The 57,671-nt window shown below is 69.9% G+C and carries 45 protein-coding genes; 23 read left to right on the forward strand and 22 right to left on the reverse strand.

The genetic code is table 11. The features are described 5' to 3' along the window. From BUB57_RS17330 to BUB57_RS14465, 5 genes are all read right to left on the reverse strand, one after another. A partial coding sequence (locus tag BUB57_RS17330) for an IS66 family transposase (protein ID WP_143159745.1) occupies window positions 1-254 on the reverse strand: 254 nt, incomplete at its 3' end. Window positions 255-788: 534 nt separating this feature from the next. Beyond that, complete coding sequence (locus tag BUB57_RS14450) at window positions 789-1,856, reverse strand: FlgK family flagellar hook-associated protein (protein ID WP_073068285.1); 1,068 nt, start codon at window positions 1,854-1,856, stop codon at window positions 789-791. 34 nt (window positions 1,857-1,890) lie between these two features. After that, complete coding sequence (locus BUB57_RS14455; RefSeq protein ID WP_073068287.1) at window positions 1,891-3,219, reverse strand: flagellar hook protein FlgE; 1,329 nt, start codon at window positions 3,217-3,219, stop codon at window positions 1,891-1,893. An 84-nt stretch (window positions 3,220-3,303) separates the two neighbouring features. Beyond that, window positions 3,304-4,071, reverse strand: coding sequence for a flagellar motor protein MotB (locus BUB57_RS14460; RefSeq protein WP_073068289.1), 768 nt, complete (start codon window positions 4,069-4,071; stop codon window positions 3,304-3,306). Between the two features lie 66 nt (window positions 4,072-4,137). Continuing rightward, a complete protein-coding gene (locus tag BUB57_RS14465) occupies window positions 4,138-5,727 on the reverse strand; it encodes a GMC family oxidoreductase (RefSeq protein WP_073068291.1) in 1,590 nt (529 codons plus the stop codon). A 133-nt stretch (window positions 5,728-5,860) separates the two neighbouring features. On the opposite strand from BUB57_RS14465, the gene BUB57_RS14470 reads away from it, so the two are divergent. The 11 genes from BUB57_RS14470 to BUB57_RS14520 all read left to right on the forward strand — a co-directional run bounded on the left by BUB57_RS14470 (window position 5,861) and on the right by BUB57_RS14520 (window position 19,111). Then, window positions 5,861-6,586 carry a paraquat-inducible protein A gene (locus BUB57_RS14470; protein WP_073068293.1) on the forward strand — a complete coding sequence of 242 codons (726 nt, stop codon included), beginning with the start codon at window positions 5,861-5,863 and terminating at the stop codon, window positions 6,584-6,586. After that, a complete protein-coding gene (locus BUB57_RS14475; RefSeq protein WP_073068295.1) occupies window positions 6,583-7,251 on the forward strand; it encodes a paraquat-inducible protein A in 669 nt (222 codons plus the stop codon). The genes BUB57_RS14470 and BUB57_RS14475 overlap by 4 nt, the downstream gene beginning before the upstream one ends. Next, window positions 7,248-9,338 carry a PqiB family protein gene (locus BUB57_RS14480; protein ID WP_084732182.1) on the forward strand — a complete coding sequence of 697 codons (2,091 nt, stop codon included), beginning with the start codon at window positions 7,248-7,250 and terminating at the stop codon, window positions 9,336-9,338. Before BUB57_RS14475 ends, BUB57_RS14480 begins: the two co-directional genes overlap by 4 nt. 3 nt (window positions 9,339-9,341) lie before the next feature. Continuing rightward, window positions 9,342-10,055: a PqiC family protein gene (locus tag BUB57_RS14485; RefSeq protein WP_073068296.1), complete on the forward strand. Its 714-nt coding sequence runs from the start codon at window positions 9,342-9,344 to the stop codon at window positions 10,053-10,055. A 112-nt stretch (window positions 10,056-10,167) separates the two neighbouring features. Further along, on the forward strand, window positions 10,168-11,052 hold the full coding sequence (gene purU / locus BUB57_RS14490) for a formyltetrahydrofolate deformylase (protein ID WP_073068298.1): 885 nt from the start codon (window positions 10,168-10,170) through the stop codon (window positions 11,050-11,052). Between the two features lie 18 nt (window positions 11,053-11,070). Then, window positions 11,071-12,588, forward strand: coding sequence for a bifunctional aminoglycoside phosphotransferase/ATP-binding protein (locus tag BUB57_RS17275; protein WP_073068300.1), 1,518 nt, complete (start codon window positions 11,071-11,073; stop codon window positions 12,586-12,588). 53 nt (window positions 12,589-12,641) lie between these two features. Next, entirely contained in the window at window positions 12,642-13,613 is a 972-nt protein-coding gene (locus BUB57_RS14500; protein WP_073068302.1) for an MBL fold metallo-hydrolase, read from the forward strand. Window positions 13,614-13,750: 137 nt separating this feature from the next. After that, window positions 13,751-15,331: an ABC transporter substrate-binding protein gene (locus tag BUB57_RS14505; RefSeq protein WP_073068304.1), complete on the forward strand. Its 1,581-nt coding sequence runs from the start codon at window positions 13,751-13,753 to the stop codon at window positions 15,329-15,331. A 216-nt stretch (window positions 15,332-15,547) separates the two neighbouring features. Next, entirely contained in the window at window positions 15,548-16,525 is a 978-nt protein-coding gene (locus BUB57_RS14510) for an ABC transporter permease (protein ID WP_073068305.1), read from the forward strand. 1 nt (window position 16,526) lies between these two features. Continuing rightward, window positions 16,527-17,477: an ABC transporter permease gene (locus tag BUB57_RS14515; protein WP_073068307.1), complete on the forward strand. Its 951-nt coding sequence runs from the start codon at window positions 16,527-16,529 to the stop codon at window positions 17,475-17,477. After that, window positions 17,474-19,111 carry an ABC transporter ATP-binding protein gene (locus BUB57_RS14520; protein ID WP_073068309.1) on the forward strand — a complete coding sequence of 546 codons (1,638 nt, stop codon included), beginning with the start codon at window positions 17,474-17,476 and terminating at the stop codon, window positions 19,109-19,111. The genes BUB57_RS14515 and BUB57_RS14520 overlap by 4 nt, the downstream gene beginning before the upstream one ends. Before the next feature lie 17 nt (window positions 19,112-19,128). Here BUB57_RS14520 and BUB57_RS14525 read toward each other — a convergent pair whose 3' ends face one another. From BUB57_RS14525 to BUB57_RS14560, 8 genes are all read right to left on the reverse strand, one after another. Next, window positions 19,129-20,640 carry a malonate--CoA ligase gene (locus BUB57_RS14525; RefSeq protein ID WP_073068311.1) on the reverse strand — a complete coding sequence of 504 codons (1,512 nt, stop codon included), beginning with the start codon at window positions 20,638-20,640 and terminating at the stop codon, window positions 19,129-19,131. Then, window positions 20,637-21,953: a malonyl-CoA decarboxylase domain-containing protein gene (locus tag BUB57_RS14530; RefSeq protein ID WP_073068414.1), complete on the reverse strand. Its 1,317-nt coding sequence runs from the start codon at window positions 21,951-21,953 to the stop codon at window positions 20,637-20,639. Before BUB57_RS14530 ends, BUB57_RS14525 begins: the two co-directional genes overlap by 4 nt. A gap of 159 nt (window positions 21,954-22,112) precedes the next feature. Next, complete coding sequence (locus BUB57_RS14535) at window positions 22,113-23,678, reverse strand: FAD-binding oxidoreductase (protein WP_073068313.1); 1,566 nt, start codon at window positions 23,676-23,678, stop codon at window positions 22,113-22,115. Beyond that, the gene (locus BUB57_RS14540) at window positions 23,675-24,004 is read right to left on the reverse strand and encodes a c-type cytochrome (protein WP_084732183.1); all 330 of its coding nucleotides are present in this window, start codon (window positions 24,002-24,004) and stop codon (window positions 23,675-23,677) included. The genes BUB57_RS14535 and BUB57_RS14540 overlap by 4 nt, the downstream gene beginning before the upstream one ends. A gap of 7 nt (window positions 24,005-24,011) precedes the next feature. After that, window positions 24,012-24,359, reverse strand: coding sequence for a hypothetical protein (locus BUB57_RS14545; protein ID WP_073068317.1), 348 nt, complete (start codon window positions 24,357-24,359; stop codon window positions 24,012-24,014). A 60-nt stretch (window positions 24,360-24,419) separates the two neighbouring features. Then, the gene (locus tag BUB57_RS14550) at window positions 24,420-25,865 is read right to left on the reverse strand and encodes an aldehyde dehydrogenase (RefSeq protein ID WP_073068418.1); all 1,446 of its coding nucleotides are present in this window, start codon (window positions 25,863-25,865) and stop codon (window positions 24,420-24,422) included. A 13-nt stretch (window positions 25,866-25,878) separates the two neighbouring features. After that, window positions 25,879-26,667, reverse strand: coding sequence for a coniferyl-alcohol dehydrogenase (locus tag BUB57_RS14555; protein ID WP_200796463.1), 789 nt, complete (start codon window positions 26,665-26,667; stop codon window positions 25,879-25,881). Then, complete coding sequence (locus BUB57_RS14560) at window positions 26,664-28,148, reverse strand: aldehyde dehydrogenase family protein (protein ID WP_084732184.1); 1,485 nt, start codon at window positions 28,146-28,148, stop codon at window positions 26,664-26,666. Before BUB57_RS14560 ends, BUB57_RS14555 begins: the two co-directional genes overlap by 4 nt. 114 nt (window positions 28,149-28,262) lie before the next feature. Here BUB57_RS14560 and BUB57_RS14565 point away from each other — a divergent pair, with 114 nt between their 5' ends. Beyond that, complete coding sequence (locus BUB57_RS14565; protein WP_073068321.1) at window positions 28,263-29,168, forward strand: helix-turn-helix transcriptional regulator; 906 nt, start codon at window positions 28,263-28,265, stop codon at window positions 29,166-29,168. A 2-nt stretch (window positions 29,169-29,170) separates the two neighbouring features. Here the strand turns inward: BUB57_RS14565 and pcaQ are convergent, their stop codons facing one another. Beyond that, window positions 29,171-30,091: a pca operon transcription factor PcaQ gene (pcaQ, locus tag BUB57_RS14570; protein WP_073068323.1), complete on the reverse strand. Its 921-nt coding sequence runs from the start codon at window positions 30,089-30,091 to the stop codon at window positions 29,171-29,173. Between the two features lie 91 nt (window positions 30,092-30,182). On the opposite strand from pcaQ, the gene pobA reads away from it, so the two are divergent. The 10 genes from pobA to BUB57_RS14620 are packed head-to-tail and all read left to right on the forward strand — an operon-like array spanning window position 30,183 to window position 38,993. Then, window positions 30,183-31,352 (forward strand): 4-hydroxybenzoate 3-monooxygenase, encoded by a 1,170-nt coding sequence (gene pobA / locus BUB57_RS14575; RefSeq protein ID WP_073068325.1) that lies wholly within the window; start codon window positions 30,183-30,185, stop codon window positions 31,350-31,352. Next, window positions 31,352-32,140: a 3-oxoadipate enol-lactonase gene (pcaD, locus tag BUB57_RS14580; RefSeq protein ID WP_073068327.1), complete on the forward strand. Its 789-nt coding sequence runs from the start codon at window positions 31,352-31,354 to the stop codon at window positions 32,138-32,140. Before pobA ends, pcaD begins: the two co-directional genes overlap by 1 nt. Then, window positions 32,133-32,522, forward strand: a complete 390-nt coding sequence (gene pcaC / locus BUB57_RS14585) for a 4-carboxymuconolactone decarboxylase (RefSeq protein ID WP_073068329.1) — start codon at window positions 32,133-32,135, stop codon at window positions 32,520-32,522. The genes pcaD and pcaC overlap by 8 nt, the downstream gene beginning before the upstream one ends. After that, on the forward strand, window positions 32,519-33,241 hold the full coding sequence (gene pcaH, locus BUB57_RS14590; RefSeq protein ID WP_073068331.1) for a protocatechuate 3,4-dioxygenase subunit beta: 723 nt from the start codon (window positions 32,519-32,521) through the stop codon (window positions 33,239-33,241). The genes pcaC and pcaH overlap by 4 nt, the downstream gene beginning before the upstream one ends. Further along, the gene (locus tag BUB57_RS14595) at window positions 33,241-33,951 is read left to right on the forward strand and encodes a protocatechuate 3,4-dioxygenase subunit alpha (protein ID WP_073068333.1); all 711 of its coding nucleotides are present in this window, start codon (window positions 33,241-33,243) and stop codon (window positions 33,949-33,951) included. Before pcaH ends, BUB57_RS14595 begins: the two co-directional genes overlap by 1 nt. Beyond that, window positions 33,944-34,792, forward strand: coding sequence for a 3-oxoadipate:acetyl-CoA acetyltransferase (locus BUB57_RS14600; RefSeq protein ID WP_073068335.1), 849 nt, complete (start codon window positions 33,944-33,946; stop codon window positions 34,790-34,792). Before BUB57_RS14595 ends, BUB57_RS14600 begins: the two co-directional genes overlap by 8 nt. Next, window positions 34,789-36,090, forward strand: a complete 1,302-nt coding sequence (locus BUB57_RS14605; RefSeq protein ID WP_073068339.1) for a lyase family protein — start codon at window positions 34,789-34,791, stop codon at window positions 36,088-36,090. The genes BUB57_RS14600 and BUB57_RS14605 overlap by 4 nt, the downstream gene beginning before the upstream one ends. A gap of 22 nt (window positions 36,091-36,112) precedes the next feature. Further along, complete coding sequence (locus tag BUB57_RS14610; RefSeq protein WP_073068341.1) at window positions 36,113-37,138, forward strand: TRAP transporter substrate-binding protein; 1,026 nt, start codon at window positions 36,113-36,115, stop codon at window positions 37,136-37,138. A 17-nt stretch (window positions 37,139-37,155) separates the two neighbouring features. After that, entirely contained in the window at window positions 37,156-37,677 is a 522-nt protein-coding gene (locus BUB57_RS14615; protein ID WP_073068343.1) for a TRAP transporter small permease, read from the forward strand. Further along, window positions 37,674-38,993: a TRAP transporter large permease gene (locus BUB57_RS14620; protein WP_073068345.1), complete on the forward strand. Its 1,320-nt coding sequence runs from the start codon at window positions 37,674-37,676 to the stop codon at window positions 38,991-38,993. Before BUB57_RS14615 ends, BUB57_RS14620 begins: the two co-directional genes overlap by 4 nt. Window positions 38,994-39,041: 48 nt before the next feature. Here BUB57_RS14620 and BUB57_RS14625 read toward each other — a convergent pair whose 3' ends face one another. Genes BUB57_RS14625 through BUB57_RS14640 form a run of 4 tightly spaced genes read right to left on the reverse strand, consistent with a single transcriptional unit; the run spans window position 39,042 to window position 43,673 of the window. Beyond that, window positions 39,042-40,265, reverse strand: a complete 1,224-nt coding sequence (locus BUB57_RS14625) for a glycosyltransferase (RefSeq protein ID WP_073068347.1) — start codon at window positions 40,263-40,265, stop codon at window positions 39,042-39,044. Next, window positions 40,262-41,092: a glycosyltransferase gene (locus tag BUB57_RS14630; protein WP_327082973.1), complete on the reverse strand. Its 831-nt coding sequence runs from the start codon at window positions 41,090-41,092 to the stop codon at window positions 40,262-40,264. The genes BUB57_RS14625 and BUB57_RS14630 overlap by 4 nt, the downstream gene beginning before the upstream one ends. Further along, window positions 41,089-42,702: a hypothetical protein gene (locus BUB57_RS14635; protein ID WP_073068349.1), complete on the reverse strand. Its 1,614-nt coding sequence runs from the start codon at window positions 42,700-42,702 to the stop codon at window positions 41,089-41,091. Before BUB57_RS14635 ends, BUB57_RS14630 begins: the two co-directional genes overlap by 4 nt. Further along, on the reverse strand, window positions 42,699-43,673 hold the full coding sequence (locus BUB57_RS14640; RefSeq protein ID WP_234952099.1) for a hypothetical protein: 975 nt from the start codon (window positions 43,671-43,673) through the stop codon (window positions 42,699-42,701). Before BUB57_RS14640 ends, BUB57_RS14635 begins: the two co-directional genes overlap by 4 nt. Before the next feature lie 75 nt (window positions 43,674-43,748). Between BUB57_RS14640 and BUB57_RS14645 the strand changes: the two genes are divergently transcribed. Next, window positions 43,749-45,020 (forward strand): glycosyltransferase, encoded by a 1,272-nt coding sequence (locus BUB57_RS14645; protein WP_073068351.1) that lies wholly within the window; start codon window positions 43,749-43,751, stop codon window positions 45,018-45,020. On the opposite strand, the gene BUB57_RS14650 is transcribed toward BUB57_RS14645, so the two are convergent. Genes BUB57_RS14650 through BUB57_RS14665 form a run of 4 tightly spaced genes read right to left on the reverse strand, consistent with a single transcriptional unit; the run spans window position 44,959 to window position 57,585 of the window. Continuing rightward, window positions 44,959-45,669 (reverse strand): 4'-phosphopantetheinyl transferase family protein, encoded by a 711-nt coding sequence (locus BUB57_RS14650; protein WP_143159746.1) that lies wholly within the window; start codon window positions 45,667-45,669, stop codon window positions 44,959-44,961. The genes BUB57_RS14645 and BUB57_RS14650 overlap by 62 nt on opposite strands. Continuing rightward, a complete protein-coding gene (locus BUB57_RS14655; RefSeq protein ID WP_073068353.1) occupies window positions 45,659-50,212 on the reverse strand; it encodes a MupA/Atu3671 family FMN-dependent luciferase-like monooxygenase in 4,554 nt (1,517 codons plus the stop codon). Before BUB57_RS14655 ends, BUB57_RS14650 begins: the two co-directional genes overlap by 11 nt. A gap of 9 nt (window positions 50,213-50,221) precedes the next feature. Then, window positions 50,222-51,172, reverse strand: a complete 951-nt coding sequence (locus BUB57_RS14660) for a glycosyltransferase family 2 protein (RefSeq protein WP_073068355.1) — start codon at window positions 51,170-51,172, stop codon at window positions 50,222-50,224. Continuing rightward, window positions 51,169-57,585 carry a type I polyketide synthase gene (locus BUB57_RS14665; protein WP_234952100.1) on the reverse strand — a complete coding sequence of 2,139 codons (6,417 nt, stop codon included), beginning with the start codon at window positions 57,583-57,585 and terminating at the stop codon, window positions 51,169-51,171. Before BUB57_RS14665 ends, BUB57_RS14660 begins: the two co-directional genes overlap by 4 nt. Window positions 57,586-57,671: the final 86 nt, after the last annotated feature.

Genomic DNA, 57,671 nt, shown 5'->3' on the forward strand with positions numbered 1-57,671 from the left:
TATGCGCAGTTCGTTGCGCTGAAAATCGCCAGCGCGGCGGCACTTGCGGGCGCTTCCCTCAGCGAACTGCGCATAATCACGCGGTGTGCATAATTCCGCCCCAAGGCAACGGTACGCATGCCGCGTTCGGCCGCGTTGTTATCCAACTCAAGGATGCCGTGGTCGAGATAAGGGCGCAGGCGCGCCATGCGGGTCAGCGCGTAACGGATGGCCGCCGCGAGTGGGGATTTGCCCGAGATCGTGGTGAGTTGCATGCCAGCCAGACCTCCGGATCGTCGAAGAGCGGAGCGGCATGGGCGCGTCGCAGTTCCGCGCGACGGTCAGGCGGCAACCCGCATGTTGGCCGGAACAGGGATCACGACATCAGACCCCGGATCAGCCGTGCCAATACTTAGGATCATAGCTGCCGCTGATGCGCATCCGGTGCCCACCCGCCAATTCGATCTCAATGCAGTTGTCGGCGACAGGCGTCCTCGCTGGCGCCTTCGCCTCCGCGACGATCTCCACCGGTAGAAGCCCCCAGCACGCCGAAGCGGGAACCGGATGTGGGCATCAATTCTTCTCTGGTTCGCAATCAGGGCTCCTTGGCTATGCCGAAACCACTCGCTTTTCCTCGCAAGCCGCGCAAGGGGACCGACCTTTCGGAGCATAGTGCAGGTAAAAATGATCGTATTCGCTTGGCCACTCGAGCACGGTCAGGGCCACCCCACCCTTTTTTTTCTGCGCGACCCGTTGTATGTTCCTCTCCAGCAACCTCCTGCGCCACCTCAGTAATTCCACCCCAGCAATCAGTTCACGATGAACTCCGCATGCAGAGCCCCAGCCGCATGGACGGCCTTGAGGATGTCGATCAGTTCGCGCGGGCGCACGCCCAAGGCGTTCAGGCCTTCGACCACGTCGGACAGGGACGATTCTCCGCTGACCTCGGCAAAGCCGATTCCGGGTTCCTGCGTGATCTCGACATCGCTGCGCGGCGCGTCCACATCGCGGATCTGGAAATTGGCGGCCAGCCGGCCGCCAGCGTAGCGGCCCATCTGTGCGGCTGGGATTTCCTCGCCATTAAGGGACAGCAGCCCCAGTGCCGAGGCGCCGACCGCCATCCCTGCCGTGACCGGCCCGGCGGCGGTGAAGCCGAAGCGGGCGGGCTCGGTGCCATCCAGCAGCACGCCGCCGTTCGCGGTGAACAGCGCCACGCTCCCGTTTTCGCGGGGCAGTTCCTTCAACGGCACGATTTCGGCCAGTTGGTCGATCAGCCGCTGGCGTTCGTCCTGCAGGGCATTCGCGTCGCCGCCGGCAGTCATCTGCATGGCGATCTGCCGGTTCAGTTCGGCCACCTGCTCGAGCCCTGAATTGAGCGTCGCCACATCCTGCGCGATGGCCTGGTCGGCGGTGGTGCGGGCCTGCTGGATACTGTTGCCGATCGACTGATAGGCGCCGGCCAGTGCGCTGGCGGCGGACAGGGCGCGCGCCAGCCCGGATTCATTCTCGGGGCGCGCCGAGGCCGAAACCAGCGCCGCCTCGAAGTCGGCAAGCAGCGTGGTCAGGGCGCCGGGCTGGCCGGGCACGCCCAGCGCATCGGCCATGGATTTGTGAAAATCGGCCAGGGTGCCAGCGCGGGCCGCGTCGGCCGAGGCCAGCCGCCCCTGCGCCAGCACCGAGTTGCGCACCACCCTTGCCACGCCGTCGACCTGCACCCCGCCGCCGCCGGCGAGATAGGAGCGCGCCGACTGCTGCAGCTCGCGCCGCACATAGCCGGGGGTCAGGGCGTTGGCGAGGTTCGAGGCGACGACCTCGGTCCCGCGCGAGGCGGCGACGATCCCCGAGACCGCGTTCGAGATGGCATTGGAAAGGCTCATGTCCGGCGTGTCCGCGGCCGCGCCGCGGCCCTCCTCAGCGCTTGATGTTGGTGGTTTCCTGAAGCATCTCGTCCACGGTCTGGATGACCTTGGCGTTCGACGAATAAGCGCGCTGGGTCTGGATCAGGTCCGTCAGCTCATGCGCGACATCGGTGGTCGAGTTCTCGCGGGCATAGCCGACCACGGCGCCCGTCGGCCCGTCGCCCGCGTCCCACAGGTAGAACGACCCCGATTCCGCCGAGACCTGATAGGTCTGGCTGTCCCGGGCGATCAGCCCGTTCAGATTGGGCACGTCCACCAGCGGGATCTGGGCGATGGTGCGGGTGAAGCCGGTATCATAGGTCACCCGCAGCATCCCGTGTTCGTCGATCTCGACCGTCGAGAAATTGCCGACGGGCGAGCCGTTCCGGGCGATGTTGGTCGGGGCGAAGCCGGACTCGAGCTGGGTCAGCCCGTTGGGGTCGCCCAGCCGGCCGATGGTGACGGCGATGGGGCCGCCCTGCACGGCCAGCGCCAGTTCCCCGGTGGCGGCGTCGTAGGCACCGCCCGACAGCACCGTCACCGATCGCAGCGTGCCGCCGAAGGCCTGGCCGTCGTCGAACACCAGCTCGTAGCTGCCGACCAGGTTCGAGGCCGGGTCCATGGCGGAATCGCGGATCTCCATCCGCCAGCTGTTGCTGGGCAGCGCCCCGGTCGAAGCCACGGGCGTGAAGGTGACCTGCAGGCTTTCCGGCGCCCCGAGATTGCCGAAATACTCGACCGCCGTCACCTCGGGCAGGCCGGCCGCGCCGGGCCGCGTGGCGCCGGCGGGCAGGTTGATGCCCAGCTGGATCCGCGTCGTCGGGTCGCCCGAGGTCTGGTGATGGCTGAGCACCACCGGCTGCAGCCCGGCCACGCTATCGCGGGCGTTCAGCGGGATGGTCCCGTCCGCCAACGCCGGCCAGCCCAGCAGCACCAAGCCCGATTCGGTCTTGAGCACCCCGTTGTCGTCCGGGCGGAAGGACCCGGTCGGGGTCATCATCATCGGCTGGCTGCCCAGCCCCCCGCCCAGCCCGCCGTCCAGATAGACCGAAGGGATCATCGGCAGCATCCCCCGCCCCGAGACCGCGATGTCCAGCGAATGGGACGAGGGCACCAGCCCGCCCTTTTGGTCCACCAGCCTTGTGGTCACGGTCCTGACCCCGCCCGAGGCATAAACCCCGGTTCCCCGCGCCTGGTTGATCACCATGCTTTCGAAATCGGTGTTCAGCCGCTTGTAGCCATGGGTCCCCGAGTTCGCGATATTGTCCGAAATGCTGGCCAGCCGCGCAGCGTTGGCGGCAAGGCCGGACACGCCGGCATGAAGGGACGAGGAAATCGTCATTCGGGTCACCCTGGTTGAATCACATTGACTGCAAGATGCGCGACAGAGCTTAATTTCCCGCTAACGGCGCTGCCCTGTCCTGCATTATCTAAGTAAAATCACCTCGATCCGGTTATTCCCCGGGTCCATCGCATTGGAATTGCGCGGCTTCTTGTCGCCGAAGGCGGTCACGCGCTGGATGCGGCGGTCGTCCAGCCGCCCATCGACCAGCAGGCGGCGGACGGCGTGGGCGCGCTGGTCCGACAGCGGCCAGGTCGGATTTTCCACCAGCATTTCCGGGAAACCCCGGACATGCCCGGCAATCGCCAGCTGGTTTTTCGTGCGCCCCAGCACGGTGGCGAGAATCGCGGTCAATTCGCGTAGCGCTGGCGTGGGCTCGGCCGATTCGCCATGAAACAGCGCCTCGTCCACGATGTCGCCCAACTCGATCACCAGACCCTCGTCGGTAATGCGGGTGACGACGTGGCGCAGCAGGTTCACCCGCTGCATCGATTCGGCGCCGGTGCCGGTCAGGGCGTTCTGGATCGCCTGCTCGATCTCGCGCATCTGCCGGTCGGCCGAGGGGGTGTAGACCGCGGCCTGATCCGCGGGGGGATCGTCCGATTCGCCGCCGTCCATGCCCATCGCGGCCGAGGCGGGCGCATGGACGATGGTCGGGTCGAAATACTCCGCCAACCCCTGGCGCTGCTTTTCCGTGGTCGCGTTCAGCAGCCACATCAGCAGGAAAAACGCCATCATCGCGGTCACGAAATCCGCGTAGGCGACCTTCCACGCGCCGCCGTGGTGCGATTCCTCGGCCACCGCAGCGCAGCGCCGGATGATGATCGGCAGAGCATTTCGTTTCGACGCCATCTGCGCACCCCCGGATTACCCAAGGGCCAGCCATAGCAGACGCGGTGTTGCCGGCAGGTTAACCGTTCAAATGCCGCGCATTTCCTCGCGCATCATCACCGCGGCCTTTTCCGCGATCATGATGGTGGGGGCGTTGGTGTTGCCGGATGTGATCACAGGCATGACCGAGGCATCGACCACGCGCAGCCCCTGCACCCCGCGCACCCGCAGCCGCGGGTCCACGACGGCGCCGTCGTCGGCCCCCATCCGCGCCGTGCCCACCGGGTGGAAGATGGTCGAGCCCACCAGCCCGGCGGCGTCGGCCAGTTCCTCGTCGCTCTGGAACGAGGGGCCGGGCTTCATTTCCTCGGGGCGATAGCGGGACATCGGCTCGGCCGCCATGATCCGGCGGGTCAGGCGGATCGCGCGCGCCGCGGCCAGGCGGTCGCCGGGGGTGGAGAGGTAGTTCGGCGCGATCTCGGGCGCGCGCATCGGGTCGGCCGAGGTGATGCGCACATGGCCGCGGCTTTCCGGGCGCAGGTGGCAGACGCTGGCGGTAATCGCGGGGAAATCATGCAGCGGCTGGCCGAACGCCTCGAGGCTCAGCGGCTGCACGTGCCATTCCAGGTCCGGCGTCGCGACATCGGGGCTTGACCGCGCGAACGCCCCCAGCTGGCTGGGCGCCATGCTCATCGGGCCGGTGCGGCGCAGCAGATATTCGGCGCCGATCATCCCCCGCCCCCACCAGCGCCGGGCCATCTGGTTGAGCGTCCGCGCGCCCGAGACCTTCCAGGCGCAGCGCAGTTGCAGGTGGTCCTGCAGGTTCTCGCCCACCGGGGCGTCGCGGCGCACCGCGATGCCCATGTCCTGCAACAACGCCCCCGGGCCGATGCCCGAGAGCTGCAGGATCTGCGGGGTGTTGATGGCGCCGGCCGACAGCACCACCTGGCCCGCGTGCACCACCTCGACCGCGCCGTCGGCGAACAGCTCGAGCCCGACCGCGCGGTCGCCCTCGAACAGGACGCGGCGGACGTGGCGGCCGGTCAGCACGGTCAGGTTCGGCCGCTTCATCGCCGGGCGCAGAAAGGCGCGGGCGGCCGAGACCCGCCAGCCGCTCCGCTGGCTGACCTTGAAATAGCCCACGCCCTCGTTGTCGCCGGTGTTGAAATCGTCGCTGGCGGGGATGCCCACCGCCTGCGCCGCCCGCGCCCAGTCGTCGAGGATGTCCCAGCGCAGCCGCTGCCGCTCGATCCGCCAGGGGCCGCCGGCGCCGTGATGTTCCGAGGGACCTGCGAAATAATCCTCGGACTTCAGGAACAGCGGCTGCACGTCGTCCCAGCCCCAGCCGGTGCAGCCCAGCTGCCGCCAGTGGTCGTAATCGGCGGCCTGCCCGCGCAGATACAGCATCCCGTTAATGGAGCTGCACCCGCCCAGCACCTTGCCGCGCGGATACAGCAGCTGCCGGCCGTGCAGCCCGGGGTCGGGCGCGGTCTTGTACATCCAGTCGGTGCGCGGGTTGCCGATGCAATAAAGATAGCCGATCGGCACGTGAATCCACGGATAGCGGTCGCTTTCCCCGGCCTCGATCAGCAGGACGCGCAGGCGCGGATCCTCGGACAGCCGCGCGGCCAGGACGCAACCGGCGCTGCCCGCCCCCGCAATGACCACATCGTGCATTCGGCCTGTTCCCCTTGCCTCGTCCCATCGCCGCAACGCTAGCAAAGGCCGCGCCGGACGCAACGGCAGGATCGCCGCAGCCGGCCCGGAGCGCTTGCTTGCGCGGTGCCCGGATCGGGCTAGAGTGTTTCCCATGATCGAGGCGGGACAGTTCGACCTGGAAACCGGCGCGGGGCTGATGGCCTGTCCGCGCTGCGACGCGCTGCATGTCGAGGACGAGCTGGCCGAGGGCGAGACCGCGCGCTGCATCCGCTGCGGCAAGGTGCTGGGGCGGCCGCGGGCGGGCGCCTTCACCCAGATCGTGGCGCTGTCGGTCACCTCGCTGGTGCTGATGGTGGCGGCGATCTTTTTCCCGTTCCTGGAAATCTCGCGCATGGGGTTCGGCAACGCCACCTCGCTGTTCGGGGTGGCGCTGGCGTTTTCCCATGGCTGGCTGATGCCGCTGACGGTGGCGATGCTGGGGTTCATCGTCGGGCTGCCGGCGCTGCGGGCCTTGCTGCTGGTCTATGTGCTGTGGCCGATGCGCGGCGACGGCCCGCCCGCGCGCCACGCGGGTGAGGCGTTCCGCCTGTCGGAACTGCTACGGCCGTGGTCGATGGCCGAGATCTTCGTGATCGGCACCTCGGTCGCGCTGGTCAAGGTGGCGGGGCTGGCGACCGTCAGCCTTGGCCCGGCATTCTGGGCGTTCTGCGGGCTGATCGTGGTCGGCGCCGCCAGCAACGTGTTCACCTGCTCGACGACGATCTGGGACACGCTCGAGGACCGCGGCGCCTTCACCGACGGGCGCGAAGTCGTCGCTGACCCGCAGGCCGTCGCGCAAACCCGCCACCGCCCCGCCCCGGACGGGCGCGCCGGATGAGCGCCCCCAAGCCGGACGAGCCCCCGGTCCTGACCGCCCACCGCGCCGGGCTGGTCGGCTGCCGCGGCTGCGGGCGGGTCTGGCCCGCGGGGACCGAGTTCTGCGGCCGCTGCGGGGCGCATGTCTACCAGCCCGACCGGCACAGCCTGCAGGCGGTCTGGGCATGGTGGCTGGCGGGGCTGATCTTCTACATCCCGGCCAACCTGCTGCCGATGCTGAAGACGCAGACCCTGGGCGGGCTGGCCGGCAACAGCGAAGCCACCATCTTCGGCGGGGTGATCGAGCTGTTGCACTACGGCAACTATGGGGTGGCGGCGATCATCTTCGTCGCCTCGATCATCGTGCCGATCGGCAAGTTCCTGGTCATCGCCTGGCTGGCCACCGTCGCCGGGCGCCCCGCCAGCGTCGAGGCCGCGCACACGCGGCTGCGCGCGCTCGAGGCGGTCGAATACATCGGCCGCTGGTCGATGATCGACGTGTTCGTGGTGGCGATCCTGTCGGCGCTGGTGCAGCTGGGCTTCGTCGCCACCATCCACCCCGGCCCGGCGGCGGCCAGTTTCGCGCTGTCGGTTGCCTTCACGATGCTTTCGGCACAAAGTTTCGATCCGCGGCTGATCTGGCGCGGACTGCCGCTTCGGACCCGCAGGGACAGGACCGCCGAATGACCGACATCCCCCCGGGGACCACGCCCCCGCAGCAGACCCCACCCAAGGGCCCGCCGCCGCTGCGCCCGGCGCATCCGGTCCGGCGCACCGCGGCGCGGGCGGCGCGGGCCAGCGTCTCGGTCATCTGGGCGGTGCCAATCATCGCGCTGCTGGTCACGCTGGCGCTGGCCTGGAACGCCTATGCCGGGCGCGGCACGCTGGTGTCCGTCGCCTTCAAGGACGCCACCGGCATCACCCCCGGCGAAACCCTGCTGAAGTTCCGCGAGATCACCGTCGGCCAGGTCGAGGCCGTGCGCTTCACCCACGATCTGGAACAGGTGATCGTGGACATGCGGGTCGACAAGGACATCGCCCAGTTCATCGACGACGACGCCGAGTTCTGGATCGTGCGCCCGCAGGTTTCCACGCAGGGGATCTCGCGGCTGGACACGGTGCTGACCGGCGCCTTCATCGAGGGCTGGTGGGACAGCGAGATCGGCACCACCGCGCTTGAGGTTCACAGCGGGCTGGAACGCGCGCCGCTGACGCGCAGCAACGAACGCGGCACCTGGGTGCGGCTGGCCGCCACCGACGCCACCGGGATGAGCGAGGGCGCCCCGATCCTCTATCACGGGCTGGCGGTGGGGCGGATGCAGAACCTGCGCCTGTCCGAGGCCGACGAGACCGTGATCGCCGATGTGTTCATCGAGGCCCCGCACGACCGCCGGCTGACCACCACCACCGTGTTCTGGGACGTGTCGGGGTTCAACATCTCGCTGGGGACGCAGGGGCTGGCGCTGAATGTCGGCTCGCTGGCCTCGGTGCTGCAAGGGGGGGCCGAGTTCGCCACCCTGTCCTCGGGCGGGCGGCCGGTCACGGCGGGCCATGTCTTCCACCTGCAGCCCGACCGCGAGACCGCGCAGAACAGCCTGTTCGCCACCTCGCCCGAGGACGAGCTGCGCCTGACCATGCTGGTCCCCGAGGCGGTGCGCGGCCTGCCGGTCGGCGCCGACGTGCAGTTCCAGGGGCTCAGCGTGGGTCGCATCACCAACCTTTCGGTGCGCGTCTCGCCCGACGACGGCGACGTGTTCCAGGACATCACCCTGGCGGTGTCGCCCCAGCGCATGGGCCTGCCCCAGGACGCCGGCCCCGCCGAGGCGCTGGAATTCCTGTCCCAGCTGGTCGCCGAACAGGGGCTGCGGGCGCGGGTCGCGGGGGCGGGGCTGCTGGGCACCTCGCTGATGGTCGAGCTGGTCGAGCTGCCCGAGGCGCCGCCCGCGCAGATGCAGCCCGATGCCGAGCCCTTCCCCGTCATTCCCACCGCGCCGCCGGACCTGTCGGACATCTCGACCACCGCGCAGGGGCTGATGACGCGGATCGGCAAGCTCAAGCTGGAAGAGCTGCTGAAATCGGCGACCGAGATGATGGACAGCGTGACAGCCATCGCCTCGTCGCAGGACACCCGTGCCATCCCGGAATCGGTGCGCAAGGCCAGCGACGAGATCGGCGCCGCGGCCGCCGACATCAGCGCGATCTCCGCCGAGCTGCGCGACAGCGGGCTGGCGGGGCGGATCGGGCAGGCGCTCGACGATACCTCGGCCGCCGCCAAGGCGGTGACCGAGGCCGCCGCCGACGTGCCCTCGATGGTCGAGCAGATCGAGGCCGCCGCCGTCGCGGTCGAGGAGTTCGATTTCTCGGGCATCAGCGACTCTGCCAAGGCGGTGGTGGACGACCTGCGCGCCATGCTGGGCAGCGAGGATGCCGAGCAGCTGCCGCGCAACCTGTCGGACACGCTGCAGGCGGCCTCGGCGCTGCTGAACGATCTGCGCGAGGGCGGCGCATCCGGCAACCTGAATGCGGCGCTGCAATCGGCGCGGCGCGCGGCCGACCAGGTGGCGCAGGCCGCCAACACCCTGCCGGCGCTGTCGCTGCGCTTCCAGCAGCTGGCGATGCGGGGGGAAACCGTGATCGCCAGCTACGGCGAACGTGGCGCCTTCAACACGGAAACCATCAACACCATGCGCAGCCTGCGCCGCGCCGCCGAGGCGTTCGGCAGCCTTGCCACCACCATCGAGCGCAACCCCCGCGCCTTTATCCTGGGACGTTAGACCATGCGGGCTTTCCTGTTCTTCCCTGCCGTGGCGCTGGTTCTGGCGGGCTGTTCCAACCCCGAGGCGACGGGCCGCTATCTGATCGACCCGCCGACGCCGCCGATGCGGGTGGCCAACAACCTGGGCACCGCCGAGCTGCGCGACGTGTCGCTGCCGGAATACGCGGCCTCGGGCGAGGTGGCGTGGCAGACTGCGGACGGGGCGGTGCGCTCGAACACGAAAACCCTGTGGGCGGACAAGCCGGAACGCGGCTTTACGCTGGCGCTGGCCCGGGCGATCTCGGACATGAGCGGCGCGACGGTGATCGCCGAGCCCTGGCCCCTGGCCGAGCCGCCGCGGCGTCGGATCGAGGTGCGGGTGGAACAGGCGCTGGCCGGGATGGACGGGATCTATCGGCTGGGTGGGCGCTATTACGTCGCGCAGGACAGCGCCGGCGGCGCCAACCACGCCCGCAGCTTCGCCATCGCGGTGCCGATCCCGCAGGCCGCCCCCGCCAGCGGCAGGCGCAAGCCCCCGGCCCCGCCCGCCGCCATCGCCGCCGCGCAGAATGCCGCCATCGCGCAGCTGGCCGCGCAAATCGCGACGCTGGGCGGCCCCGGCGCGGTGATCCGCACCAGCGCCCCCGCCCCCGAGCCGCTGTTCACCATGGAGCCGCTGCCGCCGCTGGAACCGCTCGAGCCGCTGCCCGAGCCCGCGCCCCTGCCCTCGGGCTAACCCCCGCGCTGGCTGCGTCGCCGCGCACCGCTGACAACCACCCCGCGATCTGGCATGAAGCCGCCGCCCGGCGGCCGCGCCCGCCCGATCCGCAACCGCCACAGGAACCTCCATGTCCCGCTTTGCCCTTCGCGTCTCCTGCCCCTCGACCCGCGGCATCGTCGCCGCCATCTCGGGCTTTCTGGCCGATCAGGGCTGCAACATCACCGACAGCGCCCAGTTCGACGACACCCACACCGGCCGCTTCTTCATGCGCATCAGCTTCCGAAGCGAAAAGGGCCGCACGCTGGACGAGTTGCGGCAGGGATTCGCCCCCGTTGCCGCGCCTTTCGCGATGGAGACCGAGTTCTTCGACGAGACCCGCAAGCGCCGGGTGATCCTCATGGTCAGCCGCTTCGGCCATTGCCTGAACGACCTGCTGTATCGCTGGCGCATCGGCGCGCTGCCCATCGACATCGTGGCGGTGATCTCGAACCACATGGACTACCAGAAGCTGGTGGTGAACCACGACATCCCCTATTACTGCATCCGCGTCACCCCCGAGACCAAGGCCGAGGCCGAGGCCCAGCAGATGCGCATCGTCGAGGAAACCGGGGCCGAGCTGATCGTGCTGGCGCGCTACATGCAGGTGCTGTCGGACCGCATGTGCCAGGAAATGTCCGGGCGGATCATCAACATCCACCACTCGTTCCTGCCCAGCTTCAAGGGCGCCAACCCCTACAAGCAGGCATTCGAGCGCGGGGTGAAGCTGATCGGCGCGACCTCGCATTACGTCACCGCCGATCTGGACGAAGGCCCGATCATCGAACAGGACATCGTGCGGGTGACCCACGCGCAATCGCCCGAGGATTACGTCAGCCTTGGCCGCGACGTGGAAGCGGCGGTGCTGGCGCGGGCGGTCCATGCGCATGTGAACGGGCGGGTATTCCTGAACGGCAACAAGACCGTGGTGTTCCCCGCCTCGCCCGGCAGCTACGCGTCCGAGCGGATGGGCTGAGACCGAAAGGGGGCGCCCATGGACGATCAGGCAGATGTGATCGCATTCCTGTCCGACCCCGCCACCCATGGCGGCGCGCCCGTCGAGGTGATCGAGACCCATATCTCGCGCATCTTCCTGGCCGGCGACCGCGCCTGGAAGATGAAGCGGGCGGTGCGCCTGCCCTATGCGGATTTTTCCACCCCCGCGCTGCGGCTGGCGGCGTGTGAGGCCGAGCTGACGCTGAACCGCCGCACCGCCCCCGCGCTGTACCTGCGGGTGCGGCGGCTGACCCGGGATGCGGACGGCATCGCGTTTGACGGCACCGGCGAACTGGTCGACGCGGTGGCGGAAATGGCCCGCTTCGATCAGGACTGCCTGTTCGACCGCATGGCGGCGGCGGGGCAGCTGACGCGGGCGCTGATCGAGGCGCTGGCCCGCAACATCGCCGATTTCCACGCCGCGGCGCAGGTGCTGCACATCGGCGGCACCGACAACATGGCCTGGGTGCTGGGCATCAACGAGGCCGGTTTCGCCGGCAGCCGCGTGTTTTCCGCAGCCGAGCAGGAGCGCCTGAACGCCGCCTTCCGCGCCGCGCTGGACCGCCACGCCCCCGCACTGGACCGGCGCGCCGATGCCGGGATGGTGCGGCGCTGCCACGGCGACCTGCATCTGCGCAACATCTGCCTGATCGACGGCCGCCCGCTGCTGTTCGACTGCATCGAGTTCAACGAGCAGCTGGCCGGCATCGACGTCGCCTATGACCTTGCCTTCCTGCTGATGGACCTGTGGCACCGCGGGCTGGAGGGGCTGGCGAACCTGGCCGCCAACCGCTGGTGCGACGCGACCGGGGACGAGGACGGCTTTGCGCTGCTGCCGTTCTTCATGGCGGTGCGGGCGGCGGTGCGGGCGCATGTCATCGCCACCCAGGCCGAAACCGCGGGCACGGGCCGCGGCCGGCTGGCGGCCGACGCGCGCCAGTATTTCGACCTCGCGCAGGCGCTGCTGGCACCCTCGCCGGCGCGGCTGGTGGCGCTGGGCGGGCTCAGCGGCTCGGGCAAGACCACGGTGGCCGAGGCGCTGGCCCCGCATCTGTCGCCCCCGCCCGGGGCGCGGCTGCTGGAAAGCGACCGGCTGCGCAAGGCGATGCACGGGGTCGCCGCCGAAACACGGCTGCCCGCCGCCGCCTATGCGCCCGAGGTTTCGGCGCAGGTCTATGCGCAGATGGCCGGGCGCAGCACCGCCATGCTGGCGCAGGGCGCGCCGGTGGTCGCCAATGCGGTGCACGACCGCGACCCCGACCGCGCCGCGTTCGAGCAGGCCGCCCGCGCGGCGGGCGCGGCGTTCCTGGGGGTCTGGCTGGACGCCGACCCGGCGCTGCTGCGCCAGCGGGTGGCGGCGCGGCGGGGCGGGGCCTCGGACGCCACGCTTTCGGTGCTGGAATCGCAGTTGCAGCGCACGGCCCAGGTCACCGGCTGGCATCGCATCGACGCGGGCCAGCCCACGGCGCGGATCGTGCAGCAGATCCTGGCCCTGCCCCCTGACAAGGGGCGTTGACCTCTCTCCATTCTCGCACATATCGTGATGTTTGAATGTAAGGGAGGTCGTCCATGTCCAGTTCCGTCCGGCGCAGCCTTGCGCCGCTTGCCGCTGCTGCGGCCATCTGCGCCACCGGGACCGCGGCCGCATCCGAGGACATCCCCGACAAATACCCCGAATCGCCGCTTTACGACAAACCCGTGCAGGTGACCGACCGGGTCTGGTCCGCCATCGGCGCCACCGCGCCGCCGACCTATGAAAACCAGGGGCACAACAACAACCTGTCCTTCATCGTCACGGACGAGGGCGTGGTGGTGATCAACGGCGGCGCCTCGACCGTGCTGGCGCAGGCGCTGCATGACGAGATCAAGGCCGTCACCGACCAGCCGGTCAGGCTGGTCATCAACGAAAACGGCCAGGGCCATTCCATGCTGGGCAACGGCTATTGGCGCGAACAGGGGGTCCGCATCGTCGCGCATGAGGACGCGGCGGCCGAGTTCGCCGACAGCGCCCCGCAGGCGCTGGAATCGCTGAAGGGTTACGCGCGCGAAGGCGCCGAGGGCACCAGCATCGTCGCCCCGGACGAGACCTTCACCGACCGCTACGACGCCAGCATGGGCGGCGTCACGATCGAGGTGCTGTATCTGGGTCCGGCCCACAGCCCCGGCGACACCCAGGTCTGGCTGCCCGACGACAGGACCCTGATCGCCGGCGACATCGCGTTCCACGAACGGATGCTGCCGCTGTTCAACGACACCTGCACCAGCTGCTGGATCGAGACCTGGGACAATGCGCTGGTGCCCTTGGGCGCCGAGGTGGTGATCCCCGGCCACGGCCACCCCACCGACATGGCCACCGTGCAGCTTTACACCCGCGACTACCTGCTGGACCTGCGCGAAAAGATCGGCGCCCATATCGAAGAGGGCGGCGACCTGGCCGGCGCCTATTACGTCGACCAGAGCCGCTGGCAGGATCTGGACACCTTCGACGAGCTGGCGACCAAGAACGCGGGGCTGGTCTTTGCCGAGATGGAGTTCGAATAGGCCCGCCCCTGCCCGTCCCCGCACGTGCTGACGCCCCGTCACTTCCGGCGGCCCGGGCGGGGGATGCAAAACGACAGTTGCAGAACCATCCCGCTCGGGTCACCTTGGCAGACAAAATGCAGCGGAGGTGCAAGCTCATGCAATATCGTCACAAACTTCTGACAGCGGCGCTGCTGTCGGCCAGCATCCTGGCGGGGCCGGTCTCGGCCGAGACCCTGCGCTGGGCCAAGGCGGCGGATGCGACCACACTGGACCCGCATTCGCAAAACCTTGGAACCAACCACAATTTCCTGCACCACATCTATGAAACGCTGGTCGAGCGCGAGGTCGACGGCACGCTGGTCCCGCGGCTGGCGACCGAGTGGGCGATCAAGGAAGGCGAGCCCAACGTCTGGGTGTTCAAGCTGCGCGAGGGCGTGACCTTCCACGACGGCGCGCCGTTCACCGCCGACGACGTGGTGTTTTCCATCGACCGGGCGCGCTCGGAAACCTCGAACATGCGGCAGCTGCACGCGGGGGTGGATCACGTGGTCGCGGTGGACGACCACACGGTCGAGGTCCACATGGTCGGCCCGAACCCGCTTTATCCCGACAACCTGACCAACACCTTCATCATGGACCGCGAATGGTCCGAGGCGAACAACGTGGTCGAGGTGCAGGACTACGCCGCCGGCGAGGACAACCATGCCGTGCGCAACACCAACGGCACCGGCCCCTATACGCTGACCGAACGCGAGGTCGACGTGCGCTCGGTCCTGACCTGGTTCGAGAACCACTGGGCCGACAAGCCGCAGGTGACCGAGATCGTCTATGTCCCCATCGCCGAAAACGCGACCCGCATCGCCGCGCTGCTGTCGGGCGAGGTCGATTTCGTGCAGGACGTGCCGGTGCAGGACATCGAGCGGCTGGAATCCAGCGAAGGCATCACCGTCACCAAGGGCCCGGAAAACCGCATCATCTATCTGGGCTACCGCTTCGGCGAAGAGCCGCTGAAGACCTCGAACGTCACCGATTCGAACCCGATCGACAATCCGCTGGTGCGCGAGGCGATGCATCTGGCCATCGACCGCGACACGATCCAGCGGGTGGTGATGCGCGGCAACTCGATCCCGACCGGGGTGGCGACGCCGCCCTTCGTCAACGGCTGGACCGAGGAACTGGACGCCTATCCCGCCCCCGACCCGGAACGCGCCAAGGCGCTGCTGGCCGAGGCGGGCTATCCCGACGGCTTCACCATCACGCTGGACACCCCCAACAACCGCTATGTGAACGACGAGGCGATCTCGCAATCCGTGGTGGGGATGCTGGCGCGGATCGGGATCAAGGTGACGCTGGCCTCGCGCCCGATCGCGCAGCACTCGCCGCAGATCACCAACAACCTGACGGATTTCTACCTGATGGGCTGGGGGGTGCCGACCTTCGATTCCGCCTATATCTTCAACGATCTGGTCCACACGAAAGAGGGCAATTTCGGCGCCTATAACGGCGGGCTCTATTCCAACCCCGAGTTGGACCCCAAGATCGAGTCGCTGGAAACCGAGATCGACATCGACAAGCGCAACGCCACCATCGCCGAAATCTGGGACGTGGTGCAGAAGGACCGGGTGCTGCTGCCGCTGCACAACCAGATGCTGGCCTATGCGACGCGCAAGGGGGTCAACATCGCGGTGCACCCGGAAAACCAGCCGCTGATGATGACCGTTACCTTCGACCAGTGACGCCGCCCGGCCCGCCCCCTGTCGGGCGGGCCGTTTCATTGCCCGCGCCCCTGCGTCACGCTTGCGCCGGGACGCGGGATCGGCCAGATGGCCCCGTCTCTCGTCGCCAGCCGATTCAGCCAGCCTGCCGCCAGCCGCTATCCGCCCGCCAGATCCCTTCCCGCCGATCCATCGCCCGCCCGACGCTTGTCGGCATCGACCTGCAGGAACCCGCCCATGCTCATCTTCATCGTGCGACGCCTTCTCCAGTCCGTCATCGTGATGCTGGTGGTGGCGCTGATCGCGTTCCTGATCTTCCGCTATGTCGGCGACCCCATCGTGTCCATGGCCGGGGTCGACACGCGGCTTGAGGATCAGGAGCTGATGCGAGAGCGGCTGGGGCTGAACGACCCGTTCTATATCCAGTTCTGGAACTTCCTGACCAACGCGCTGCACGGGGATTTCGGGATCTCGTATCGCCTGCAACAACCGGCGATGCGGCTGATCCTCGACCGGCTGCCCGCCACTATCGAACTGGCGGTGGTGTCGGCCACGCTGGCGCTGGTGCTGGGGGTGCTGATGGGCATCTTCACCGCGTTGCGGGCGCGGTCGTTCCTGTCGGGCGTCATCATGACGCTGTCGCTGGTCGGGGTGTCGCTGCCGACCTTCCTGATCGGGATCGGGCTGATCTACATCTTTGCGGTGGAACTGCAGTGGCTGCCCTCGAACGGGCGCGGCACCACGGTGCAGCTGGGCTGGTGGCGCACCGGGTTTTTGACCGAAAGCGGGCTGCGCTCGCTGATCCTGCCGGCGATCACCCTGTCGCTGTTCCAGATGACGCTGATCATGCGGTTGGTCCGGGCCGAGATGCTCGAGGTGCTGCGCAGCGACTATATCCGCTTTGCCCGCGCCCGCGGCCTGCCCGACCGGGTGATCAACTTCCGCCACGCGCTGAAAAACACGCTGGTCCCGGTCATCACCATCACCGGCCTGCAACTTGGCTCGGTGATCGCCTTCGCCATCGTGACGGAAACCGTGTTCCAGTGGCCGGGGGTGGGCTCGCTGTTCATCAACTCGGTGCAGGCGGTCGATGTGCCGGTGATGGCGACCTATCTGATGATGGTCGGGCTGGTCTTCGTCACCATCAACCTGGTGGTGGACATCCTTTATTACCTGGTCGATCCGCGGCTGCGGGTGCAGGGCAAGGGGCGCTGAGATGACCGATCCGACCACTTCCCCCACTTCCGCCCCGCGCGGCTTCTGGCAGCGGCTGTTCGACAGCGACATCTGGTTTTCATGGTCGCGCTCGCCGGTGACCATCGTCGCTTCGCTGGTGGCGCTGGCGCTGATCCTGGCGGCGGTGCTGGCGCCGTGGATTGCGCCGCACACCCCCTTCGACCCCGCCACGGTCGAGCTAATGGACGGCTTCACCCCGCCCGGCCAGCAGGCGCTGTCGGGCACCACCTATCTGCTGGGCAGCGACGACCAGGGCCGCGACATGCTGTCGACGATCATGTACGGCTCGCGCGTGTCGCTGTTCGTGGGGTTTGCGGCGACGCTGTTCGCGATGACGCTGGGCATCGCGCTGGGGCTGACCGCCGGCTATCGCGGCGGCTTTGCCGACACCATCATCATGCGCATCGCCGATGTGCAGCTGTCCTTCCCGGCGATCCTGATCGCACTGCTGATCTTTGGGGTGGCGCAAGGGCTGATCCCGGCCAGCCAGCAGGAACAGACCGCGGTCTGGGTGCTGATCCTGGCCATCGGCCTGTCCAACTGGGCGCAATTCGCCCGCACCGTGCGCGGCACCACCATGGTCGAGCGGCAAAAGGACTATGTTTCCGCCGCCCGCCTGCTGGGGCGCAACCCGCTGGCCATCGTCACCCGCCACGTGCTGCCCAACGTGCTGGGGCCGGTGCTGGTGATCGCCACCATCAGCCTCGCGCTCGCCATCATCGAGGAGGCGACGCTGTCCTATCTGGGCGTCGGCGTGCCGCCCACCCAGCCCAGCCTGGGCACGCTGATCCGCATCGGCCAGCGGTTCCTGTTCTCGGGCGAGTGGTGGATCCTCGCCTTTCCCGCCGTCACGCTGATCCTGCTGGCGCTGTCGGTCAACCTGCTGGGCGACTGGCTGCGCGACGCCCTGAACCCGAGGCTGCGCAAATGACCGACACGCCCGTTCTTTCAGTCCGCGATCTCGTCGTGGATTTCCCGCTGCGCCGGGGCAATTTCCGCGCGCTGGACGGCGTCAGCTTCGACATCGCAGCGGGCGAGGTTCTGGGCGTGGTCGGCGAATCCGGCGCCGGCAAATCGATGACAGGGGCCGCGGTGATCGGGCTGCTGGAGCCCCCGGGCCGCATCACCGCGGGCGAGGTGCATCTGTCCGGCACCCGCATCGACACCCTGCCCCCAGCCCAGATGCAGGCCCTGCGCGGCAAGCGCATCGGCATGGTGATGCAGGACCCGCTGACCTCGCTGAACCCGCTGTTCACCATCGGCGACCAGCTGGTGGAAACCATCCGCCAGCACATGGACCTGTCCGAGGACCAGGCGCTGGAACGCGCGATCTCGTTGCTGGAAGAGGCCGGGATTCCCGATGCCCGCGGGCGTATCCACGCCTATCCGCACCAGTTTTCCGGCGGAATGCGGCAGCGGGTGGTGATCGCGCTGGCCATCGCCGCCGACCCGGAACTGGTGATCGCGGACGAACCAACCTCGGCGCTGGACGTGTCGGTGCAGGCGCAGGTGATCAAGGTGCTGAAGGACCTGTGCCAGCGCCGGGGCACCGCGGTGATGCTGATCACCCATGACATGGGGGTGATCGCCCAGATCGCCGACCGCATCATGGTGATGAACGCCGGCCGCGTGGTGGAAACCGGCCCGGTGGCGCAGGTGATCCGCCACCCGCGCGAGGATTACACGATCAAGCTGATCAGCTCGATCCCCACCATCGCCCGCACCGGCGAGCCCCCGCCCCCGCCGGCGCAGGACAGCGCCCCGGCCTTCGTTCAGGTGCAGGGGCTGGTCAAGGATTTCGACGCCGGCGGCGGCTGGCTGGCGCGGGTGCTGGGCCGGGCGGTGCCGCCGTTCCGGGCGGTCAACGACGTGTCCTTCCGCATCGCTCGCGGGGAAACCTATGGGCTGGTCGGCGAATCCGGGTCCGGCAAATCCACCTGCGCCCGCATGATCGCCGGGCTGATCGAACCCACCGCCGGCCGGGTGGTGGTCAACGGCATGGACGTCTGGCAGGTCAGCGCGGCTGAGCGCGCGCGGCGCCGCGCCGTGCAGATGATCTTTCAGGACCCCTATGCCAGCCTGAACCCGCGCTGGCGGGTGGGCAACATCATCGCAGAGCCGATCCGGGTGCTGGGGCTGGCCAAGGGTTCGGAAATCGAGGACCGGGTCGCGGATCTCTTGCGCAAGGTGCGGCTGGACCCGATCGTGATGCGCAAGTTCCCGCATGAGTTTTCCGGCGGCCAGCGCCAGCGCATCGCCATCGCCCGCGCGCTGTCCAGCCAGCCCGAGTTCATCGTCTGCGACGAGCCGACCTCGGCGCTGGATGTCTCCGTTCAGGCGCAGGTGCTGGACCTGATGAGCGAGCTGCAGGGCGAGTTCGGCCTGACCTATCTGCTGATCAGCCACAACCTGGCGGTGATCCGGCAGATGGCTAATGACGTGGGCGTGCTGCACCGGGGCGTGCTGGTCGAAAGCGGCCCGGTCGATGCGATCTTCGACCACCCGCAAGCGGATTACACGCGGATGCTGCTGGACGCGGTGCCGGATCTTGCCGACATCGAATAGAGGCCGCGCCCGCTGCCTCAGCCGGCAAAGCTGTCCCGGAACTGTTCGCGCAGCAGGTTCTTCTGCACCTTGCCCATGGTGTTGCGCGGCAGTTCGGCCACCACCGCATAGCGCTTGGGCTGCTTGAAGCGCGCAAGACCGGGGGCAATCGCGGCCTCAAGCGCCTGCGCGGTAACCTCGGCCCCCGCCTCGGGCACGATCACCGCCACCACCGCCTCGCCGAAATCGGGATGCGGCACCCCGATCACCGCGCTTTCCAGCACGCCCGGCTGTTCGTCCAGGACCAGCTCGATTTCCTTGGGATAGATGTTGTAGCCGCCCGAGATGATCAGGTCCTTCTGCCGCCCGACGATCGAGACATAGCCGTCGGCGTCGATCACCCCGATGTCGCCGGTGATGAAGAATCCGTCCGCGCGCAGCTCCTCGGCGGTCTTTTCGGGCATCTGCCAGTAGCCCTTGAAGACGTTGTGGCCGCGCACCTCGATCATGCCGGGGCTGCCCTGCGGCAGTTCCTCGCCGGTTTCGGGGTCGGTGATCTTCAACTCGACCCCCGGCAGCGGAAAGCCCACGGTGCCGGCGCGCCGCTCGCCGTCATAGGGGTTCGAGGTCGACATGTTGGTTTCCGTCATCCCGTAGCGTTCAAGGATGCGGTGGCCGGTGCGCCCCTGAAACTGCCGGTGGGTTTCGGCCAGCAGCGGCGCGGACCCCGAGGTGAACAGCCGCATATGCCCGGTCAGCGCCCGGTCGAAACGCGGATCATCCAGCAGCCGCGTGTAGAAGGTCGGCACCCCCATCATGCTGGTCGCCCGCGGCAGCCAGCACAGCGCCCGGTCCACGCTGAACCCGGGCAGGAAGATCATCTTGCCCCCCGACAGCAGCGACACGTTCGAGGCCACGAACAGCCCGTGGGTGTGAAAGATCGGCAGCATGTGCAGCAGCACGTCGTCGGCGGTGAAGCGCCATTCGTCCACCAGCACCTGCGCGTTATCCAGCAGGTTCGCCTGCGTCAGCATCGCGCCCTTGGACCGCCCCGTCGTCCCCGAGGTGTAAAGGATCGCCGCCAGATCGTCGCGGCTACGCTCCACCGGGTCGAAACCGTCCGGCTGCTCGGCCGCCAGCAGCGCCAGGCTGCCGTCGCCGGTGCCGTCCAGCGTCTGCATGGCGGCGCCGTGGTGGGCGGCAACCGGCCCCAGCGCCTCTGACGCCGAAGGGTCGCAGACCAGCAGCACCGCCCCCGAGTTCTCGACGAAATAGGCGACCTCGTCGGGGGTATAGGCGGTGTTCAGCGGCAGGAACACCACCCCCGCCGCCAGCGCCGCCCCATACAGCGCCAGCGCCTCGGGGGATTTCTGGATCTGCACCGCCATGCGGTCGCCCGGCTCCAGCCCCAGCACCACCAGCGCATGGGCGAAGCGATGCGCCATGGCGGCGAACTCGGCGCCGGAAATCTCGGCCCCGTCAGTCAGCAGCAGGGGCGCGGCGCGGTCGATCTGCGGCGCGATCAGCGCGTCATACAGCGGGTTGGTCATTCCTTGGTCTTTCCTGTCTGCTTGCCCCGGGACAGCAGGGCCCGGATATCCTTGGACATCACCACGGTATTCTGCGTGGCGAAAGCCTCGTGGTTCGCCTCGACCCGGTCCAGGTCGTAAAGATAGCTGACCATGGCCGAGGCCGATTGCGCCAGCCCCTGCGCCGACACATCGGCCAGCGCATGGATCAGATGCAGCTCGGCGCCGTTGCCCAGATGGAAGCGCGCCACCGGGTCGGCGGGGGCGCCGCCGGGGCGTTTTTCCTCGGCCAGCCAGATTGCGGCATGGGTGCGCAGCTTGTCCGACAGCGCGGCGATGGCGTCGCGGTCGCCGGCCTCGGCCGCGGCGACCAGCTTGCGGGCGGATTCGTCGTCCTGCGCGCGCAGATGCCCCATCAACCCCGGAATCGGCGACAGCGTCACGAAGGTCCGCAGCTGCGGCAGTTCCTGATGCAGCTCGGCCACCACCTGCTTGATCAGCGAATTGCCAAAGGAGATGCCGCGCAGCCCCTCCTGACAGTTCGAGATCGAATAGAACACCGCGGTGTCGGTGTCCTCGTCGTCCATCGCCACGCGGTTTTCCGCCAGCAGGTCCTGGACCGAGGACGGGATGCCCCGGCACAGCGCCACCTCGACGAAGATCAGCGGCTCTTCCAGCATCGAGGGGTGGAAGAAGGCAAAGCAGCGCCGGTCCTGCGGCATCACCCGCCGTTGCAGGTCGGACCAGTCGTCGATGGCGTGGACGGCCTCGTATTCCACGATCTTTTCAAGGATGTTGGCGGGCGTGTGCCAGTCGATCGGCCGCAGCACCAGAAAGCCGCGGTTGAACCACGACCGGAACAGATGCCGGAAATCCACGTCCAGCGCCGCAAGCCCGGGGTGGTCGGGCAGCAGCCGCAGCAGGTCCAGCCGCATCCGCACCAGATCCAGCGTCGCCCCCGGCGCCTGGTTCAACCGGCGCAGCAGTTCCTGCCGGCGCGGCTCGGCCGCTTCGGCCAGCGCCATGTAGGACCGCCGGTCGGGCGCGTCGCGATAGCGTTCCGCCGCGGCGATGATCGCGGCCGGGTCCACGTCCAGCGCCCCGGCCATCCAGCCGAAGAACGCGGCGCGGCCGGCCGGGTCCATCTCGCGGTATTCGTCCAGGATCTCGCCCGCAAGCCGCGTCCCCGAGACCTCGCCCTGCGCCGACAGCAGCGCCAACGCCAGCTCGGTCAGCCCGTCGCCCGAGGCGCGGCCCCTGCGGGCCGCACCGCGCCGTGGCACCCTTTCGAACAGGCCCGACATCATGCCGGTAAAGAAAGACAGCCGTCCCATCACGCCCCCTTCAGCCTCGGTCCACCGATGCCGCGGCGATCCAAGGAAAGCGCGCGACACCACGATCATGCACATGACATAGGGCATCGCGCCGCCAAGGACAGGGCGCGGGGGGATTTCGGGCGCGATCCCGGCCGGCAGGCGGGCCGGAGCGCCTTCTCAGACGGTGATCCCCGACTTGCCGGGGGCGATGATCCCGTTGGGGTCCAGCGCCCGCTTCAGCGTCTGGTTCACCTGTCGCTGCACCGGCCCGTAGCAATCGGCCACCTGCTCCATAAAGGCGTTGTTGGTGCGGTAGACCGCATAGCCGTGCTGGCGGAAGGTCTGGATCAGTTCGGTCATGCAGGCATGGGCGTTCCTAGTATCCTCGGGGTCGGTCTTGTCGAACAGCAGGTCGATGACGTGATGCATGTCGCGCATGCCGACGATATATTCGCCGCAATAGTCGAAGCCCCAGCGGTTCAGGATCTCCATGGCCATCCGGGTCTGTTTCAGCGTTTCCGAGCCTTTGGCGACCGTCACCGGCGCAAACCACATCGAGCCGCCGCCGCCGCGCCAGCGGTAAAGCCCGAACTCCTGCAGGTTCATACCGCCCCGCATCAGGGCGGCGCGGTATTCAAAGGGCTCGGTGCCGGCCATGTCCTCCTGCGTGAAGATCTCGCCCTTGCCAAGCGCGCGCACCGCATCGGTGACGATCTTCCAGTTCACCTCGATCTGCTCGGGCGTGCCGTAGAGCGCGGCATAGACGTTCCAGGCGCCGAAGCCCTCGGCCTCTTTCATGCGCTCGATGTCGGCCTGCGGCATGGCGCCGGGGCCGTCATAGTATTTCGACCGCGGAATTACCGCCGGGGCCTCCCACAGCGCATGAGCAAAGACCACGGCGTTGGGGATGATGTTGGCCATGCGCAGCGGCCGCATCATGTCGACGATCTCGGCAATGTCGTCGTCATCCCTGAACCGGATGTAGAAGGGCTTGTAGGCCGGCGGCTTCGGCATCAGCCACAGCCCCATCTTGGTGACGATGCCATAGTTCGACTGGGTGAAGATGCCGTCCAGATAGGGGCCGTAGCCCCATTTGAACACCTGCCAGCTGTTCGAGCCCTCGACGCCGCCCATGGCGGTGCGCAGCAGATCGCCGTTCGGCAGCACCACCTCCATCCCGCATTGCATCATGAAATGCTCGCCATAGGGGGTATAGCCGACGCCGCGGTCCAGCGTGTTGCCCACCGGCGAGGCGATGGCCGAGGGCGCCGGGCAGGACACCCACAGCGGAATGTCGTTTTCTTCCAGATAATCGACCAGCTGCTGATAGGTGACGCCCGGTTCCAGCAGCGCGGTGCCGAGTTCGGCGTCCACCTCCAGAATCCGGTTCATATGGCGGAAGTCGATCACCACCTGATGGCGGTGCCCCTGCGCGCTTCCCTGCGCGTAGGTGCCATAGCCGAAATTGCGCCCGGTCGAGGTCGGCCAGACCGGCACCCCGAAGTCGTTGCAGATGCGCACGATCTCTTGCACCTGCTCGGCGCTGGTCGGCTGCAGCACCGCCGACATGGCGTAATCCTCGTCCGCCACCGGCATCATGGTCTTGCGATAGGGGGTCAGCCGATCCTCGCCGATCAGCACGTTGTCGGGGCCGACGACGCTTTCGAACCGGGTCAGCGCCTGCATGAACTGTTCAGGCGACACCCCGTCCGGGGTTACGGTGATTTCGCGCTGCGTGGTCATTCTTCGGTTTCCTTGCGGATAGAGGCGAGGTGGGCGGCGATCTGATCCAGGGTGACTGCATCCACCATCGATTCGGTAAAGGCCGGCATCGGGCCCGAGCCGTGGCGGGCGAAATGGCGGATGGTGTCGGGATCATAGTCGTTGGCGGTCAGGTCGGGGCCGACCGCATCCTCGCGCCCGGTGTGGCAGCGGGCGCAGATCTTCTGAAAGGCGATCTCGCCCGAGGGGAACATCCGCTGCGCATCCAGCCGCGGCGTGTCGGCAAGGGCGGTCCCGCCCGCTGCCAGCACAAGTGCCAGCGCGGGGATCAATCTGGGGTCGAACATGGTGTCCTCAGCTGCTCTGGATGGTCAGGCGTTCGATGGCGCCGCGGCGGGTGCGGTGCAGGACCGCGCGGCCCTGGGCATTCAGCGCGGTGTCCAGCAGCACCTCGGCCGCGGCATCGAGATGAAGCTCAAGCCGCAGCGCCGCCGGGTCGGCAAGCAGGGCGCGCAACTGCAGGAACCGGTCAAGCTGGCTGCCCGCCAGCCGCAGACGCCGCGGCCCGGGGCCGAAGAACGGGGTCTCGGCGCTGTCAATGGTGATCGGCGCCGCCGCTGGCGTGGCAACGGCCGCACCGGCGGCGGACAGCGCGCCAAGCAGGGCGGCGCTGCCCTGCATGAAGCTGCGTCTGGTGAACATGGTTCCTCCCTGGACGGATGGGGCGGCGGCCCGGGCGCGCGGGCCGCGGCCTGGGGGCGATCAGAATGGATAGGGCTGGGCGGGGTCCTCGATGGTGACCCAGCGCAGCTGCGTGAACTCGGCGATGCCGGCCCGGCCGCCGAAACGGCCATGACCCGACGCCTTGACCCCGCCGAAGGGGGCCTGCGGCTCGTCGTTCACGGTGGGGCCGTTGATGTGGCAGATGCCGGTTTCCAGCCGCTCGGCAAAACCCATGGCGCGGCTGATGTCGCGGCTGAACACCGCCGAGGACAGGCCATAGTCGCTGTCGTTGGCGACGCGCAGCGCCTCGGCCTCGTCGCGCACGCGGATGATGGGCTTGACCGGGCCGAAGCTTTCCTCGGAGTGGATGCGCATCTCCGGAGTCACCCCGTCGATCACCGTCGCGGCGACCACGGCGCCGTCGCGGCTGCCGCCGGCCAGCACCCGGCCGCCCTTGGCGACGGCATCGGCGATCAGTTCCTCCATCCGGTCGGCGGCGCCGGGCAGGCACAGCGCCCCGAGCACCACCTGCCCGCGCGGATCGCCGGCCGGCAACGCCGCCGCGCGCTCGGCAAACTTGCGGGCGAAATCGTCGGCCACGCTGTCGACCACGATCATCCGCTCGGTCGACATGCAGATCTGGCCCTGGTTCATGTAGCAGCCGAAGATCGCGGCATTCACCGCCGCGTCGATATCGGCGTCCTCCAGCACCACGAAAGGCGCCTTGCCGCCCAGTTCCAGCAGTGCGGGCTTGAGGTTCTCGCCCGCCAGCCGGCCGATGATCCGCCCCACGCGGGTCGAACCGGTGAAGTTCACGTGCCGCACCTCGGGCGCGCGGATCAGCGTCTCGACGATGGCGCCTGCATCCTCGGGGGCGTTCGAGATCACGTTGACCACGCCCGGCGGGAACCCGGCATCAACAAAGCACTGCCCGATCAGCCGGTGGGTTTCGGGGCACATTTCCGAGGATTTCAACACCGCGGTATTGCCCAGCGCCACCGGCACCGCCACCGCGCGCGTGCCCAGGATCACCGGCGCGTTCCACGGCGCGATGCCCAGGCAGACCCCGTGCGGCCGCGCCACCGCCATCGACAGGCAGCCGGGCTTGTTCGAGGGGATGATCTCGCCCCCCGCCTGGGTGACGATGCTGGCAGCCTCGCGCAGGATGCCGGCGGCCAGCGTCACGTTGAAGCCGATCCAGGGACCGGTGGCACCGGTTTCGGCCATGGCGGCGGCGATGAAGTCGTCCATCCGCGCCTCCATCGCCGCGGCGGCCTTCAGCAGCAGGGCGCGGCGGTCCTGGGGCGATGTGCGCGACCAGCCGGGAAAGGCGGCATGGGCGGCGGCGACCGCCGCCAGCGCATCGGCATCCCCCGCCGCCGCCGCGGTCGAGGCGACGGCCCCGGTCACCGGGTCGCGCCGGTCATAGCTGCGCCCGCCCGCGGCCGCGCGGTGTTCGCCGTTGATCAGAAGCTGGGTGTCCATCTGCATGTCCTGTTCAGAAGCCCATGGTTTCGGCGTTGACCGAGGCTTCCAGCCCCCCATCCGCCGCGATATTGGCGCCGTTGATCCAGCGCGCACCGTCCGAGGCCAGAAACAGCACCACCGGCGCGATGTCGCCCGGGGTGCCGGCGCGGCCGACGCGGGTCACGTCGCTGTTGACCCGCGCCTCGCCCAGCACCTCGCGGAACTGGGTCAGGATCGGGGTCTCGACCGGGCCGGGGGACACGCTGTTCACCCGGATGCCGCGGTCGCGGAAGGCGGGCTGAAAGGCCGCGATCTGGGTCCACAGGATCAGCGCCTCTTTCGAGACCGGATAGCCGGCCTCGTCGGGGACGCCCAGATCGTCAGCCAGCCGGGCGGTGTCGGGGAACCCCTCGGCCGCCACCAGCGCCCGGGCGCGGTCAAGATTGCCCCGCCAGCCATAGCCCGCGATCGAGGCGACGCTGACGATGGCGCCGCCCGGCCGCATCCGCGGCGCCGCTGCCTGCGACAACGCCCGCAGCCCATAGAAATTGATCGCCAGCGTCGGCGCCGCGCCGGTGTTGCCCGACACGCCCGCAATGTTCAGCAGCGCATCGATGCCGTCGGGCAGCGCCTGCGCCAGCGCCTGCACGCCCTGGGCCGAGGACAGGTCGCCCCGGATGAAATCGCCCACCGCCTGCGCGGGCGGGTTGCGGTCGATGCCGATGACATCGGCCCCCATCTGCGCCGCCAGTTCCGCCGTGCGCCGGCCGATGCCGCTGGCCACGCCGGTGATGGCGACCGTCTTTCCGAAAAGCATCATCTGTCAGGTCCTTCGCTGGCCGGAGGTTGCAGAAACGGATAGCTACGCGGGGCATCGGCCAGGGTGACCCAGCGCAGCTCGGTGAACTCGTCCAGCACCGCAGCGCCGCCGAACCGGCCGTAGCCGCTGTCCTTGACGCCGCCGATGGGCTGGTCGGGGCGGTCGTTCAGGGTCGGGCCGTTGATGTGGCAGATGCCGGTTTCCAGCTGCCGCGCCAGCCGCAGCGCGCGCCCGCTGTCGCGGCTAAAGATCGCAGCCGACAGCCCGTATTGCGTGTCGTTGGCGATGCCGATCGCCTCGGCCTCGGTCGCGGCGCGGCAGATGCCGGCGATCGGGCCGAAACACTCCTCGGCGTAAAGCGCCATGCCGGGCGCCACCCCGTCCACCACGGTGGCGTCCATGAAACTGCCGCGTGGCGGCCCGCCCGCCCGCAGCACCGCGCCGCGTTCCTGTGCGTCGCGCAGCAACTCGGCCAGCCGCGCGGCGACATTGCCGCTGACCAGCGGCCCCAGCGCGCAACTCTCCTGCCGCGGGTCGCCCGCCCGCAGCCGCCGGGCGCGGTCCGACAGCAACGCGGTGAAATCCTCGGCCACGCTGTCCAGGACCACGATCCGGTCGGTGGCCATGCAGATCTGGCCCTGGTTGAAGAACGCGCCCCAGGCAGCGGCTTCCGCCGCGGCCTCGAGGTCGGCATCGTCGAGCACGATCAGCGGCGCCTTGCCGCCCAGTTCCAGCAGGCAGCGTTTCAGATGCCGGGCGGCGATTTCGGCGACCAGCCGCCCGACCCGGGTCGAGCCGGTGAAGTTGATCCGCCGCACCGCCGGGTGGGCGATCAGCGCCTCGACCACCTCCTGCGCGTGTTCGGGGGCGTGGGTGACGATGTTCAGCACCCCCTCGGGTAGCCCGGCATCGGCGAGGATGCGCCCGATCAGCAGATGGGTCTGCGGGCAGATTTCCGAGGCTTTCAGCACCACGCTGTTGCCGCAGGCCAGCGCCGTGGCGACCGCCCGCATCCCCAGCACGAAGGGCGCATTCCACGGCGCCATCGCCAGGCAGACCCCGACCGGCTCGCGAAAGGCGAAGCTGAGGCCCAAGGGGTCGCGCTGTACCGTACCGCTGGCCTGCGTCACCATCGCGGCGGCGTTTTCCAGATGCTGGCGCCCGATATCCAGGTTGAACCGCACCCACAGCGGCGTCGCTCCGATCTCTGCCTGCATCGCGGCGGCAAGCCGAGGCTCATAGGCGGCGACCAGCTCCGCGGCGCGGGTCAGGATCTCGCGCCGGCGGGCGGGCGGGGTGCGGGACCAGTCGGCATGGGCGCGCGCGGCGCGGCTGGCGGCCAGCACCGCCTCGCGCCGGCGGCAGGCGGGCGCGGTCGAGGCGACCAGCCCGGTCGCGGGGTCCAGGCGCTGGAACTCGGCCGCCGTCGCGGTGGCGGCGCCCGTCCCCGGCCGGGCGCGGGCCTGCATCGATCCTGTCATTGCGCCCTCCTGTCGCCGGGTGATTGCGTGCGGCCTGTGCCGATCAATGAACGCTACATGGTTGCCCGGCGTCGCGTAATGTCGTTTCATGGCAGTTAATTGTGAGTTTCTGGCATGATCGCGCCCCAAAACCCCGCCTCCGCCCGGCTGGACCAGCTGGTCCGGGCCGAGCCGCTGCCTGCGGCACTGCGCCGCACGGCGATTCGGCCCGGGCGCGGCAGCTACGCGCCCTTCACCCATCTGTTGCTGCTGGACCACGGCGAGATCGGCATCGAGACGGCCGAGTCCGCCCGCCAGATCGAGGGGCCCGCCGCCGCGATCCTGCCGCCGGGCGAATCATTGCTGTTGCAGCTTGGCCCCGGCTGCGGCGGCTGGCTGCTGGGGATGGCGCCCTCGATGTGGGCCGCGGCGGTGGGGGTGCGGGCGGAATCCGAGTTTCTCGTCCCCATCGGCACGCAGCTGCTGATCGCGCCGGGCCTGTCCGAGGCAACCGCCCCCGACCCGTTCCTGCTGGCCGAGCGGATCGGGGACGAGCTGTCGCGCAGCGCTGTCGGGGCACAGATGGCGGTGCTGGCCTGCCTGCGGCTGATCCTGCTGGACATCTGGCGCGGCAGCGACATCCAGACCGGGCTTGTCGGCCGGGGCAACGAAATCCACGTGCTGCAGGCGTTCCGGCGGTTGGTCGAACTGCATTTCCGCAGCCGGCTGGGGGTCCGCGACTATGCCGGGCTGCTGGGGGTCAGCTATGAGCGCCTGCACCGGATCTGCCGGCGCAACCTGCAACGCTCGCCGCTGCAGCTGATCCATCGGCGGATGATGCGTGAGGCGGCGGACTGGCTGGAGCGTTCGGGCCGCTCGGTCCAGCAGATCGCGCATCTGCTGGGTTTTCACGACAGCGCCGAGTTCAGCCATTTCTTCAAGCGCAACAGCGGGCTGTCGCCCTCGGCCTATCGCCAGCAGGTCCGCAACCAGAGCACCGCGTCGCGCCCCGCCACCACCTCCTTTGCGGATTGGCCGTGATCCTAGGCCGAGGGACCGACGAACCCCGGCGCCACCACCCGCATCACCGCCTGCCGGAACAGCAGCTGCGCGCTGGTCTCGGGCTGGCTGGCGCGGGTCATCAGCCCCACCGGGCCCTTGGTCAGTTCGGTATCCAGCGGCAGCCGCACCAGCCGCCCATCGGCGATCTCGCGCGCGACCACCCCGGCCGAGATGAACCACACCGCATCGCTCTGCCGCACATGCACGCGGCCGAAGGCGCCCGAGACGGTTTCGATCCGCCGCGGCGGCGGCGCGATGCCGCGGGACAGCAGCAGCCGCTCGACCAGCGGATGGATCGCGGCGGTCCGGGGCGGGTAGAGCACCGGGAACTCAGCGATGCGGCGCAGGTCGGGATCGTCAAGGATCGGGTGCCCGGGGCGCACCACCACCGCCACATCCTCAAGGTAAAGCTGGGTGAAGCTCAGCCCCTGCATCGTCTCGGGCGCGCCCAGCCGGCCGATCACCACGTCCAGGTCGCCCGCGCGCAGCAGCGTGGTCAGATGCCCGTGGCCACCATCGGCGATGCTCAGCCGCAGATGCGGCGCGACGCGCTGCAGCTCGGCCACCACATCCGGCATCAGCCGCGCCGAGACCGAGGGCAGCGCCCCCACCAGCAGCGCCAGCCCCGGGTCGGCCTGGCCGCCGATTCCGGCCAGCCCCTGCGTCAGCGCCCCCAGCGCGTTCAGGGCATGGCCGTGGAAGAACTCGCCCTGCGGGGTCAGCGACACGCCGCGGCGGCTGCGGCTCAAAAGCCTTGCGCCGACGATCTCCTCCAGCTCGGCGATGGTGCGGGAAATCGCGGGCTGGGTCAGGTACAGCACCTCGGCCGCACGCTTGAGACTGCCCTGCCGGACGATCTCGGCAAAGGCCTGGATATGGCGAAGGCGGATCCTGCGGTCCAATACTTACCAATTCCGACAATCAGCCCGGCGTATTATTCATTTTATTTGCACCGCGCGACAGGTCAAGCTGCACAGGCAGGAGGGACCAGTCATGCGTACACAAGTCGTCATCATCGGGGGCGGACCGTCCGGGCTGCTGCTGGGTCAGCTTCTGCACCGCAAGGGCATCGAGGCGGTGGTGCTGGAGCGCAAGACCCGCGACTATGTGCTGGGCCGCATCCGCGCCGGGGTGCTGGAAACCGGCCTCGTGCGCCTGATGGAAGAAGCCGGCGTCGCCGACCGCCTGCACCGCGAGGGCTATGTCCACGACGGCACCCAGATCGCCTGGGACGGCGGCATGTTCCACATCGACTTCAAGCAGCTGACCGGCACCCCGGTGGTGGTCTACGGCCAGACCGAGGTGACGCGCGATCTTTACGACGCGCGCGAGGCCGCGGGCGCGCAGACTATCTTTCAGGTCGACGACGTGGTGATCCACGACGCCGACGGCGACCGCCCGCATGTGACCTACACGCGCGCCGGGCAGAGCCACCGCATCGACTGCGATTTCATCGCCGGCTGCGACGGGTTCCACGGCATCAGCCGCCAGACCATCCCGCTGGACGTGCGGCGCGAATATGAAAAGACCTATCCCTTTGGCTGGCTGGGCATCCTGTCGGAAACGCCGCCGGTGCATGACGAGCTGATCTACGCCAGCTCCGACCGCGGCTTTGCGCTGTGCTCGATGCGCAATGCCAATCTGTCGCGCTATTACATCCAATGCGCACTGTCGGACCACACCAGCGACTGGACCGACGCGGCCTTCTGGGACGAATTGCGCCGCCGGCTGCCCGCGGATGTGGCCGAGCGTCTGGTCACCGGCCCCTCGATCGAGAAATCCATCGCCCCCCTGCGCTCCTTCGTGACCGAGCCGATGCGCTGGGGGCGGCTGTTCCTGTGCGGCGACGCCGCCCATATCGTGCCGCCGACCGGCGCCAAGGGGCTGAACACCGCCGCCAGCGACGTGCAGTATCTGTATCACGGGCTGGTGCAGCATTACCACGACCGCGACAGCGAGGGGCTGGACCGCTATTCCGAAAAGGCGCTGCTGCGGGTGTGGAAGGCCGAGCGGTTCAGCTGGTGGTTCAGCGGCCTGCTGCACCGCTATCCCGACCAGAGCCCGTTCGATCTCAAGATGCAAAAGGCCGACATCGCCTTTCTGCGCGACAACGAATCGCAGCAGCGCGCGTTTGCCGAAAACTACGTGGGGTTGCCGTACTGATGCAGACGATCCAGGCAAACGGGGCAGAGCTGCATGTCGCGGTGTCGGGGCCGGACACCGGCCCGGCGGTGGTGTTTGCAAACTCTCTGGGCACCGACCTGCGGGTCTGGGATGCGCTGATCCCGCATCTGGCGCCGGGGCTGCGGCTGGTGCGCTATGACAAGCGCGGCCACGGGCTGTCCGAGGAAACCCCCGGCCCCTACAGCATCGAGACGCTGACCGACGACGCCGCAGCGCTGATTGCGGCGCTGGGTCTGGGGCGGGTGGTGTTCGTGGGCCTGTCCATCGGCGGGCTGATCGGCCTGTCGCTGGCCGACCGCCATCCGGGGCTGCTGGCGGGGCTGGTCGTCTCGAACTCGGCCGCCAGAATCGGCGATGCGGCGATGTGGAACGCAAGGATCGCGGCGATCCGCAAGGACGGGCTGGCCAGCATCGCCGCCCCCACGATGGAGCGCTGGTTCTCGCCCGCCTTCCGCGCTTTGGGTCGCGATGCGGTCTGGGCGCGGATGCTGTCCCGGCAGCCGCAGGGGGGCTATGTCGCCTGCTGCCAGGCCATCGCCGGGGCCGACCTGACCGATACCGCCCGGGCGCTGGACCTGCCGGTGCAGGTGATCGCGGGCGGGCTGGACGGCTCGACCCCGCCGGATCTGGTGCAGGCCACCGCCGCGCTGATCCCCGGCGCGCGCTTCGACCTGATCCCAGGGACCGCGCATATCCCCTGCGTCGAGGCGCCCGCCGCCCATGCCGCCATTCTCAACCGTTTTTTCAGGGACATCGGCCATGTCTGACCGTCATGCGACCGGGATGCAGGTGCGCCGCGAAGTGCTGGGCGACGCGCATGTGGACCGCGCCGAGGCGGCGGCTTCGGATTTCGACCGCCCGTTTCAGGAATTGATCACCCTGTCGGCCTGGGGCACGGTCTGGGCCTCGGACGGGATCCCCCGGCGCGAGCGCTCGATGCTGACGCTGGCGCTGCTGGCCGCCATGGGCAACTGGGAGGAGATCCCCATGCATATCCGCGCCACCGCCCGCACCGGCGCCAGCAAGCGCGACGTGCTCGAGACGTTCCAGCATGTCGCGATCTATTGCGGCGTGCCCAGGGCCAACCACGCGCTGAAGATCGCCCGCGATACCTACGCCGAGATGGAGCAGGAGGAGGAGACCCCATGACCCCCGCCGAATATTACCAGCGTGACCGGCGACTGCACCCGCCGGCGCTGACCCCCGACTACAAGACCTCGGTCGCGCGCAGCCCGCGCCTCAGCCTGATCAGCCTGCAGGGTTCGATGTCGGAAATCACCGGCCCGACCTTCGGCCACGGCGACATCAGCCCGATCGACAACGACCTGATCAAGAACTACGCCAAGGACGGCGACCCGATCGGGGAACGCATCATCGTCCACGGCCGGGTGCTGGACGAGAACGCCCGCCCCGTGCCGAACACGCTGGTCGAGGTGTGGCAGGCCAATGCCGGCGGCCGCTATCGCCACAAGAAGGACAGCTACCTGGCCCCCATCGACCCCAATTTTGGCGGCTGCGGGCGCACCATCACCGACGACGACGGCTATTACTTCTTCCGCACCATCAAGCCCGGCGCCTATCCCTGGCGCAACTGGGTCAACAACTGGCGGCCGGCGCATATCCATGTCTCGGTCTTCGGCCATGCCTTCTGCCAGCGGCTGATCACCCAGCTGTATTTCGAGGGCGATCCCCTGATCCCGATCTGCCCCATCGTGCAGACCATCCCCGACGCCGACGCCATCGACCGGCTGACCGCCAAGCTGGACATGAACGCCGGCGTACCGCTGGACAGCATCGCCTATCGCTTCGACATCGTGCTGCGCGGGCGCCGCTCGACCATGTTCGAAAACCGGCTGGAGGGGAACTGATGAAGATCGTCGACGCGCTGGCCAACCGCCCGCACTACCTGCCGGAAACCGCCTCGCAGACCGCCGGGCCCTATGTCCATATCGGGCTGGCGCCGGGGGCTGCCGGCTTTCGGATCTTCGACCGGGAACTGGGCTGGGACATCGCCGGGCCGAATGCGGCGGGTGAGCGCATCCGGGTCGAGGGGCTGGTGATCGACGGCAGCGGCAGCCCGGTCAAGGACGTGCTGATCGAGGTCTGGCAGGCCAATGCCGCCGGCATCTACGCCCACCCCGAGGGCGGCGGCGAGGTCGAGGACGGGTTTCGCGGCTGGGGCCGGGTGATCACCGATTTCGAGACCGGCGAATGGGGTTTCGACACGGTGAAACCCGGGCCGGTGCGGGCGCGGGGCCGCATGGAATCGGGCGTGGCCCAGCGGGTGCGCGACAGCCATCCCGACTGGCAGGGCCGCGCGCAGGAAGACAACGTGCCGATGGCGCCGCACCTGAACCTGTGGATCGTCGCCCGGGGCATCAACATCGGCCTGAACACAAGGATGTATTTCGACGACGAGACCGCGGCCAATGCCGCCGATCCGGTGCTGAATCTGATCGAATGGGAACGCCGCCGCGCCACGCTGATCGCCAGGCGCACGGTCCGCGACGGCACCCCGGTCTATCGCTTCGACATCCGCTTGCAGGGCGAGGACGAGACGGTGTTCTTCGATGTCTGATCCGGCCGGCAAGCCCTGCATCATCTGCGTCGCCATCACCGGCAGCCTGCCGACCAAGGCCGACAACCCGGCGGTGCCGATCACCGTGGCCGAGCAGATCGAATCGACGCATGAGGCGTTCGAGGCCGGGGCCGCGATCGCCCATTGCCACGTCCGCGACGATCAGGGCCGCCCGACCAGCGACCCCGACCGCTTTGCCGCGCTGAAAGAGGGGCTGGAGAAACACTGCCCCGGCATGATCGTGCAACTGTCGACCGGCGGACGCTCGGGGGCGGGACAGGCGCGGGGGGCCATGCTGCCCTTGCGCCCCGACATGGCCTCGCTGTCGGTCGGGTCCAACAACTTCCCGACCCGGGTCTATGAAAACCCGCCGGATCTGGTGGACTGGCTGGCCGGGCAGATGCTGGACTACGGGGTGAAACCGGAAATCGAGGCTTTCGATCTGTCGCATATCCTGCAGGCGAAGCTCATGGCCGAGGACGGGCGGCTGGCGGGCACCCCCTATGTGCAGTTCGTGATGGGGGTGAAAAATGCCATGCCCGCCGACCGCGACGTGTTCGACTATTACATCCACACGGTGAAGCGGCTGTTCGGCGCGGATGCGCCCTGGTGCGCGGCCGGGATCGGGCCGAACCAGATCGTGCTGAACGAATGGGCGATTGTCGCGGGCGGGCACGCGCGCACCGGGCTGGAAGACAACGTGCGGCTGGACCGGACCACGCTTGCACCCTCGAACGCGGCGCTGGTGGCCCGTGCGGTCGAGCTGTGCGGGAAATACGAACGCCCGGTTGCCACATGGCAGCAGGCGCGGCAGATCCTCGGGCTGCGGATGCCGCGATGACCACGGGCACGCTGCTGGGGCAGCTTTACGGCGATGCGGAAATGGCGGCGATCCTGTCGGATCGGTCCGCCATTGCCGCCATGCTGCGGGTCGAGGTGGCGCTCGCGCGCGCGCAGGCCGATCTGGGGGTGATCCCGGCCGCGGCGGCCGAGGCGATCGCGCAGGCGGCGGCGGCCCTCGACCCCGACCCGGCAGAGCTTTCCGCGGCGGTGGCGGTGGCGGGCATCCCCGCGCAGCCGGTGATCGCGGCGCTGAAATCCGCGGCGGGCGAGGCCGGGGGCTTCGCCCATTACGGCGCCACCTCGCAGGATATCCAGGACACCGCGCTGGCGCTGCAGCTGGTGCAGGCGCTGGACCTGCTGGACGCGCGGCTGGGGCAGCTGGCAGCGCTGCTGGCGCAAAAGGCCGCAGATCACGCCGAACTGCCGATCCCGGCGCGCACCCGCCATCAGCTTGCCGCGCCGACCACGCTGGGCGCCAAGATCGCGGTCTGGCAGGGGATGGCGGTGCGCAACCGCCAGCGGCTGGCGCAGCTGCGTCCGCGGCTGCTGCTGCTGTCGCTGCACGGCGCGGCGGGGACGGAAGCGGCATTCTCCGGCCACGGCCCGGCGCTACGCGCGGCGATGGCGGCGGCGCTGGGGCTGGGCGTGCCGGGCGGCCCCTGGCACGCGGCCCGCGACGGCATCGCGGAACTGGCTGGCTGGCTGTCGCTGGTCACCGGCGCATTGGGCAAGATGGGCCTCGACCTGATCCAGCTGGGGCAAAGCGAGATCGCCGAGGTCTCGGCCGGGGACGCCGGCGGCTCGTCCACCATGCCGCAGAAACAGAACCCCGTCGCGGCCGAGGCGCTGGTGACGCTGGCGCGGCTGAACGCGGGCGATCTGGCCGGGATGCATCAGGCGCTGCTGCACGCGCAGGAACGCGACGGCAGCGCGCTGGGGCTGGAATGGACCCTGCTGCCCGCGATGCTGGAACGCACCGCCGCCGCGCTGCGCATCGGCTGCGCGCTGGCCGCGACGCTGGCGCCACGCCCCGACCGCATCGCCGCCAGCTTCGCCGCCGACCGCGGCCGGATGGCGGCCGAGGCCGCGGGCTTCCTGCTGGCCCGGACCATGCCACGCGAGCGGGCGCTGGCCATCGTCGCGCAGGCGCTGGCGCAGCTCGACGACGGCAAGGCCGCGACGCTGGCCGAGGCGCTGGCGCATCTGGCCCCCGGCCGCGACTGGGCTAGGGCGCTGCGCCCCGAAAACCTGACCGGCGCCGCGCCCGACCAGGCCCGCGCCGCAACACCGGACTGAACGAACCAAACGGGAGGAAACCATGAAAACCCTGATCCTGTCGGCCATCGCCTCGCTGTCGCTGGGCGGCGCGGCATCCGCCGCCGAGGTGACGCTGCGCGTCCACCACTTCCTGTCGGCCGAGGCGCCGATGCATACCGAGGTGCTGGTCCCCTGGGAAAAGACCGTCGAGGAACAGTCGGGCGGCCGCATCGACGTGCAGCTGTTCCCCTCGATGCAGCTGGGCGGCAAGCCGCCGCAGCTGTTCGACCAGGCGCGCGACGGCATCGTGGACATCTCGTGGACGCTGCTGGGCTACACCCCCGGCCGCTTCCCCATCGCCGAGGTGTTCGAGCTGCCGTTCATGTCCGGCACCGCCGCCCAGACCACCGCCGCGCTGCAGCAGTTCCAGGCGAAATACCTGGGCGAAGAGCTGGCGCAGGTCAAACCGCTGCTGCTGCACGCGCCGGCGGGCTACAAGTTCCACATGCGCAGCGATCCCATCACCTCGCTGGCCGATCTCAGGGGCAAGAAGATCCGCGCCCCCTCGCGCGCGATGACCGACGCGCTGAACGCGCTGGGGGCCACCGCGGTCGGGATGCCGGTCCCCGAGGTCGCGCAGGCGCTGACCACCGGCGTGATCGACGGCGCCCAGATCCCGTGGGAAGTCGTCGGCTCGCTGCGGGTCGAGGAAATCACCAAGGCGCACACGGAAATCGGCGTCGAGAACGGCGGCATGTCCACCGCCGTGATGGCGCTGGTGATGAACCGGGCGAAATACGACGCCCTGCCCGACGACCTGAAGAAGGTGATCGACGACCACAGCGGCGCGGCGCTGGCCGCACTGGCGGGCGAGGCGTTCGATCGGGTCGAGGCCGAGGAACGGCAGAAATACCTGGACGCCGGCGCGCAGATCAACGTGATCCCGGCCGACCAGCTGGGCGACTGGCGCGAGGCCGTGCAGCCAGTGGTCGACGGCTGGGTCAAGGCGATGGACGGGCGCGGGCTGGACGGGCGGGCGATGCTGGACGACGCGCAGGCCATGCTGGCCGCGGCGCAGGCCGAATAAGGGACCGCGAGGGCGAGATGACCAAAGCCGAACCCCTGACCGAACATGCCCATCCGGTGCCGGTGCCCGGCTGGCTGGTCACCCTGTGCCGCTGGTTCGCCACCCTCGGCGGCACCGCCCTGCTGGCGATGATGCTGATGACCGTGACCAGCGTCACGCTGCGCTCGGTCCTGGGCTGGCCGATCCCCGGCGATTTCGAGCTGGTCGAGGTGCTTTCCGCCATCACCGTGTTCTGCTTTCTGCCCTGGTGCCAGATCGTCGGCGGCAACGTGCTGGTGGATTTCTTCACCATGAAGGCGGGGCCGCGGGTCAACCATGCGCTCGAAGCGCTGGGGGACTTGGTGTATCTGGCGATCGGGGCGCTGCTGACCTGGCGGCTGTGGCACGGGGCGGTGGATTTCCACGCTTACGGCGAGCAGACCATGGTGCTGCGCATCCCGATCTGGTGGAGCTTCGTCATCGCCATGCCGGCCATGGCGCTGCTGATCGTGACCACCCTGTTCACCCTGCTGGGCCATGTCAGAAAGGCCGCCGCATGACCGGGATCGCCGCCGGGCTGACGGGTTTCGCGGTGCTGCTGGCGCTGATGGCCATCCGCATTCCGATTGCGGTGGCGATGCTGACCACCGGCATCGTGGGCTATGGGCTGGTCAGCGGCTGGATGCCGCTGCTCGCCTTTCTCAAGACCAACACCTATTACCAGTTTTCCACCTATTCGCTGTCGGTGATCCCGCTGTTCGTGCTGATGGGCGAGTTCGCCACCCACGCCGGGATGAGCCGGGCGCTCTACCGCGCCGCCGCGGCCTTCATGGGGCATCTGCGCGGCGGGCTGGCCATGGCCTCGATCGGGGGCTGCGCGGCCTTTGGCGCGATCTGCGGCTCGTCGCTGGCCACCGCCGCCACCATGGGGCAGGTCGCCCTGCCCGAGATGCGGCGCTACAACTATTCCGGCGCGCTCGCCACCGGCTCGCTGGCGGCGGGGGGCACGCTGGGGATCCTGATCCCGCCCTCGGTCATCCTGGTGCTTTACGCGCTGATGGCGGAACAGAGCATCGCCAAGATGTTCGTCGCCGCCATGGTGCCGGGGGTGATCGCGGCACTGGGCTACATGCTGGCAGTCGCCATCTTCGTGCGCCGCCGCCCCGAGGCCGGCCCCGCCGGCCCCCGCGCCAGCTGGTCCGAGCGGCTGGAGTCGCTGCAGGAAACCTGGTCGATCATCCTGATCTTCGGCGTGGTGATCGTCGGCATGTATCGCGGCTGGTTCACCCCCACCGAGGGCGCGGCGGTCGGCGCCTTCGGCGCCTTCGTGCTGGCGGTGGTCAAGGGCGGGATGCGGCTGCGCGGGGTGGTGCAGTGCATCCTGGGCACGGCGCGGACCTCGGGGATGATCTTCCTGATCATGCTGGGGGCCGAGATGTTCAACGCCTTCCTGTCGGCCACGCAGACGCCCATGCTCGCCTCGCAGATGATCGTCGAGGCGGGGCTGTCGCCGCTGATGGTGCTGGCGGCGATCCTGCTGCTGTATCTGGCGATGGGCTGCGTGATGGATTCCATGTCCATGCTGCTGCTGACCATCCCGATCTTCTACCCGATCATCGCCGGGCTGGATTTCGGCATGGGCCGCGAGGAGACACTGATCTGGTTCGGCATCCTTGCCGTGGTGGTGGTCGAGGTCGGGCTGATCACCCCCCCGGTCGGGATGAACGTGTTCGTCATCAACGGCCTGGCCCGGGACGTGCCGATGTGGGACAGCTTCCGCGGGGTGATGCCGTTCCTGATTTCGGACCTGCTGCGCATCGTGCTGCTGGTGGCGTTTCCCGGCATCACCCTGGGGCTGGTGCGGGCGCTGGGGTAGCGTGAGACCGGGCGGGGCGGCGCTTCCGCCCCACCCCGGCCGCGGCGATCACGCCCCGGAGGTTTCCGCAAAGGCGGCGGCAAGATCGGCGGCGATCAGGTCGATGTCATGCGCCCCGGCCACCCGCGCCCTTGCGCTGCGGCCCATCGCCAGCCGCTGGTCCCCGGGCAGGGCGCAGAAACGGGCGATGGCGACCGCCAGCGCGTCGATGTCGCCCGCCGGCACCAGCAGCCCGTCGCGCCCGTCGCGCACCAGTTCCGGCGTGCCGGCGATCCAGGTGGAAATCACCGGACGGCCGGCGGCCATCGCCTCCATCGCGACCACGGGCAGGCCCTCGGCGAAGCTGGGCAGGATCAGCGCGTCAGCCTGGGCCAGCGCCTCGCGCACGCCGCGGTCGTCCAGCCAGCCGGCCAGCCGGATCCGCCCGCCCATGCCGGTGGCGGCGATCGCGGCCTCGATCTGCGGGCGCAGCGCGCCGTCGCCGACCAGCGTCAGCCGCACATCCGCGCCCTGATCCACCGCCTGCGCCAGCGCCGCGGGCAGCAGGATCTGCCCCTTTTGCTCGGCAAAGCGGCCGATATTGACCAGATGCACCGGCCGTCCCGCCAGCGGCGGCGGGTCGGGCAGCTCTGCAAAGGCCGCGGGGGCGATGCCGCAATGGATCACCCGCAGCTTGTCCCAATCCCCCAGCCGCGCCCAGCGGAACAGCTGGCTGCGCCCGTGCTGGGAAATCGCCGCGACGAAGCGGGCGCCGGCGATCTTGTCGGCAAGGCTCAGCGCCTGCGGAGCGTCGAACTCTTCCGGGCCGTGGACGGTGAAGCTGTAGCCGGGCCCGCCCATCGCCCGGACCAGCGCCGCCACCGCCGCGGCGTTGGTGCCGAAATGCGCGTGCAGATGGGTGATCCCCAGCGCGCGGGCGCGGGCGGCGACATGCGCGGCCTCGGCCAGATAGATCAGGTGCCGCAGCCGCCCCTGCGGGTGCCGCCCGCCCATGCGCAGCGCCAGCTTGGCCGCCGACAGGAACCGCCGCGGCTCGGCCAGCAGCCGCGCGCCCATGTCGGCCAGCAGCCGCGGGGCGCCGGCCTTCAGCACGAACTCGGTGCGCTCATGTTCCGCCAGATCGGCTGCGTCCTTCAGCCCGGCACGGTCCGAGCGCATGGCGAAGCGGTGGATCTTTACCCCCTGCCGCTCCAGCGCCGCGATCTCGCGGCGGATAAAGGTGACGCTGGGCTGCGGATAGGTGTTCAGCAGATAGGCGATACGCGCGGTCATTGTCGTCCCCTTGCCCAGGTGCCGCTGTCCCGCCCCATGCGGACGGCCAGCGACACCGCCGCATAGGCCGCGAACCCCGCAGGATCGGCGGCCGCCAGCCGCAGCACCCCGCCCGCGCCCAGCCGCGGCTTGCCCTCGTTCGCCAGCAGCTCGGGCCAGCGGGCGGCGATCTCGGCCACGCCGGCGTCCTGGCGGCGTCGGACGCGGATCAGCGCGGCGAAACCCTCGGTCATCGGCCAGTCGTAGGGGGCGGCGACCTCGATCCGCTCGGACGGCTGGAACAGCATCCGCACATAGCTGTCGTCGGAAATGATCGCCGGGAACTCGCCCCAGCGGGCGCGGCCGGCGCGGTTGACCGCGAACAGCCCGAAGCCCGGCGCAGTGCTGCGGGCAAAGGGCAGCCGCGACCAGAACCGCGCATAGGCACGGCTGAGCCGGCTTTGCGCCGTCACCCGCGGCCGCCCCGAGCCATAGGCCGCGCCCTCTCGCGCCCCCAGCCCCCGCGCCAGCGCCGCCAGCAGCGGGGGTGAAACGATCACGTCGGCGTCCAGATAGGCGCGGATTTCCCCCCGCGCCACGCGGTCGGCATGGTTCAGCGCGGCGGGCTTGCCGCCCTCGGCCCGCTCGATCACCGTCAGCTGCCAACCCGCGGCGGCGGCCTCCGGGATCGCCGCGCGCGCCACCTCGGCGGTGCGGTCGCGGCAGCCGTTCGCCGCGACGATGATTTCCGCCCCGCCCGCCACCGGGTCCGAGGCGATCAGCGCCGAGAGGCAGGCGCCGAGCCAGCGTTCCTCGTTGCTGGCGGGGATGATGACCGACAGGATCACTCGTCCGCCGCCCGGCGCAGCGCCTGCCAGCGCGGGTTGTCGTCGGACAGATGCCGCAGCGCGCCCCAGCTGCCCCATTTCGACGGCGCGGACACGTCGACAAAGGCCATGAACGGGCCGTCGCCCAGTTCCGCCCAGCCGTCGATCAGCCTGCGATACAGCGCCGCCATCTCGTCCGAGTAGTTCAGCGCCAGAAAGAACCCGGTTGCCTGTTCGTCGTCGACGACCGGGCCCTGCCCGACGACATGGGTGCCGCCCTCGTACATCAGCAGCTTCAGCCCGTATTGATCGGCGACCTTGCGATGATGGGGCAGGATCTCGGTCAGCAGCCGCTCCAGGGAATCGGTGCGCGGATCGTCTAGCAGCGCCTGCGCCGCCTGCGGGAAGACCGCCGCCATGTCGCCGCCCGCGCCAGCCAGCCATTGCTGCCAGACCGGGCGGAACTCCTCGCTGCCGAAGCCATGGCCGAAATACCCGGTCACCGCATAGGCATCGAAGCTTTCCACCGGCGGCCGCAGCGTGCGTTCCACCTGCCGGGCGCGCGGCGCGTTGAGGATGTCGTCCTCCAGCCCCAGCCAGCCGGTCTGGGTGGCGATGACCCGCACCAGCCGCTGGGGGGCGGCATCGCCGAACTCCTCGGTCCAGATTGCCGCGATCTCGGCCGCGCGCACCGCGCCGTATTGCACCCAGGCATCGCGGATGCCCCAGCGTTCCTGCGCGTGGTCGTCGGCCCATTGCGCCTGCTGGAACTGCCAGTTCCAGATCTCGTTCGAGAACTCGACATGCGCGCGCAGCCCGGGATCGAGATCGCGCGCCACGATCGCCGCATATTCCCGCGCCAGCCCGTCCGAGCCGGTGTGCGGCATGGTGAACCAGGGATCGGCCTTGATACGGTTGGCCAGCTCTACCATCACCTCGACCGGGACGCCCTTCACCGTCCAGGCATAGTCGTCGATGCGGGGGCGGTCGGCGGCCTCGACCAGGGTGGCGTCGTTCGTCGCCATCCAGTCCATGAAGCGGATGGTGCGCGCGCCCTCGATCCGCGCCAGAAAATCGGGGTTGAAGATCTCGCCCGATTCCAGCAGCGCGCGGCGATCCTCGCGCACCAGCCGCAGGTTGCGGATCGGGTCGGCGGGGTCGGTCTTGCGGATGGTCAGCACCACCATCCCCTCGCCGGGGGTGAAATCGAACCGCGCAAGGGTGGGGCGCAGGTCCAGCCGCGACACGCGGCCCTCGACCGACAGCGCGCCGCGGCCGTCCCAGCGCAGCTCATAGCGGCCGGCGGTGTCGGCGGCGCCCTCGGGCAGGTCGGTCAGCACCAGCGTGGACACGCCGGTCACCTCCGCGGGCAGGGCCTTCAGCCAGCCGTTTTCGTCCAGAAACCCCTCGGCCCGCAGCCGCTGATGGTCCCAGCCGCCCCATTGGTCGGGCAGATGGCCGATCCAGGGCCGCGCGGTCTTCATCAGGTCCAGGAACGGCTGCTCTGCCGTCCAGTCGGAAATCCCCTCGAGCCCAAAGCCGATGTCGTCGCGCAGCACGGTCTGCGGGGCGGAAAGCACCGCAGCCGGGGCCAGGAACGCCAGCAGGGCAAGAACAAGGCGCAGCATCATGTCGGAATCCCGGTTTGCGGAAAGCGGCGGATGGTGGCCGCCACGATCCGGTGCAGCGCGGCCAGGGTGTCGGGCGCGACGTCGATCGGGCGGCCGTCGGCGGCGGTCAGCGGGGCCGGGGCCGGCTCGGGCAGGCGCTGGTGGATCACCGCCACATGCGCCAGCGCCACCACCAGCGCGCCAAGATCGCTGAAATGGATCGGGTCCGGCGCGCCCGCATCGTCGCGGGCAAACAGCTGCTCGCGCGAGGTGACGCCGGGGACCTGCCCCGCCTCGGCGGCGCGGGCGACGGCGGCCATCACCTGCCCGCCGGGGATCAGGTGGATCGGCCCCACCCCCGGCACCGCCAGCGCGCGGCGCAGGATCTGCTGTTCCCACAGTTCGGGCAGGTCGCGGTCGATACGTTCCAGCCAGCCCTCGGGGTCGGTCAGCTGGTGCCAGCTTTCGTAAAGATAGATGCGCAGGTCTGGGCGGGCCTGCCGCGCCAGCAGCGCCCATTGCGCCAGGTAATGCGCCGAGTGGTGCCAGCGGATCGCGTCCTTGAGCTCGACCATCTCGGTCAGCACCAGCACATCGGCCCAGCCCGATTCCAGCGCCTGCCGCACCGGACGGAAATGCGGATGCGCGTTCTCGCGCTCGAACCCGGGCACCGCGGCGTCGCCCTGCCAGTGCTGCATCAGCGAGGCGCCCCAGCCCAGCTGCACCGCGTGGTCCTGCCCGCCCAAGGGCCCCGCCAGCGCAGTGGCCAGCGCCGGCATGTCGCGCCCGACCAGGCTGTGGCCCAGGTGATAGACCTTGACCGGCGGCACCGGCGGCGCCAGCCGGGGCTGCGCGGCGCGATAATCCTCAGGCGGCAACGGCTCGGGCATCGGCGGCCCGGCGCGGCGCTGCCGGCGCCAGCCCAGCGCCGCGGCCGCGCCCGCAGCCAGCACCCCCGCGGCCCCCAGCAACCCCTGCCGGCGGCTAACCATGGTTGCCTTGGGCGGTCATGTGCGGTTTCCTGTTCAAGACGCTGTTTCCCCAGAATATGCAGGAGTAGGCCGCGAATGCCAGAACCAGCCGACGCAAGCCTGCTGATCTATGCGCCGGTGCCGCTGCACCGGGACGGCGCGCAGCTTCTGCTTGAGGATCAGGCCTGCAACGGCCTGCGGCTGTGGGCGGCGCATTTCGCGCAGGTGACGGCGATCATGCCGGTTTCCGACGCCCCTGCCCCGGCCAGCTGGGTGCCGGTCGAGCGGGTCGGCCCGGCGCTGGAGCGCATCCGGCTGCTGCCGGTGCCGCAGGCCTGGACGCTGGGCCGGTTCCTGCGCGCCCGTCCCGCCGTGCGGCGGCTGATCCGCGACGAGATCGCGCGCGCGGATTACCTGTCCTTTGCCATCGGCGGGCTGGTCGGCGACTGGGGCGCGCTGGCCTGCGCCGAGGCCTGTCGCATGGGCCGCCCCCATGCCGTCTGGACCGACCGCGTGGAATCCGAGGTCACGCGGATGGAGGCCGTCGGCGCCCCGCGGCTGCGCCGCCGGCTCAAGGCGCAGCTGATCTGGCGCCCGATGGCGGCGCTGGAACGGCGCGCGGTGCGCCGCGCGACGCTGGGGCTGTTCCACGGGCAGGCGACCTTCGACCATTACGCGCGCTTCAGCCGCGATCCGCATCTGGTCCACGACATCCACGTCCGCGCCGCCGACCTGATCCCGGCCAAGGCGCTGGCCGCCAAGGCCGCGCGCGCAGGCGCGGGCGGGCCGCTGCGGCTGGTCTATGTCGGCCGCGCCGACACGATGAAAGGCCCGCTCGACTGGATCGAGGCGCTGGAGCTGGCGGCGCAGGCCGGCGTCGATCTGCGCGCCAGCTGGATCGGCGGGGGCGAACAGATCGAGGCGCTGCGCGCCCGCATCGCCCAGGGACCGCTGGCCGGGCAGGTGACGGCGCCGGGGTTCCTTTCCGACCGGGCCGCGGTGCTGGCGGCGCTGCGGGATGCCGATGCGCTGCTGTTCTGCCACCGCACCCCGGAATCGCCGCGGGTGCTGATCGAGGCGCTGGTCTCGGGCGCGCCGCTGATCGGCTATGAGGGACCGTTCCAGCAGTCGCTGATCGCGGACAATGGGGCCGGGGCGCTGGTCCCCGACGGGCGGCCGGACCTGCTGGCGCAGGAACTGGCCCTGCTGCACCGTCATCGCGCAACGCTGGCGCGGATGATCGCGGCGACCGCCAAGGCCGCCCACGGCCACGACGACGAGACCGCGTTTGCGCATCGCAGCCGGATCATCCTGACGCATCTGCCGCCCCCGCAGGATCGGGCCGGGGATCCGCACAGGCCGCGATGACCAGCCCCTCGGCCCGCGCCAGCCGCACCGGCAGCACCGCACCCGCCGGATAGGGCGGCGCGGCGCGGGTAAAGCGCAGGGTCGCCGCATCCGCCGTCAGCGTTTCCAGCCGCAGGTCGGTGAACTCCAGCAGCTGGCGGCTGCGCGGGAACTGGCATTTATAGGCGGCCTCCTTGGCGGCGAAGCCTTCGCGCGCACGGCGCAGCGGCTGGGGCGAGGCCGCCAACAGGCGCTGTTCCGCCGGATCGGGAAAGATCAGCGGCAGCAGATCGCCGGGCAGTTCCTCGTCGGGTTCGGCGTCCAGCCCCAGCGCCAGCGCCCCGGCGCGCGCGGCCACCGCGAAGGCCAGCGCCCCGTGGTGGGTGATGCTGCCGGTGACGCCGGCGGGCCAGATCGGGGCGCGGTCCTCGCCCATCGGGATCGGACTTGCGGGCAGGCCCAGCCGTGCCATCGCCTGCCGCGCGGCGTGGCGGCCGGCGGCGAACTCGGCCTGCCGGGCCGGGACGGCGCGCGCCATGGCGGCGGCCTCGGCCCCCAGCAGCGGCCCGCCCTGCCCGACCACGCAGGCGCCGACGCCGATGCCCGGGGGAAACAGCGTCGCCACCGTGCGGGCGGCGCTTGTCCCGGTCAGGACGGCCTCAGCCGCCATCGCGCTGCGCCCGCAGCGCGCGGCGCCGCGCGATGGCATCGGCGCGGGCGGTTTCCTCGGCAGCCTCGGCCTCCTTGCGGGCGCTGTCGTCCGCGGTGCCGCCGGACAGATGGGCTGCCAGCGATTCCAGCGTCGGAAAGCGGAAGATGTCGGTAATCGACAGCCGCACGCCCCCGCCCAGCGCCGCCCGGATTTCCCGGTGCGCCTGCACCGCCAGCAGCGAATGCCCGCCCAGCGCAAAGAAATTGTCGCGCGAGCCGATCCGCGGCCGGTTCAGCACCCGCGCCCAGACCGCGGCGATGGTCGCCTCGATCCCGTCCGAGGGCGCCACGAAATCCTCGGCCACCGCATCGGCGCTTTCCACCACGTCGGGCAGCGCCTTACGGTCCACCTTGCGGTTGGGGGTCAGCGGGAACTCGGCCAGCCGCACGAAATGCGCAGGGATCATATGCGGGGGCAGGCGCTCGGCCAGATGGCGCTTGACCGCATCGGTGGACAGCTGGTGATCGCCGGTCAGATAGGCGATCAGCCGCAGGTCGCCCGGACCCATCTCGCGGCAGATCACCACCGCCTGCCGGACGCCGGCGCATTCCTCGGCGGCGGCCTCGATCTCGCCCAGCTCGATGCGATAACCGCGCAGCTTGACCTGATGGTCGGCGCGGCCGAGGAACTCGAGCTTGGCGCCGCCCTGCCCGTCGGGACGCCAGCGCACCAGATCGCCGGTGCCGTAGATGCGGCCGGGGGCGAAGGGGTTGGGGCGGAACCGGTCCTCGGTCAGGTCGGGGCGCTGCCAGTAGCCGCGGGCCACGCCCTCGCCGCCGATCCAAAGCTCGCCCTCGGCGCCCAGGGCCACGGGCTGGCCGTCCGCATCCAGCACATAGCATTGGGTGTTGGCGATGGGGGTGCCGATGCTGACCACCGGGTCCGCGACCCCGGCGGGGGCGGTGGTGGACCAGATCGTGGTCTCGGTCGGGCCATACATGTTGGTGATCCGGCGCGCGCCGGCGCGGGTCAGATCACCCACCAGCGACGCCGGCAGCGCCTCGCCCCCCAGCACCAGATGGCGCAGCCCGCCCATGGCGGCGCGGGCGTCGTCGTTCATCGCGATCATCCGCGCCATCGAGGGCGTGCATTGCATATGCGTGGCGCGGTGGCGGGTGATCTGCGCGGCGATCGACCAATCGTCCGAGGCCAGCTCGGGCGCCATGTTACTGCGGCGCAGGATCTCGGCCAGCGGCGCCAGCCCTTCCAGCACCGTCTCGCAGGGCAGGCCATAGTCGATCAGGCAGGCGATCTCGTCCACGCCGATGCGCTTGAGCTGTTCGACCCGGGCCAGCCCGTCCTCGACGGTGCCGAACAGGCCCGAATCCTCGAAATAGCGCTGGAAGGCGAAATCGAGGATCGCCTCGGTCTCCTCGGCATCCAGGCTGCGCAGGTCGATGTCCATCGGGTTGGTCACGCCCTGCGGTTTCTTGAAGGCGGGAAAGGCCCAGGCGTATTGCTTGACCAACGCCGCGGCCGAGCGCAGGTAATCCTTCATCGGGCCGCGGGCGCGTTCGCGCGCCACCTCGCGGTCGTGGCAGATATAGCTGTGCAGCATCAGCGTGACCTTGAAATCCGCCGGATCGCGGCCGGATTTGCGCAGCGCGTCGTGATAGATGGCGATCTTTTCGCCGACCTCCTCGACCGACTGGCCCAGCAGGTGGGTCAGCACGTTGGCGCCGATCTCGCCGGCCTCGCGCCAGGTGGCGGGGTTGCCGGCGGTGGTCACCCAGATCGACAGCTCGCGGCTGACCGGGCGCGGCTGCGTCACCACATCGACCATGCGCCCGTCGTTCAGCGGAAACGGCACCGCCTCGCCCCGCCACATCCGGCGCAGCTTGTCGATGGTGTCGAACATCGCCGCCTTGTTGTTGGGCGGGCCGTTTTCCGGGCGCAGCACGAAATCCTCGGGGTGCCAGCCGGACGCGATGCCCAGCGCCGTGCGCCCGTTGGTCAGGTTGTCGATGACCGCCCATTCCTCGGCCACCCGGATCGGATGGTGCAGGGGCGCCACGCAGGACCCGGCGCGGACCTCGAGGTTGGTCGTTACAGCTGCAACCGCCGCCCCGGTGACCGAGGGGTTCGGATAGGGGCCGCCAAAGGCGTGGAAATGCCGCTCCGGCGTCCAGACGGCGCAGAACCCGTGCTGGTCGGCGAACTTCGCGCCCTCCAGCAGGACGCGGTATTTCTGCCGCCCCACGCCGTCGTCGTTGCCCCAGTAGAACAGGCTGAAGTCCATCTTGCGGGCGCTGATGCGGCTGCCGGCGGACACCAGCGCACGCTCTTCCTCGCCCATCAGCACGACATGATAGCCGCGGGCCAGCGTCCAGAACAGCTCCAGCACCGAGATGTCGAACGAGAGCGAGGTCACCGCCAGCCACACCCGCCCGTCGCTGTCGGGGATGCGCTGGTCCATGCCGGCGAAGAAGTTCGCCACGTTGCGATGTTCCAGCATCACCCCCTTGGGGCGGCCGGTCGAGCCCGAGGTGTAGATCAGATAGGCCAGATCCTCCGGCGCGGCGCCGCCCTCGGGGTTGGTTTCGGGCATCGCGGCCAGCCGCGGCTCGGCGTCCAGCACCAGAAGCTCGGCGTCGCTGTCGGGCAGCGCGGGTTCCAGCGCGGTTTCGGTGATGATGACCGGGGCGCCGGAATCTTCCACATAAAGGGCGATGCGGTCGGCAGGATAGGCCGGGTCCAGCGGCAGATAGGCGCCGCCGGCCTTGAGGATCCCCAGCGCCCCCACCAGCAGCAGGGGCGAGCGGCGCAGGTTCAGCCCCACCACCGTGCCCGGCCCCACCCCCATCTGCCGCAGCAGATGCGCCAGCCGGTTGGCGCGGGCGTTCAGCTGCGCATAGGTGAGGGTCCGGTCCTCATGCGTCAGCGCGGCGCCGCCGGGAGTACGGGCGGCCTGCGCCTCGAACGCGCGGTGGATCGAGTGGTCGGGGACGGCGCAGGCGGTGCCGTTCAGGCCGGTCAGCAGCAGCTGGCGCTCGGCCTCGGGCATGGTCGGGATGGTGGCGGCATCGGCGTCGCTGGCGGCTGCGGCGACCGCAGGGGTGAAATGCGCCAGCCGCGCGGCCAGCAGCTGCGCGCCCATCCGGTCGATGCGGGACAGGTCCGCCAGCAGCCGCCCGTCGGCGGTCACGGTCAACACGGTGCCGGGGACCGGGCGGTTCGCGTCGGACCAGCCGATGGCGGGGATCAGCGTGGCCCCGATGGCAGGGTCGCGCAGCGGCAGGTCCACGGCGAACTCGGGCCAGCGGCGGGCGCGCTGGAACCCCTGTTCGGCATCAGCGGCGATACGCTCCAGCGGCCCGGTGCCCGCCAGCGGCAGCGGCGCCCAGCCCGACAGATACCCCGGCAGCCGCGGCGCATTGCCATCGGCAAAGGCCAGATACACGCGCTCGCGCCCCGCCAGCTGCGCGGCCCACAGCGCCAGCGCCGAGGGCGTCGCGGCGGCGCCCAGCGGGAACTCCTGCCAGTCGGCAGCACCCTGCCCCGGCTGCGCAAAGGGCAGCGCGGCGGGTTCCAGAGCCAGCGCGTGGCGGAACGCGCCCTCGCCCCCGGCGACGGCGGCGATGGCGGCGTCGATCCGCGCGACCTCATCGGCGGGGGCAGAGGCCAGCACCTCGCCCAGCTGCGCCGCGTCCGCGGCGGCGACCTCGGTCCCGTCCATCTCGCGCAGCCCCGACAGGCGCACGGCGCCGCTGGCGCAGGCGACGGTCAGGCCGGTGTCATCGGCGGCCAGCACCGTGCCGGGCGCGCCGGCGCCCTCGGCCAGCGCAGCGGTGCGGACGGAAAGCAGCCGCCCCCGCAGCCACAGCTTGGGCAGCGCCAGCGGGTTGGCGAAATCGCCGTGGTCGAGCGCGCGGACCAGCCGCGCCACCTCGGCCGCCGGGCGGTCGAAGCCCAGCCGCCCCGCCGCTGCGGGACGCTTGTCGCGGGGGTGATAGCTGCGCAGCGACAGGTCCTGCGGGCACCGCGCGGGCGCGCCGGTAAGCAGCGCCTCGGCCAGCTCGGGGAAGCTGTCCACCGCGGCTTCCCACGCGCGGGCGTTCAGCGTCAGAGTGGTGTCGTCCGGGGCAATCTCGAACTCGCGCGAGACCAGGATGTCGCCCTCGTCGATGCCGCCCTCGATCAGGTGCCAGGTGATGCCGTGGCGCGGCTCGGCCCCCAGGATCGCCCAGGCGGGGGCGTTCAGCCCGGCGTGGCGCGGCAGCGGCCCGTCGTGAAAGTTCACCGCGCCGCGCCGCGCGCCGTCCAGCAGCGGCTGCGGGATGATCGACAGGTTCGCCACGCTCAGCAGCCAGTCGTAATCCAGTCCCTCGGGGCTGCGCAGATCATCCTGCGCGCGCAGGGGAATGCCGCGCCCTTCGGCCCAGCGGGCGATGTCGGGGTTGCGCGTGGCCACCGCGGCGATGGTCAGGCCGCGCCCCAGCCAATGCTCGGCGCACTGGACCAGAAGCGATTCGTTACCGATGAAAAGCGCCGAAACGGACATGGAAAACCTCTAACGATGTGACTCGGGGGCTGGCCGGGGGCCGGTCAGCATATGGGCGAGCAGCTGGCGGGTGAACCCCGGGGCTGCCGCGCGGCGCCCGCGCAGCCGGGCAATCATAGACCCGGCGACCACCGCGCCGGTCGCGGCAAGATAGCGCAGCTGCCCGTGGTTCTTGCGCCAGTAATGGCGGCGGCTGTCGAACCAGTAGTCGGGCGTCCGCGCCCAGGTCTTCATCCCCGTCGAGACCGAGCCGATATGCATCACCCGGCTGGCAGGCACGAAATCGGTCTGCCACCCGGCGCGGGCGGCGCGCAGGCACAGGTCGGTTTCCTCGAAATAAAGGAAGAACTCCTCGTCGAAGATGCCGATCTCGTCCAGCAGGTCCTGCCGCATCATCAGGCTGGCGCCCGCCACCCAGTCCATGCGCGTGGGCCGGTCGGGGATCGGCCGCGGCACCACATGGCGGTGCAGCAGCCGGGTGATCGGGCCGGTGACGGCCGCGCCCTCGAACTCGGACGCGACCGAGGGAAAGCGGAAACAGGCGGTGTGGGGGTCGCCGTCGGGGCCGTGGATATAGCTGCCGGCCATGCCGGTCCGCGGATGCGCCAGCATGTGGTCCAGCAGCGCCCGCACCGCATCCGGAGCCGGAAACGCGTCCGAGTTCAGCAGATAGACGAAATCCGGCCGCCGCCCGTCCGGCAGCCCGGCCCGGATCGCGTGGTTGTTGCCGGCGCCGAAACCGCCGTTGCGGCCCGATTGCAGCAGCCGCACCCGGTCCCAGCCGCGTTCGGCGATGCCGCGGGCGATGGCACCCTCAGAGCCGTCGCCGCTGTCGTTGTCGACGATGGTGATGGCGCCGTCGATGCCCGCCATCGCCGCCACCAGCGCCTCGGCCGAGCGCAGGGTCATGTCCGGCGTACGCCAGTTCAGGATGATCGCGTGCAGCACCGTCATGGTCATTCCGCCGCCTGGCGCATGGGCGCCGCTTCCGCCTGCGCCAGGATGCGCCGCAGATGCGAGGCGAGCAACCGGACGTTGGGTTCCAGCACCATGCTGTCGTGGTCCCCCGGCACCTCGATCACCTCGAGCGCGGGGGAAAGCGGGGTCAGGCCGTTGTCTTCCATCACATATTCCTTGGCCGCACTGATCCAGCGCCCGCCCGACACCTTGAAGCGCCGGTCCAGCGGCGGGCGCAGCAGCACCACCCGCCCGTCGCGCCGCACCATGTCGAAGCGGGGCAGCGCCGCATAGAACGCCGCCTCGATCGCCGAGTTGTGCAGCTGGTGCGCATCCTCGACCGCGCGGGGATTGCGTTGCGCGCGCTTCCATTCGGCACGTTCGCGGGCCCAGCGCGACAGATAGGCGGGGCCTTCCTCGCGCAACAGCGCCAGCTTGATCAGCGCCTTGTCCACCCGCCCCGGCACCGGCCGCATCGGCAGCGGCGTGTCCAGCAGCACGGTGACGGCGACGGTTTCGCCCGCCTCTTCAAGCTGGCGGGCGATTTCCCAGGCGATCAGCCCGCCGCCCGAGAACCCGCCGACCAGATACGGCCCCTGCGGCTGCACCTGCTGCATTTCCGCGATGTAATCGCGGGCGGCGTCGGTGAAATCCTCATGCGGCGGCGCGTCCCCGAACAGCCCCCGCGCCTGCAGGCCGTAGAACGGCCGCTCATGGCCCAACAGCTGCGCAAGATGGCGCAGGTTCAGCACGTTGCCGAACATCCCCGCCACCAGGAAGAACGGCGTGCGCGGCCCGCCGTCGCCGCGATGCATCGCGACCAGATGGGTGTGGCGGCGCATGGGGGTGACCTCGGCCGGGGCGCTGTCTGCCGCCGGCTCGGCGGTATCGCCCGCCGGCCCGATCTGCGCCTCGATCAGCGCGGCGCAGGCGGCGATGGTCGGGGCCTCGAACAGGATCGAGATTGGGAAATCCACCGCATAGGTCTTGCGGATCATCGAAAACAGCCGCACCGCGATCAGCGAATGCCCGCCAAGGTCGAAGAAACTGTCCTCGACCCCCAGGTTGCCGACGCCCAGCAGGTCCTTCCAGAACCCGACCAGCGTGCGCTCGATATCGTTGCGGGGGGCGACGAATTCGCTGTCGAGCTCGGGGCGCTCGAACTCGGTGGCGCCGGGTTTCGCCGCATCCGCCCCGGCATCGGCCTGCGCGATCAGCGCCGGCAGCGGGATCGAGCTGACCACCAGCTGCCCGGCGCCGCTGGCGATGGCGCGCAGGAACGCCTCGGCCCCCTCGTCGGCGTGGATGCCCTGCGACAGATTGTGGCGCAGCTGCTCCTCGGCCGGGCCGATCTGGCGCGGCGCATCGGCGGCGTCAAAGGCGATCTCGCGCGCGTCGGGCGTGGCGGACAGGTCCAGCGCACCCTCGATCCGGCGCAGGGTAAAGCCGGCGATCTCGGCCACCACGTGGCCATCGGGGTCGCTCAGGGTGATGTCGAACCGCGCCAGCCCGTCGCCGTCGCGGTTGGGGGCAGCGTTGCGGATATGGCTGACGATCTGCGCAGGCAGCGCCCCGGTCAGGGTGATCGCGCCATAGCCCAGCGGCACCCACAGCCTTGCGTCGTCATAGCCCTCGATCAGCCGCATCGCCCAGCCGGTAGCGATGTCCAGCAGCGCCGGATGCAGCAGGTATCCGGCATCCGCACCCCGGAACTGCGGCGGCAGCGCCAGATCGGCAATGCCCTCGCCCGTGCCCAAGGCCCGGCTTTGCAGCACCCGCCAGCGCGGGCCGAAACGCAGGTGGCGTTCCTGATCGGTCACCAGCCCCTCGCCGCGCTCGGGCGCGGGGCAGCGGGCGCGGATCGCGGCAAGGTCCAGCGTGGGGGGCGCGGCGGCATCGGTCTCGACCCGCGCCTCGGCGTGCAGCAGCCAGCCGGTGCTGCCGTCCACCGCCACCGCGCTGCGGATCTCGGCGTCATAGCCGCCCTGCGTGCGGGTCAGCCGCACCCGGATGCGCGCCTGCTCGCCATCCGCCACCAGCAGCGGCCGCAGGAAGGTCAGGTCGGTGATGCGCAGCGGCCCCGGGGCCTCGACCTCGGCCAGCGCCTCGGCCAGCAGCTCCAGATAGCCGGTGCCGGGCAGCAGCGCCTGGCCTTGGGCCAGCCGGTGGCCGTCGATGATCCAGTCGCGGTGGTCCACCACCCCCGAAAACAGCCGCCGGCCGTCGGGATCGAACCCGGCCTCGGCCAGCAGGGGCCGGGTGATCGGCGTCGGCGCGGCAGGCGCGGGCGGCGCCAGCGCCGCGGCGGCCATGCCGACATCGGCCCAGATCCCCCAGTTGATCGCCAGCACCCGCGTGGCCCCGCCAGCGCGCGATTCCGCCCAGGCATTCAGGAAGCTGTTGGCGGCGACGTAATCCAGCTGCCCGGGCGGCGTCGTCACCGTGGACGAGGACGAAAACACCACGATCAGCCCGACCGAGCCGTCCGGGAACACGCTGTCCAGCACCATGGTGCCATGCAGCTTGGGGGCCAGAACCTGCTCGATGGATTCCGGGGTCTTGGCCAGGATCGGCGCGTCGTCGACCACGCCGGCGGCATGGATCACCGCGTCGATGCGGCCGAACCGGGCCTCGGCGGCAGCGCGGGCGGCCTCGACCTCTTCGACGTTGCAGATGTCGGCGGCGAGGGTCAGCACCTCGGCGCCCTCGGCCTCCAGCGCCTCGACCGCGCGCAGCCTTACTGCCAGCGGGTCGCCGGGCGGCGCCTGCCGGATCAGCGCCGGCCACTCGCCGCGTTCCGGCAGGGCACTGCGGCCCAAAAGCACCAGCCGGGCGCCATGGTCGCGCCACAGCCGCCGCGCCACGGTCAGGCCGATGCCACCAAAGGCGCCGGTGATCAGGCAGACCGCACCCCGCGGCAGCGCCGCAGCCTCAGCCGCGGGCAGCGCCCGGGGCCGCCAGTTACGCTCATACCGCACGCCGGCGCGCAGGGCGGCGGTGCGGCGGCCGGGGGGTGCCAGCAGCTCGGCCAGAACCTCGGCGGCGGTGTCGGCCGGCGGCATCCCCGGGTCGATATCCAGGCTGGAACAGCTCGCCCCGGCGAATTCGCGCGGGATCACCCCCAGCGGGCCGGCAATCGCGGCTTTTTCCGGGTGGGCGAGCCGCTCGATCTTCTGTCCCGAAATATCCCCGCCGGAGGCTCCGGCCGCGCCGCCCACACCCCCGCGCAGCGGCAGCGCCGCCGCGCCGCTGGTGATCGCGGTCAGATGCCAGGGCGCGGGCAGCCCGGCCTCGTCCATCGCCTGCGCAAGGAAGGTCAGGCTGTAGAACCCCTGTTCCAGATTGCGGTGGAACAGGCTCGACCCCGGCCGGAAACCCTCATCCGCGGCCAGCCAGAAATGCGCGATCCGGTCGGGGGCGAGACCCTGCGCCACCAGATCGCCCAGCAGCAGGTCGTAGTCGTCGCGCCCGCGCTCGGCCGAGATGCAATAGCGGTCCTGATCCAGCCGGGCGAAACTGTCGCCGGCCAAGACCTCGATCACCCGATGCCCGGCGGCGCGCAGGGGGGCGGCCACCGCGGCGCCCAAGCCCTGCCCATCCGACAGGAACAGCCAGCAGCGCTTTTCCGCGCGGTCGAGCGCATCCACCGCGATCTCGGCGCTGCGGCGCAGCCAGAACGGCTCCCACCCCCAGTCGGCCACGTCGTCCACCCGTTCGGGGAAACGGGCGGTGTCGTCGCGGGCGACGGTCGCGGCGCGGTCGATGAAATAGCGCTGGCGCTGGAACGGGTAGGTCGGCAGCACCACCCGCTGCCGCGGCACATCGCCCCAGAACTGCGGCCAGTCCACCGCCACCCCCAGCGCCCACAGCCGGGTCAGCGTGGCGATGAACCACTCATCATCGGCGACCTGGTGGTCGGGGTGGCGCAGCGTTGCCAGCGACTGGTTGGCCGGCACCCCGTTGGCCACAGCCAGCGAGGCCAGCGTCCGCCCCGGCCCGACCTCGAGATAAACCCGCCCCTTGTCGCGGCTCAGATGCGCCATGCCGTCGGCGAAATGCACGGTATTGCGCAGATGCGCGACCCAATACTCCGGGTCGGTCGCCTGCGCGGCGGTCAGTTCTGTGCCGGTGCGGTTGGAAATCACCGGCAGCCTGGGCACCGATAGCTTCATCCCGCGCAGATGCGCGCCGAAATCGGCCAGGATCGGCTCGAGCATCCGGGAATGTGCGGCGATGTCGATGCGGATGCGCTGGGGGGTGATCTCATCCGCCGCCAGCCGCGCGGCCAACGCATCCAGCGCCGCATCGGGGCCGGAAATCACGCAAAGCTCGGGCGCGTTGACCGAGGCGATGTCCAGATCATCGCTCAGATACGGCCGCACCGCATCGACCGACAGCGGCACCGACAGCATCCCCCCCGGCGGCACGCTGTCGAACAGCTGCCCGCGCCGGTGCACCAGCCCGATGCAATCCTGAAACGACATCACCCCGGCGATGCAGGCGGCGACGTTTTCGCCCATCGAATGCCCGATCAGCGCCGAGGGCTGCACGCCCCAGCTCATCCACAGCTTCGCCAGCGCATATTCGGTGATCGCGATCAGCGGCAGCTGGACCGAGGGCCTGGTCAGCGCCGCCTCGGCCGCCGCTTCCTGCCCCGGCTCGGGCAGCCAGACGGCGCGGGGGTCATAGTCCAGCATCGGGGCCAGATGCGACAGGCCCTTGTCCATCCACTCGCGGAACTCGGGCTCGGTGTCGTAAAGCCCGCGCGCCATCTGCGCATATTGCGCGCCGCCGCCGGGGAACATGAACACCACCTCGAGGCGGTCGCCCAGATGCTGGTGGGTGAACACCTGCCGCTGGTCGCCCGATTCCAGCCGCGCGGCGGCGGTGTCGTGGTCACTGGCCACGACGATGCGGCGATGGTCGAACTGGCGCCGCCCCTGCATCAGGGTAAAGGCGACATCGGCCAGCTTCTGTTCGGGATGGGCGCGCAGATGCGCGGCCAGCCGCGTCGTGGCCTGATCCAGCGCCGCCTTGTTGCGGGCCGAGACCACCAGCGGCTGGAACGGGAAATCCGGCTCCTCGGATGGCGCGCGCGCGGGCGCTTCTTCAAGCACCAGATGCGCGTTGGTGCCGCCGACGCCAAGGCTGTTCACCCCCGCCCGCCGCGGCGCCCCCTGCTGCGGGAACGGCGTCAGCCGGTCGCAGACCGCGAACGGCGAATGCGCGAAGTCGATCGAGGGGTTCGGCGCCTCATACCCCAGCGAGGGCGGGATTTCCGCGTGATGCAGCGCCAGCGACGCCTTGATGACGCTGGCCACCCCCGCGGCGGTGTCCAGATGGCCGATATTGGTCTTGACGCTGCCCACCAGGCAGCGCGCGGCATCCGTGCCGGTTTCGGCGAAAGCCTCGGTCAGGGCGGCGATCTCGATCGGGTCACCCAGATAGGTGCCGGTGCCGTGGCATTCGACATAGCCGATGCTGTCGGCGCTGACGCCCGCCGCGCGATGCGCCGCCGCCACCGCGGCCGCCTGCCCGTCGACCGAGGGCGCCAGATAGCCGGCCTTGGCCGCACCGTCGTTGTTGATGGCGCTGCCGCGGATCACCGCCCAGATATGGTCGCCCTCGGCCAGCGCATCGGCCAGCGGGCGCAGCACCACGCAGCCCGCGCCGGACCCGAACACCGTCCCCTGCCCGCGGTGGTCGAAGGCGTGGCAATGCCCGTCGGGGGACAGCACCTCGCCGTCCTGATACAGATAGCCGCGGCCGTGGGGCAGCTCGATGGTGACGCCGCCGGCCAGCGCCATGGCGCATTCGCCGCGCTGGATCGACTGGCAGGCCATGTGGATCGCCACCAGCGAGGTCGAGCACGCGGTCTGCACCGAAATGCTGGGCCCGGTCAGGTCGAGGATATGGCTGACCCGGGTGGACAGGAAATCCTTGTCGTTGCCGGTATGGCGCAGCAGGAACATGCCGGTCGAGCGCACCAGCTCGTCCTGGGAACAGACGTTGAAATAGAAATAGCTGCCCATGCCGCAGCCGGCAAAGACGCCGATGGGGCGGCCCAGACCTTCCGGCGTGTGGCCGGCGTTCTCCATCGCCTCCCACGCGGTTTCCAGGAACTGGCGGTGCTGGGGGTCCATGATCGCCGCCTCTTTCGGCGACAGGCCGAAGAACTCGGCATCGAAATGGTCGAAGCGGTCCAGCGTCGCGGCAGCGGGGACGTAGTTCGGCTGGCGCATCCGGGACGGGCTTTCTCCGGCCTCGCGCAGCTCGGACTCGGTCAGGGTGCGAATCGATTCGACGCCCTGCCGCAGGTTGTCCCAATACTCGGCGATGGAGCCCGCCCCCGGCAGATGCGCGGCCATCCCGACGATCGCGATGTCGCCCGAACCGGGCCTGTCCTGCATATCCATGCGTGCATCGCCCCTCATTAAACACAACCACAGTCAGATATCGCCAGATCCGGCAACGGGTATACAGCAGTCAATATGAACAAAAA

The sequence above is a fragment of the Paracoccus solventivorans genome (assembly GCF_900142875.1).
Classification (GTDB): domain Bacteria; phylum Pseudomonadota; class Alphaproteobacteria; order Rhodobacterales; family Rhodobacteraceae; genus Paracoccus; species Paracoccus solventivorans.

What these genes read in the sequence shown, in the direction of transcription:
- BUB57_RS14450 (WP_073068285.1), bottom strand. Translation starts at nt 1,856, where the DNA reads ATGAGCCTTTCCAATGCCATCTCGAACGCGGTCTCGGGGATCGTCGCC.
- BUB57_RS14455 (WP_073068287.1), bottom strand. Translation starts at nt 3,219, where the DNA reads ATGACGATTTCCTCGTCCCTTCATGCCGGCGTGTCCGGCCTTGCCGCC.
- BUB57_RS14460 (WP_073068289.1), bottom strand. Translation starts at nt 4,071, where the DNA reads ATGGCGTCGAAACGAAATGCTCTGCCGATCATCATCCGGCGCTGCGCT.
- BUB57_RS14465 (WP_073068291.1), bottom strand. Translation starts at nt 5,727, where the DNA reads ATGCACGATGTGGTCATTGCGGGGGCGGGCAGCGCCGGTTGCGTCCTG.
- BUB57_RS14470 (WP_073068293.1), top strand. Translation starts at nt 5,861, where the DNA reads ATGATCGAGGCGGGACAGTTCGACCTGGAAACCGGCGCGGGGCTGATG.
- BUB57_RS14475 (WP_073068295.1), top strand. Translation starts at nt 6,583, where the DNA reads ATGAGCGCCCCCAAGCCGGACGAGCCCCCGGTCCTGACCGCCCACCGC.
- BUB57_RS14480 (WP_084732182.1), top strand. Translation starts at nt 7,248, where the DNA reads ATGACCGACATCCCCCCGGGGACCACGCCCCCGCAGCAGACCCCACCC.
- BUB57_RS14485 (WP_073068296.1), top strand. Translation starts at nt 9,342, where the DNA reads ATGCGGGCTTTCCTGTTCTTCCCTGCCGTGGCGCTGGTTCTGGCGGGC.
- purU (WP_073068298.1), top strand. Translation starts at nt 10,168, where the DNA reads ATGTCCCGCTTTGCCCTTCGCGTCTCCTGCCCCTCGACCCGCGGCATC.
- BUB57_RS17275 (WP_073068300.1), top strand. Translation starts at nt 11,071, where the DNA reads ATGGACGATCAGGCAGATGTGATCGCATTCCTGTCCGACCCCGCCACC.
- BUB57_RS14500 (WP_073068302.1), top strand. Translation starts at nt 12,642, where the DNA reads ATGTCCAGTTCCGTCCGGCGCAGCCTTGCGCCGCTTGCCGCTGCTGCG.
- BUB57_RS14505 (WP_073068304.1), top strand. Translation starts at nt 13,751, where the DNA reads ATGCAATATCGTCACAAACTTCTGACAGCGGCGCTGCTGTCGGCCAGC.
- BUB57_RS14510 (WP_073068305.1), top strand. Translation starts at nt 15,548, where the DNA reads ATGCTCATCTTCATCGTGCGACGCCTTCTCCAGTCCGTCATCGTGATG.
- BUB57_RS14515 (WP_073068307.1), top strand. Translation starts at nt 16,527, where the DNA reads ATGACCGATCCGACCACTTCCCCCACTTCCGCCCCGCGCGGCTTCTGG.
- BUB57_RS14520 (WP_073068309.1), top strand. Translation starts at nt 17,474, where the DNA reads ATGACCGACACGCCCGTTCTTTCAGTCCGCGATCTCGTCGTGGATTTC.
- BUB57_RS14525 (WP_073068311.1), bottom strand. Translation starts at nt 20,640, where the DNA reads ATGACCAACCCGCTGTATGACGCGCTGATCGCGCCGCAGATCGACCGC.
- BUB57_RS14530 (WP_073068414.1), bottom strand. Translation starts at nt 21,953, where the DNA reads ATGGGACGGCTGTCTTTCTTTACCGGCATGATGTCGGGCCTGTTCGAA.
- BUB57_RS14535 (WP_073068313.1), bottom strand. Translation starts at nt 23,678, where the DNA reads ATGACCACGCAGCGCGAAATCACCGTAACCCCGGACGGGGTGTCGCCT.
- BUB57_RS14540 (WP_084732183.1), bottom strand. Translation starts at nt 24,004, where the DNA reads ATGTTCGACCCCAGATTGATCCCCGCGCTGGCACTTGTGCTGGCAGCG.
- BUB57_RS14545 (WP_073068317.1), bottom strand. Translation starts at nt 24,359, where the DNA reads ATGTTCACCAGACGCAGCTTCATGCAGGGCAGCGCCGCCCTGCTTGGC.
- BUB57_RS14550 (WP_073068418.1), bottom strand. Translation starts at nt 25,865, where the DNA reads ATGGACACCCAGCTTCTGATCAACGGCGAACACCGCGCGGCCGCGGGC.
- BUB57_RS14555 (WP_200796463.1), bottom strand. Translation starts at nt 26,667, where the DNA reads ATGATGCTTTTCGGAAAGACGGTCGCCATCACCGGCGTGGCCAGCGGC.
- BUB57_RS14560 (WP_084732184.1), bottom strand. Translation starts at nt 28,148, where the DNA reads ATGACAGGATCGATGCAGGCCCGCGCCCGGCCGGGGACGGGCGCCGCC.
- BUB57_RS14565 (WP_073068321.1), top strand. Translation starts at nt 28,263, where the DNA reads ATGATCGCGCCCCAAAACCCCGCCTCCGCCCGGCTGGACCAGCTGGTC.
- pobA (WP_073068325.1), top strand. Translation starts at nt 30,183, where the DNA reads ATGCGTACACAAGTCGTCATCATCGGGGGCGGACCGTCCGGGCTGCTG.
- pcaD (WP_073068327.1), top strand. Translation starts at nt 31,352, where the DNA reads ATGCAGACGATCCAGGCAAACGGGGCAGAGCTGCATGTCGCGGTGTCG.
- pcaC (WP_073068329.1), top strand. Translation starts at nt 32,133, where the DNA reads ATGTCTGACCGTCATGCGACCGGGATGCAGGTGCGCCGCGAAGTGCTG.
- pcaH (WP_073068331.1), top strand. Translation starts at nt 32,519, where the DNA reads ATGACCCCCGCCGAATATTACCAGCGTGACCGGCGACTGCACCCGCCG.
- BUB57_RS14595 (WP_073068333.1), top strand. Translation starts at nt 33,241, where the DNA reads ATGAAGATCGTCGACGCGCTGGCCAACCGCCCGCACTACCTGCCGGAA.
- BUB57_RS14600 (WP_073068335.1), top strand. Translation starts at nt 33,944, where the DNA reads ATGTCTGATCCGGCCGGCAAGCCCTGCATCATCTGCGTCGCCATCACC.
- BUB57_RS14605 (WP_073068339.1), top strand. Translation starts at nt 34,789, where the DNA reads ATGACCACGGGCACGCTGCTGGGGCAGCTTTACGGCGATGCGGAAATG.
- BUB57_RS14610 (WP_073068341.1), top strand. Translation starts at nt 36,113, where the DNA reads ATGAAAACCCTGATCCTGTCGGCCATCGCCTCGCTGTCGCTGGGCGGC.
- BUB57_RS14615 (WP_073068343.1), top strand. Translation starts at nt 37,156, where the DNA reads ATGACCAAAGCCGAACCCCTGACCGAACATGCCCATCCGGTGCCGGTG.
- BUB57_RS14620 (WP_073068345.1), top strand. Translation starts at nt 37,674, where the DNA reads ATGACCGGGATCGCCGCCGGGCTGACGGGTTTCGCGGTGCTGCTGGCG.
- BUB57_RS14625 (WP_073068347.1), bottom strand. Translation starts at nt 40,265, where the DNA reads ATGACCGCGCGTATCGCCTATCTGCTGAACACCTATCCGCAGCCCAGC.
- BUB57_RS14635 (WP_073068349.1), bottom strand. Translation starts at nt 42,702, where the DNA reads ATGATGCTGCGCCTTGTTCTTGCCCTGCTGGCGTTCCTGGCCCCGGCT.
- BUB57_RS14640 (WP_234952099.1), bottom strand. Translation starts at nt 43,673, where the DNA reads ATGGTTAGCCGCCGGCAGGGGTTGCTGGGGGCCGCGGGGGTGCTGGCT.
- BUB57_RS14645 (WP_073068351.1), top strand. Translation starts at nt 43,749, where the DNA reads ATGCCAGAACCAGCCGACGCAAGCCTGCTGATCTATGCGCCGGTGCCG.
- BUB57_RS14650 (WP_143159746.1), bottom strand. Translation starts at nt 45,669, where the DNA reads ATGGCGGCTGAGGCCGTCCTGACCGGGACAAGCGCCGCCCGCACGGTG.
- BUB57_RS14655 (WP_073068353.1), bottom strand. Translation starts at nt 50,212, where the DNA reads ATGTCCGTTTCGGCGCTTTTCATCGGTAACGAATCGCTTCTGGTCCAG.
- BUB57_RS14660 (WP_073068355.1), bottom strand. Translation starts at nt 51,172, where the DNA reads ATGACCATGACGGTGCTGCACGCGATCATCCTGAACTGGCGTACGCCG.
- BUB57_RS14665 (WP_234952100.1), bottom strand. Translation starts at nt 57,585, where the DNA reads ATGGATATGCAGGACAGGCCCGGTTCGGGCGACATCGCGATCGTCGGG.